The organism is Sulfitobacter sp. DSM 110093 (assembly GCF_022788715.1).
In the GTDB taxonomy this organism is placed as follows: Bacteria; Pseudomonadota; Alphaproteobacteria; order Rhodobacterales; family Rhodobacteraceae; genus Sulfitobacter.
The window spans coordinates 508,396-550,000 of record NZ_CP085167.1 but is presented as its reverse complement, the minus strand read 5'-3'; the positions used below and the strand labels follow the sequence as shown (position 1 = coordinate 550,000).

Genomic DNA, 41,605 nt, shown 5'->3' with positions numbered 1-41,605 from the left:
CCGGATCGCGACCCAGCCCACCGTTAAGCCCTTGGTAAAAGAACCACGGGATCGGCAGAGCCAGCAGCAGATAAACGGACCAGACCGGAACGCGGCGGGCCAGACCGTTCAAACTGTTTATCAAGCCCGCCATTATACGCCCTGATCCGAAAAAAGCGGGCCCATCAGAACGCGACGAAAAACCAGTTGCATATATGTTGCATATATAGTGTGTCACGCATCAGAAATTCGCGGTCAGGTCCATGCCTTCGTAGAGGCCCGCGACTTCTTCTTCATAGCCATTAAACATCAGCGTCGGCTGCCGGCGCGCGAACAGCCCGCCCCCGATGGGGCGTTCATCGGCCTGCGACCAACGCGGATGGCTCACCTCGGGATTCACATTACCATAGAAACCGTATTCGCGCGGCCCGGCTTTGTTCCAGCTGGTGGGGGGCTGTTTGTCTGTCAGGGTGATCCGCACCACGGATTTGATCGACTTGAACCCGTATTTCCACGGCACCACCAAACGCAGTGGCGCGCCATTCTGATTGGGGATGTCACGGCCATAGATACCGGTCGCCATGATCGTCAGCGGATGCATCGCTTCATCCAACCGCAGACCTTCGACATAGGGCCAGTCCAATACCGGGAATCGCAGGCCGGGCATTTCCTCGGGGCGGTAAGCGGTTTCAAAGGCGACGTATTTCGCACCGGATTGCACGCCCGCCATATTCAGTAGATCCGCAAGCTCAAATCCCTTCCATGGCACCACCATTGACCATGCCTCGACACAGCGTAGACGGTAGATGCGCTCTTCGACGGTCATAGCCTTCATGATGTCTTCGAATGCGTAATCGCCCGGCTTGTCGACCATCCCTTCGATCGACACCGTCCAGGGGGCGGTTGTCAGTGCATCGGCGTATTTCGCAGGGTCGCCCTTGTCGGTGCCGAACTCATAGTAATTGTTGTATTGGGTGATATCTTCGTAATCGTTCGGGGTTAGCCCCTCTTGGGCCATCGCCCCCTGCCCCAACCCAGCAAGGCCCAGCCCCGCCGCCGCACCGCCGATAATCTGCCGTCGGTTCAGATAGATCGCTTCGTCGGTAACATCCCGATCCGTAAGTTGGTTAATCCAGCGATTGGCCATTTCTGCGCTCCCTACTATAGTTAATGAAAGCTAGCGCCTGCCGCAGACTGTACCAAATCCTTTCGTCAGGATTTCAGCCAGCACACCGGAATGTCAGGCGCCGTTATCCAAAGGAGTGCCGCCATGGTTCGTTTCATACTCGCAGCCGCCTTGATGGCCAGCGCAGCCCACGCCGACGAGATGGTCACCTATACCACCGACCAAAGCTTCGGGGATGTGACCTTTGGGGTAGAGAACGCCATTCTTAACCAAGGGCTGGTGCCTGAGAATGTCAGCCATGTCGGTGAAATGCTTGACCGCACAGGTGCGGATGTTGGCTCTGACGTGCAGGTGTTTGAAGCAGCCGATGTGTTCAGCTTCTGCTCGGCATCGCTGTCACGCAAGGTGATGGAGGCCGATCCGATGAATGTGGGCTTCTGCCCCTACGATATCTTTGTCATGCAACTGCCTGAAAGTGACGAGGTGACAATTGGCTACCGCGCTTTCCCCGAAGGGCCCATGCAAGAGGTGCAAAGCTTGCTGGACACAATCGTGAAGGAAGCAATTGGCGAGTGATCTCGCCCGATCAAAGCATCCCTCGATTAGGAAACAAAAAGGGCCGGAGATACCCCCGGCCTTTTTCTTTGTCGTCTAACGCTTAGTGTACCGTGGCATCATCCGGCTTAGGACGGTTCGAGGCAGCGATCTGATCGCCAATGATCAACCCATCGGCACCGGCGCGAACGGTGACGGTATCGCCGTCCTTCACATCGCCTGCCAATAGCATCTCTGCCAACGGATCTTGCACCGTGCGCTGGATCACCCGCTTCAGCGGTCGCGCGCCGAAGACCGGATCGTAGCCCTCGTCCGCCAGCCATTTCCGCGCAGCATCATCCAGATCAAGCGTGATCTTCCGCCCGGCCAGCCGCTTGAGCAGGCGTGCCATCTGGATCGTGACGATCCCGTCCATATCCGCACGGCCCAGACGGTCAAAGATGATCGTCTCATCCAGACGGTTTAGGAACTCAGGCCGGAAATGCGCCCGCACTGCGTCCATCACGTCACGTTTGGCCTGCGCCATGTCGCCGCCATCCGGCAATTGGCTCAGCGCCTGCGCGCCGAGGTTTGAGGTCAGGATGATCAGCGTCTGCTTGAAATCGACCGTGCGGCCCTGACCATCGGTCAGCACACCATCGTCAAGCACCTGCAACAGCACGTTAAAGACATCCGGATGCGCCTTTTCGACCTCGTCAAAGAGCACGACCTGATACGGCCTCCGCCGCACCGCTTCGGTCAGCACACCACCCTCGTCATAACCGACGTAACCCGGAGGGGCACCGATCAGACGGGCCACCGAGTGTTTCTCCATGAACTCGGACATGTCGATGCGCACCATCGCATTGTCGTCGTCAAAGAGGAACTCGGCCACCGCTTTGGTCAGCTCGGTCTTGCCCACACCAGTTGGCCCGAGGAAGAGAAAGCTGCCCAACGGGCGGTTCTCATCATTCAGCCCCGCACGCGCACGGCGCACGGCATTGGCGACCGCTTTGACAGCCGCGCTCTGACCGATCACCCGGTCGTGCAACTGGTCTTCCATGCGCAGAAGCTTGTCCCGCTCCCCTTCCAGCATCTTGCCCGCCGGGATACCGGTCCAACGTTCGACGACACTGGCGATCTGATCCGGGCGCACGGCCTCTTCGACCATCATGTCGTCTTCGCGGCCCTCGGCGGTTTCAAGGTCGCGCTCCAACTGCGGGATCACGCCATAAGATAGCTCGCCCGCGCGCGCGAGGTTGCCTTCGCGTTTAGCGATGTCGAGGTCGGCCCGCGCATGATCGAGCTTCTCCTTGATGTCGCGTGCACCGGCCAGCTTGTCCCGCTCGGCCTGCCACTGCGCCGTCATCTCGGCACTGCGGTCTTGCAGACCGCTGAGGTCTTTTTGCAAAGCCTCCAGCCGATCCTTGGACGCGGTATCATCTTCTTTCTTCAGCGCTTCGGCCTCGATCTGCAGTTGCAGGATCTGGCGGTCCAGCGCGTCCAGTTCTTCGGGTTTGCTGTCGACTTCCATGCGCAGACGGCTCGCGGCCTCGTCCATCAGGTCGATCGCCTTGTCGGGCAAGAAACGGTCGGTAATGTAGCGATGGCTCAGCGTCGCCGCTGCGACCAGCGCGGTGTCGGAAATACGCACACCGTGGTGCAACTCATACTTCTCTTTAATACCACGCAGGATCGAAACGGTGTCCTCCACCGTCGGCTCTTGCACGATTACTGGCTGGAATCGCCGCGCAAGCGCCGCGTCCTTCTCGACATATTTGCGGTATTCTTCAAGCGTGGTGGCACCCACACAGTGCAACTCACCTCGCGCCAGCGCAGGCTTCAGCAAGTTCGATGCATCCATCGCGCCGTCGGCCTTACCGGCCCCGACCAGCGTGTGCATCTCATCGATGAACAAGATCACCTCGCCCGCGGCTTCGGTCACCTCGGTCAGAACCGCCTTCAGCCGCTCCTCGAACTCGCCACGGTATTTCGCCCCGGCGATCAGCGCGCCCATGTCGAGCGCGAGCAGGCGTTTATTGCGCAGAGATTCAGGCACGTCACCATGCACGATCCGCAACGCCAAGCCTTCGGCAATCGCGGTCTTACCGACGCCCGGCTCACCGATCAGCACCGGGTTATTTTTGGTTCGGCGGCTCAGCACCTGCATCGCGCGGCGGATTTCCTCATCCCGGCCAATGATGGGGTCGATTTTACCCTCTTCGGCCCGCGCGGTCAGGTCGAGGCTGTATTTCTCCAAAGCCTCATAGCTGTCTTCAGCGGTGGCGCTGTCGGCTTTGCGCCCCTTGCGCACGTCATTGATCGCGGTGTTCAAGCCCTGCGCCGTCACCTTACCCGCTTCCAACGCGGTTTTCGCACCGGATTTAACAAGGCAAAGCGCAGTCAGGATGCGCTCGACAGTCACGAAACTGTCGCCCGCCTTCTTGGCCATCGCCTCAGCCTCGGCCAATACCTTTGCGGTCGTGCCATCTAGATATACCTGTGCTGCGTCACCGGTCACCTTGGGGATTTTCCCAAGCGCCAACTCCAGCGCCTGCATCAGCCGCGCGCCGTCACCGCCCGAAGCAGCAATTAGATTGCGCGCAAGGCCTTGGTCATCGTCCAGCAGTGCTTTGAGTACATGTTCAGGGGCCAGCCGTTGGTGGCTTTCCCGTGTTGCAATGGTCTGCGCCGCCTGAATAAAGCCGCGCGATCTTTCCGTGAACTTGCTCAAGTCCATGGGTCTCTCCTTTTCTACAAGCGCTCTAAAATGCCGCGCCCAAAAGTGGCACGCGGCGGTCTGAGCCTTGCTTTCAAATTGGGGAAGAGCCCCCCTTGGTTCAAGACCAATACAGCGCGAAAAGTTGCTGACCGTCGCGATGCGCAAAGGGTGTTTTTCGCTAATAAGGCGAAAATGGGGCAAAAACTAGAAAAAAATACAGACTTAACCATTTGTTTACAATGTCTATTCACAAATTATCCACAGAACACACTCGCAGAATGAAACCATTTGGGCGCCCTCTGCGTTAACCATGCAGACGAAAGAGAGCAGGAAAAAGAAGGCCTGCCGGGTTCAAACGAACACAAGAGGTGAAACGATGCAGACGCGCCCTATCCAGTTGACCGATGTCATCTATAACGCGGCTACTCAGTGTTTCGAAGCGCTGGTCACCGTCCAAGACGGAGAGCAGTTGCGCCGCTACGCTTGCGCGATTGATGCCCCGATCACCATGTCATACCGCGATGCTGCCGACGGGCTGTCCCGTCAGGCCATCCGCCGCCACGCCCAAAAACGTGGCCTAAGTTCCGATGTTCTGCGCCACGTCCCCGCTCAGCGGGCCGGACGCCGCAGCTTTGATCCGCTGCGTTGGCTGGAAGAGGTTATGCACCTCCCCGGTCGCGACGCAGCCTGACCCCCTCCCGCGCGGCGCCTGCCTGCCGCGCGGCTGCCTGCGGACCTGCCGCCACCTCAACTGTCCCGATGTGGCGATCCGCACACCAGAGACCAGTGCCTGCCTGCTAAGTCTCTGAACACTTGGCCCGGACCCCGCAATGCGGCGTTCGGGCCTCTTTTTTGCCTACAGCCTGCATGAATGATGGACTTGCCTCGTCGCGCGACGTAGGTCAAAGCCGTTTGAAATTTGGCAGGAGCCCCCGCATGTCTGATGACCGTCTGATCGTCGCCCTTGATGTTCCCCACGCGGTCGCGGGGATGGAATTGGCCCAGACCCTCGGCGATGCCGTGGGGTTTTATAAAATCGGGCTTGGGATGCTCACCGGCGGCGGGCTGGCGCTGGCCAACGAGCTTAAGCAAGAGCACGGCAAGCGCATCTTTTTGGATATGAAGCTTTTCGATATCGGTGCCACGGTTGAAGCTGCGGTGCGCGGGCTGGCACAGTTTGATCTGGATTTCCTTACCGTGCATGGCGACCCGCATGTGGTGGCGGCTGCCAAACAAGGTGCGGCGGGCACCGATATGAAGATCCTCGCCGTTACGATCCTGACCTCGCTAGACCGCGCCGACCTTGACGCGGCCCTGATCCAATCGGGCGATCTGAAAGATTTGGTGCTAACCCGCGCAGGCCGCGCATTGGATGCCGGCGCCGATGGTATCATCGCCTCCCCCCAAGAAGCTGCCGCTATCCGCGCGTTGCCCGAAGCGATGGGTAAGCTTATCGTCACTCCCGGCGTACGTCCTCAAGGCGCTGCTCTGGGCGATCAAAAGCGTGTTGCGACACCGGGACAGGCCATCGCAGATGGCGCCGATCACATCGTTGTGGGCCGTCCAATCTGGCAGGCCAAAGACCCGGCCGCTGCCGCCCGTGAAGTGTTGCGGGAAATTTCCGAGCATTAACAAAGCGCTTCCCGTCGTCTGTAGCAAATCGACCACAGAGCGGTGGGATGCACCTGCGACAGGGCCATCATCGTTAGGCCAGATCGCCCCGACATGTTATGTTGAACTCAGGTGATACTCCCCGACGAACTGGTTCTTCCTGATGTTCGTCACCTCCCCCCGCTCACACAAGCGGGGGGCCTTTATTCCCCTCACATAGCTTTAATTTTATCGGTACCCGGCTGCCCCAGATAGACCCGAAGCCTGTCCTGAAATGCGGGCACGGCGCGGGGGTGGTTCAAAAACTCTTCTTTCTCCATCAGACACCAACGCTGTCCCTCGTTGCCAAATACGATCTCAGCCTCCGCATGCGCCGGTAAATGCGCGACGAAGAACCATTTGGTCAGCCCCGCCTCGTCAAAACTGCCCTGCCAGATCACCGCGTCCTCTGGCACGGCTATCCCCAACTCCTCGTGACATTCGCGCAGCGCACAGGCCAAAGGGGTCTCTTCCCCTTCACGCCCGCCGCCGGGCAAATCCCAATGATCGGCAAATGGCAGCCCCGGCGTGTCATCGCGTAGGATCACGGCCAGCTTTCCACCAAGATAAAGCGCCAGCTTGGCCCCTTCAAAGCCCATGGTTAAACCTCTGCGATTTGTTTAGAGTTGTTGCCCGAACCCTGCCCTCTCGGTGTGTCCATGGCTACCCTCTGTCGCGACTGTTTGAACGAAATCCCGCCTGCGCGGCGCTGTTCGCGCTGTGGCAGCCCGCGTGTGCTGTCACATCCCGAGCTTTTCGATCTATCGATCGCCCATATGGATTGTGACGCCTTCTATGCCTCGGTCGAGAAACGCGACAATCCCGAACTGGCCGGCAAACCCGTTATCATCGGCGGCGGGCGGCGCGGCGTTGTGTCGACCGCCTGTTATGTGGCACGCATCCGTGGGGTGCGATCGGCCATGCCGATGTTTCAGGCGCTCAAGCTTTGCCCCGAAGCGGTCATCATCAAACCCCGGATGGAGGCCTATGTCGAAGCCTCCCGCGCGATCCGCGCGATGATGGAAGAAATGACCCCGGCGATTGAGCCTCTGTCGCTCGATGAGGCCTTCCTCGACATGACCGGCACCGCGCGGCTACACGGCCAGCCGCCCGCAATGATGCTGGCGCGGCTGGTGCGACGGATGAAAGTGGAACTGGGTCTGACCGGCTCCATCGGACTGAGCCATAATAAATTTCTAGCCAAAGTCGCCTCGGACCTCGACAAGCCGCATGGGTTTTCGGTGATTGGCGCGGCGGAAACGGCGGACTTTCTGCGCGACAAACCCGTCGGCATGATCTGGGGCGTTGGGGCGGCCACGCAAACCTCTTTGGAAAAGGCGGGCATCCGCAGCTTTTCCGATCTGTTGCGGTGGGAGCAAACCGATCTAATCGCCCGCTTTGGCAGCATGGGCGACCGGCTGTGGCACTTGGCGCGGGGCCAAGACAAACGCCGCGTGTCGCGCCACCGCCCGGTGAAGTCAATCAGCAATGAAACGACATTCTCTGACGATACAGGAAACGCCGAGATTCTTGACGGGCACCTCTGGCGACTGGCGGAAAAGGTCGCGGACCGCGCCAAGGCCAAAGAAATGGCAGGCCGTGTGGTGACGTTAAAACTCAAACGCGCCGATCACTCTTTGCTATCGCGTCGCCTGTCGCTGCATGATCCAACGCAATTGGCCGACCGCATCTACCGCACGGCCCGCGCGCTGTTTGATCAGGTCGAACATCGTAACTCCTACCGTCTTATCGGTGTCGGCCTATCTGATCTTTCCGGGGCCGAGGGTGCGGATATGGGGGGCGATCTACTTGACCCCGGCGCGGCGCAGCGCAGCAAGGCCGAACGCGCCGCAGATAGCATCCGCAGCCGATTTGGCGAGAAAGCGATCCTAAAAGGGCGCGCCCTGCGCTGAGATTACTCCGCCGCCAGCGGCAGGCGCTCTTGTCCAATCTGCGCCACGTCGGCCACCACCCGTCTCAGCGCTGCCTGCACCGCCTCGAATGCGCCATTAGGGCGAATCAAACGCTCATTCATATAAAGCGCCCGGTCGATCTCAACCTGCACCGCGTGCTGTCCGCGCGAGGGGCGGCCATAGGCTTGAGTAATGTAGGCCCCGGCAAAGGGCGAGTTGCGCGTCACGATAAAACCAGCATCCACAAATGCCGCTTCGATCCTGTCGACAACCTCCCCTCCTGCTGCCGCGCCGAAACGATCACCTAGCACGACATCAGGCCGCCGCATGCCGCTGCGCGCCACGCCGTCCATCGCTTCGTGCGGCATGGAATGGCAATCAACCAGCACTGCCTGCCCGTGGCGACGATGCGCCCGCGTCAGAAGTTCCTGCAATTTGCTATGATAGGGCCGCCAATAGCTATCGATTCGCAATTGCGCCTCTTCTTGAGAGAGCTTGCCGCGATAAATTGCGCGGCCATTGGCCACCACGCGGGGAATCACCCCTAGTCCGGAGGCCACGCGCGGGTTATGCCCCTGCCGCGCGACACCTTCGATTACAGACGGGTCCAATTCTTCGGGCGCACGGTTGAGGTCAATATAGGCCCTCGGCGCTCCCGCTTTGATAAACGAAGCACCGTAGCGCGGCGCACAATCAAACAATTGATCGACAAACGCATCCTCAGAAGACCGGATTGCATGTTCATCCAAGATAGAACGCCGTAGGAACGAGGCCGCATAATCACGGCCCGAATGAGGGGACGCAAAGACCACGCAAGACAGGTTGCGGTCAGGATGCAGTACTTCGTAGGCGGTCATAGGCATAATAAATCCCTCTAAGTCGAACATAGCGTGTTTATTCCGCGCCAAAAGCCCTTGATCCCGCCGCCGACTCCTTTTATAGCACCCAAACGGCGCGAAATTTCGCGCCCCATTTTTTGTGTGGGGCCGATTTTGAAACGTCGTTAAGTGGGTGATTAGCTCAGCGGTAGAGCACTTCGTTGACATCGAAGGGGTCACTGGTTCGATCCCAGTATCGCCCACCATTTATTCATCGACCCGTCTTTGGCGGGTTGCCCGCAACCCAGGCGCTGGCCCGCGCCACGACATGAGGAGACCACCTATGAAGGTTCGCAATTCGCTCCGCTCGCTCAAGAATCGGCATCGCGATTGCCGTGTTGTGCGTCGCAAAGGCCGCGTTTACGTCATCAACAAAACGCAGCGCCGGTTCAAAGCCCGCCAGGGCTGAGACTTGCAGCAATTCGATTTTAAAGGCCGCTCCTTCTTAGGGCGGCCTTTTTCGTTGTGGTTAAGTGCTTGCAACCCCCGCACAAAACCCCACCTTCAAGGCAGACCCGAATAACAAGGAAGACCATCATGTCGGACACGCCCGAATATACGCCCGCCAAAGTTTGGAAATGGGAGGCTGAGAGCGGCGGCAAATTCGCCAGCACCAACCGGCCCATCGCCGGTGCGACCCATGACAAAGAACTGCCCGTCGGCGAACATCCGTTTCAACTGCATTCGCTGGCCACGCCGAACGGGGTGAAGGTCACGGTGATGTTCGAGGAACTGCTAGAGGCTGGCCATAACGGCGCCGAGTATGATGCGTGGCTTATTGATATCTCTGAGGGTGATCAGTTCGGCTCTGGATTTGTCGAGGTGAACCCGAACTCCAAGATCCCCGCGCTGCTAGACCGTTCCGGCGACACGCCACAGCGCGTTTTCGAATCGGGTGCGATCTTGCTTTATCTGGCTGAAAAATTTGGTGCGTTCTTGCCGACCGATCCCGCCCGCCGGACCGAGGCGCTGTCGTGGCTCTTTTGGCAGATGGGCAGCGCACCTTACCTTGGTGGCGGTTTTGGCCATTTCTATGCCTATGCGCCCGAGAAGTTTGAATACCCCATCAACCGCTTCGCGATGGAGACCAAGCGTCAGCTTGATGTGATGGACAAACACTTGGCCGAACATGACTATTTCGCCGATGAATACTCCATCGCCGATATGGCGATCTGGAGCTGGTATGGCCAGTTGGTGCTCGGGCGACTCTATTCCGCGGCAGAGTTCCTCGACGTGGCCTCTTATAAAAACGTCATGCGTTGGGCCGAGGCGATTGATGCGCGCCCCGCCGTGACCCGTGGCCGTATGGTCAACCGCGCCTTTGGCGATGACCTGTCGATGCAACTGCGTGAGCGTCACGATGCCAGCGACTTTGACACCAAGACCCAAGACAAAATCGACAATAACTGACCGCGCGGCCCCCGGCCCATCGCGGTCGGGGGTCACAGTTCCAATTCTGATTGAATTGGTTGCAGGAACGCCTAAAATCTGTTTCTTACTATTTCAGTCAAGTTATCCCAACGGAACAGGACCCTGATATGACCTTCTGCAAAACATCGACTGCTGCCGCCGCGCTGATGTCGCTGGCCCTTCCCGCGCTAGCCGATGGCGAGCTGAACCTATACTCCTCGCGTCACTATGACACCGATGAGCGGCTCTACTCCGACTTCACCGAAGCAACCGGCATCACCATCAACCGCATCGAAGGCAAAGCCGACGAACTGCTGGCCCGTATGGAAGCCGAGGGCGCGAACTCCCCGGCGGATGTTCTGCTGACTGTCGATACAAGCCGCCTCAAGCGCGCGAAAGACATGGGCCTTCTGCAATCCATCGAGAGCGACACGCTCGAAGAGCGCATCCCCGGCAACCTGCAAGACGATGACAACCAGTGGTTTGGCCTGTCGCAGCGCGCGCGGATCATCTTTTTCAACAACGAAACGCTGGACAACCCGCCCGCAACCTACATGGACCTCGCCGATCCGGCCTACAAAGGTCAGGTCTGCATCCGGTCCTCCACCAACACCTATAACCAGACACTGCTAGCTTCGATCGTCACCCACGAGGGCGAAGAGGCCGCAACCGAATGGGCGCAGGGCGTGGTCGACAACATGGCGCGGGCACCTCAGGGCGGCGACACCGACCAGCTGCGCGGCATCGTGTCGGGTGAGTGCGACATCGCTGTTTCCAACAGCTATTACTTCGCCCGTGCGATCCGCACCGACGTGGACGGCGTCAGCGATGAGATCGGCAAGATTGGCCTGATCTGGCCCGACCAAGAAGGCAACGGCGCGCATATGAACCTTTCGGGCGGCGGCGTGGCCAAGAACGCACCGAACAGCGAGAATGCAGTGAAGTTCCTTGAATATCTCGCCTCCGATCAGGCGCAGGTCTACTTCTCGGCGGGCAACGATGAGTTCCCAACCGTGGAAGGCGTGGAGCTGGCCGATAGCGTGAAGCAACTGGGTGAGTTTAAAGCTGACGAAGTGAACCTGTCGGACGTAGCCGAAAATATCGGCACCGCGCAGAAAATCTTTAACACGGTTGGCTGGGAATAAACCCTACCAAAACCGGATTAGAGAGAGGCGGGTTTTCGAGCCCGCCTTTTTTTGTGAGGCAGCAGCTACCCCGGTCCGGAACCCAGCCACAGACCATCGATCACTAACGCTGCCGACCCACCTGCCGACAGATCAAGATCACCGGCAGCAACCCCATCGCAACGATCACAAGGCTCGGCACAGCCGCACCGTTCAACCGCTCGTCACTCGCCAAGCGATACGCTTGAACCGCCAGCGTGTCATAGTTGAAGGGCCGCATGATTAGCGTTGCGGGCAATTCCTTCATCACGTCAACGAACACAATCAACAGCGCGGTCAGCAGGCTGGGCGCGAGAATCGGCAGATGCACCCGTCGCAACGTGCCCAATGGCGTCTGACCCAACGACCGCGCAGCAGCGTCCATATTGGCATGAACCATCGCCTGCCCGCCCTCGTAAGCGCCCAAAGCAGCCGCGAGGAAACGTACCAGATACGCCAGCACCAACAGCCAGATTGACCCGGTGATCAGCAACCCGGTGGAATAATCAAAGGTCGCCCGCATCCAAGCATCTAATGCATTATCGAACATCGCAAAGGGCACCAGCAGCCCCACTGCGATCACCCCGCCCGGCACGGCGTAGCCCAGCCGCGCCACATATGCCGCGCCCTGAGAAACCCGGCCCGGCCGCAACCGTCGAAAGAACCCCACACTGATCGCCGCCAAGACCGTCAACAGCGCAGCGATACCCGCCAATGTCACAGAGTTGCGCATAAATCCAAGGTAGCGTGGGCTAAAAAGGTTCTGTTCAGACTCCAACCCCATGGTGACGAGGATCACCACCGGCAGCACCGCCCCAAACAGCACCGGCACACCACACAAAACAAGTGCCGCCGCCGCCTGCCAGCCCGTCAACTCCGAAGGTGGCGCCGATTGCGGGCGCCGGGCAGGATCATGGTACTGGGCCTTGCCGCGCTGCGCCCGCTCAAGCATCGCCAAAAGTAATGCAAAGCTCAGCAAACATAGCGCCAACTGCGCGGCGGCGGCGCGGTCGAACATGGAAAACCAACTGGTGTAGATGCCCGTGGCAAAGGTCTGAACGCCGAAATAGGCAACCGTCCCGAAATCCGCTATCGTCTCCATCACCGCCAGCAACACGCCGCCCGCAATAGCGGGGCGGGCAAGGGGCAAGCTGACCTTGAAGAACGCGGACCACGCGCTTGATCCAAGCGCACGCGCGGCAAGAAAAGTCGTACCGCTTTGCTGGAGGAATGCCGCGCGGGCCAGCAGGTAAACATAGGGGTAAAGCACCAGCACCAGCATCGCGGCGGCCCCACCCAGAGAGCGGATTTCAGGAAACCAGTAGTCGCGCGGCCCCCAGCCCGTCACATCGCGCAGGGTCTCTTGAACAATGCCGGGATGATCCAACACATGGGTATAGGCGTAGGCCAGTACATAAGCCGGAAAGGCCAGCGGCAGCACCAGCGCGATTTCCAAAAACTTTGCGCCGGGAAAGCGTGTCATGGTAACCAACCACGCCGCGCCGACACCAATGGCAAAAGTGCCCGCCGACACCAACAGCACCAGTAACAGCGTCGTAATCGTATAGCGGCCCAGCACGGTCTGAACCAAATGCTGCACCGTTTCCGTCCCACCGCTAAGTGCTGCGATCAGCACCGCAAGCATCGGCAGCGCACAGACAGCAGCCACAGTCAGGGCCACGCCTGACAGGGCGCGCAGCCCGTCGCGGGCGCGGGGTGGTTTGGTCGTGTTCGTGGAAGCGGCGTTCAGCGTCATGCCCCTATTTCGACGATTTCACTAGGAAATGCCAGAGGGCGCAATGCGGCACCCTAGTCGTAGCTTCGTTGGTCCTCGATCACCAATCCATCACGCGGCAAGGAGCCGGGGGAGACCAATTCGACCTTGCCCTTCAGCTTGAGCAGATCGGCCACGGATTGCGCGTAACGCGCTTCGTCCCCATTCGCGGTCTCAATCTGCACGGTCATCACATCCGCCTCGCCTTCGCGGCTGGCGATGACACGGGCCTTTTCAATCTCGGCGTGTTGGGCCACCAATGCCGCCACCTGTTCGGGGCGAACGAACATGCCTTTGATTTTCGTGGTTTGATCAGCGCGGCCCATCCAGCCTTTGATCCGCATATTCGTACGTCCACAGGGGCTTTCGCCTTCGAGCACGGCACTCAGATCGCCAGTGGCGAAACGGATCAGCGGGTAATCAGGGTTAAGAGTCGTCACCACAACTTCGCCGACCTCTCCGGGCGCTACAGGGATGCCGGTTCCGGGGGTGACGATCTCGACGATGATTTGTTCGTCGACGATCAGCCCCTCCATCGCAGGGCTTTCATAGGCGATATTGCCCAGATCAGCCGTGGCATAGGATTGCAGGCAGGTGATGCCGCGCTCCTCGTAATAGGCGCGCAGGCTGGGAAACAACGCACCGCCGCCGACGGCTGCTTTGGTGATCTTTAGATCAACGCCCATCGCGTCGGCTTTCTCCAAAATCACCTTGAGGTAATCCGGCGTGCCCGCATAGGCGGTCGAACCCACATCACGGGCGGCGGCGACCTGAAGCTCGGTCTGGCCTGTTCCGGCAGGCAGCACAGTTGCCCCCACCGCCCGCGCACCGGATTCAAAGATCATGCCCGCGGGGGTCAAATGGTAACCAAAACAGTTATGCACGATGTCGCCCGCGCCGATGCCTGCGGCATGCAGGAAGCGCCCCATGCGCCACCAATCGGGATCATTGCTCGACGGCTCATAGATCGGGCCGGGCGATTGGAAAACATGGCTGAACTCATACACCGGCTTTGTGGTGAAACCGCCAAAAGGCGGTTGCCCTGCCTGCGCCTTGCCAAGCTCTGATTTGCGCAGCACCGGGAGGTCGGCAAGGGCCTCGATAGAGGTGATCTGCGCCGCGTCCACCTCTTTCAGCGCATCACCATAGCCTGAAAGCCCTTGCGCACGGGCAATCTGCTGCGGCAGCGTCTTGGCCAAATCAGCGGCGCGTTCAGTGGCGCTGCGGGTTTCCAGATCGTCGAAATGGGGCTTGGTCGGCATCCCTGTCACTTTCCTGCTATGGCATCACTGGAGAGGGCATAAGCCCGGCTCGGTTGCCTTTTTGATTTCAGTCTCGGGCGCTTAGCTCAGCCAGCGTTTCCTGCGGCGGTAGCTGCGTACATCGCGGAAGCTTTTACGTCCCTCGTCGGACATGCCGAGGTAGAATTCCTTCACGTCTTGGTTCTCTCGCAGGTCTTTGGCGGGGCCATCCATCACAACGCGACCAGATTCAAGAATGTAGCCGTAATGCGCAAAGCGCAGCGCGACGTTGGTGTTTTGCTCCGCCAACAGGAAGGTCACGCCTTCTTTCTCGTTCACCGATTTCACGATCTCGAAAATCTGCTCAACCAATTGCGGGGCAAGGCCCATCGACGGCTCATCCAAAAGGATCGTCTCAGGGCGGGACATTAGCGCGCGACCAATGGCGCACATCTGCTGCTCCCCACCCGAGGTATAGCCAGCCTGCGAGCGGCGGCGCTCTTTCAGGCGGGGGAAATAATCATAAACCATCTCAAGGTCACGCTGGATCGCGGCATTGCCGTCGGTGCGGGTATAGGCACCGGTTAGCAGGTTTTCTTCGATGGTGAGGTGCTCAAAGCAGTGCCGGCCTTCCATGACCTGCACGACACCCTTTTTTACGGTTTCGGCTGGGTCTTGATGCTGAATCGGACCACCACGGTATTTGATTGAGCCTTTGGTGACCTCTCCACGTTCCGAAGCCAAAAGCCCCGAGATTGCCTTGAGCGTCGTGGTCTTGCCCGCGCCGTTGCCTCCCAGCAGCGCAGTGATGCCGCCCTTGGGCACGTTCAGGCTCACGCCCTTTAGGACAAGGATGACGTGATTGTAGATCACCTCGATGTTGTTGACCTCAAGCAGGTTTTCGACCGCGACGTCATTGGTATTTGCAGCATCCAGCATGGGAAAGACCTCTCTTGGGCTTGGAAAGTCCCCCGGCCACCCAAACAGGGCAGCCGGGGGATATCGCGTTTAGCAGTTGCCTTCGATGGCGTTTTCAGCCGCGTAGGCCGATGCGTCCTCATCGATCAGCGGCTGGATCACATCTTGATCCGACTGCATGAAGTCCGACACGAGGTTCCATTCCTTGGCTGTCGCATCCCACTGGGTCACAGCCACGAAACCTTCGCCGCCGTGGTTTTCGCAAGAGACCGAGAATTCAGGCCCGAAGTCCGGCAGGCCGAGGGCCGCCATCTTTTCTTCGGTGATCTCTAGCTGCTCCATCCCATCGCGCATTTGGCCGCTGCTGATATCTGTGACACCGTGGATTTCCTGCGCGGTGCGGGCAGCTTCGGCCACCAGCATCGCGGCATAGATGCCCCGGTTATACAGCACCGAACCCACCTGATCGCCAGCACCGGCGGCTTTACCCGCGTCGACAACGTGCGTTTTCAGATCGTCATAAAGCGGATAGTCAGAGCCCACGTTGTGGAACGTCAGCGCCTTATAGCCATCGGCCTTGGCACCCGCCGCAAGAACGTCGTTTTCCGAGCCGGACCACCAGATGCCGATGAACTTGTCCATCGGGAAGCGGATGTTGGCAGCTTCCTGAACCGCGACTTGGTTCATCACGCCCCAGCCATACATGATCACATAGTCAGGCTTGTCGCGGCGAATTTGCAGCCACTGCGATTTCTGCTCCTGACCGGGGTGATCGACCGGCACTTCCTTCAGCTCAAAACCGTGCTTTTTGCTCAGTTCTTGCAGCGTGCGGATCGGCTCTTTGCCGTAAGCGGAGTTGTGGTAGACCAGCGCGATTTTCTTGCCGCTTAGATCGCCGCCTTCTTGCTCCATGATGTGTTTCACCGCGACCGACGCGCCATCCCAGTAGTTTGCAGGGAAGTTGAAGACGTGGCTAAAGGTGTTGCCGTCCTTGGCCGAGGTACGGCCCAAACCGGAGGTCAACATCGAGATGTCATCGGCGGTGACTTTGGGGATCAGCTGGTAGGTGATGCCGGTCGAAAGTGGCTGATAGACCAACGCGCCTTCGCCCTTGGTCGACTCGTAGCATTCCACGCCCTTCTCAGTGTTATAGGCGGTCTCGCACTCTGGCACGCGGATGGTTTCACCACCGATGCCGCCGTCGCGTTCGTTGAGCAGGGTGAAATAATCGGCATAGCCGTCGGCGAAGGGGATGCCCCCCGCGGCGTAAGGCCCGGTGCGATAGCTCAGCGACGGAAAGACAAGGTCCGCCATCACGGGGCTTGCAGCCATCAGGCCCGCCACGGCCAGTGTTCCCAGTTTGTATTTCATCGGTGTTTCCTCCCTTGGATTTATCCGATTTGGGTTTTGGGCGTGGTTTCCTCCCCCCGCCTCGATTTTCGTGGCTCCCGCTTAGTGCGGGAAGGGCCACAATCTCAGTTTCTCCTTCGCGACGCGCCACAGTTGCGCAAGGCCATGCGGCTCGGCGATCAGGAAGATCACGATAAGCCCGCCGACGATCACCAGCTGCAAATGCGCCACGATGTCGGTGGGCCAGCCCAGCCAGTCGACGCCGACGATCTTCAGAAGCACCGGCAGGAGCACGAGGAAGGCGGCGCCGGCGAAGCTGCCGAAGATGCTGCCAAGCCCGCCGATGATGATCATGAAGAGCACCAGGAACGATTTGGTGATGCCGAAGGCCTCGCCCACCTCGACCGCGCCGAGGTAGATCGCGAAGAACAGCGCGCCCGAAACCCCGATGAAGAAGGAGCTGACCGCGAAGGCCGTGAGCTTGGCGCGCAGCGGGTTCACCCCGATGATCTCGGCGGCGATGTCCATGTCGCGGATCGCCATCCATTTGCGTCCCACAGAGCCGCGCGTCAGGTTGCGCGCCACCAGCGCCGAGCCCACGGTGAAGATCAGGCAGAACATATAGGTCGCCCAGGCCTCGGTGTTGGGGCCGGTGATCAGGATGCCAAAGGTGTCGCGCTCGGGCGCGCTGATCTGGCCGGAGGCAGAGTAGTTGTAGAACCACGGCACCCGGTTAAATAGCCAGACAAGGAAGAACTGCGCCGCCAGTGTCGCCACGGCGAGGTAGAAGCCTTTAATCCGCAAAGACGGCAGGCCGAAGAGCGCGCCGACCGCGGCGGTAATGCCGCCCGCCAGCAGGACATGGATGAACATGCTGACCTCGGGCATCGCCGTCATCAGCTTGTAGCATGCGTAAGCCCCCACCGCCATGAAACCGCCGGTACCGAGGCTCACCTGCCCGCAGTAGCCCACGAGGATGTTCAGCCCGATCGCCGCGATGGCGTAGATCAGAAACGGCAGGAACAACGAGTTGACCCAGTAGTCATTGACCATGAAGGGAATGACGAAGACCGCGACGAAAAGCACCAGATAGTAGCGGTACCGGTCGAACTTGATCGGGAAGGTCTGCTGGTCCTGGGCGTAGGACGTGTTGAAATCGCCCGCTTCACGATAGAACATTAGACTGATTTCCCTTCTGCGATCTTTGTGTCGTTGGATGCACAGCGGCGCATCATGCCTGTATCAAACCCGTTCAATGATCTTCTCCCCAAACAGGCCCTGCGGGCGGAAGACGAGGAACACGAGCGCCAGCATATAGGCGAACCAGTTCTCGGTCGCGCCGCCAAGGAAGGGGGCACCGATCAGGAACTCAAACAGCTTCTCGCCCACGCCGATGATCAGCCCGCCGACAATGGCGCCGGGGATCGAGGTGAAGCCGCCCAGCATCAGCACCGGCAGCGCCTTCAGCGCAATCAGCGAGAGCGAGAACTGCACGCCCGATTTGGCGCCCCACATGATGCCTGCCACCAGCGCCACGAAACCCGCCAGCGACCAGACCAAGATCCAGATGAAGTTGAGCGAGACCCCCACGGACAGCGCGGCCTGATGGTCGTCCGCCACGGCCCGCATCGCGCGGCCCTGTTTGGTGTATTGCGCGAACATCACCAGCCCAATCACAAGGATCGCGGCCACAATGGAGGCGACGATATCGAGGTTGTCGATAAAGAAGCCGTAGCCCGTCGCGTCGAAGGTGAATTCATCAATCCAGATGTTAATGCCCTGCGGCAGGCCGACATCGAGCGTCTTGATCTCAGACCCCCACATCAGGTCGCCCACGCCTTCAAGGAAATAGGCCAGACCGATGGTCGCCATGAACAGAATGATCGGCTCTTGCCCGACAAGGTAGCGGAACACGAAACGCTGCACGCAATAGGCCAGCACGATCATCACCACCATCGTCAGCACGATGGCGAGGAAGGCAGGAACATGCCAACCGAAGTGATGCACTTCGGTGCCCAAGATCGCATTGATCAGATGGCTAAAGGGCACCTGGCCGTCCATGATCCCCACCAGTGTCAGCGCAGCAAAAAGCGCCATAACACCTTGGGCATAGTTGAAAATACCCGAAGCCTTGTAGATCAGTACGAAGCCAAGCGCGACGAGCGCATAAAGCACCCCGGCCATCAGCCCGTTGAGAAAGACCTCAATTGTAAACGCCAGTTGCTCAGGCATCATTGGCCCTCCCCAAAGTCAGAACGGCAGTGTCATTGCGGGTGATCGTGCGGCGCTCAGTCATGGGCCACCCCGAGATAGGCGTCGATCACCTCTTGGTTGTTGCGCACCTCATCGGGCGAGCCATCACCGATCTTGCGGCCGTAATCCATCACCACGACGCGGTCGGAAAGGTCCATGACCACGCCCATGTCGTGCTCGATCAGCGCGATGGTAGTGCCGAATTCGTCGTTCACGTCGAGGATGAAGCGGGACATGTCCTCTTTTTCCTCGACGTTCATGCCGGCCATCGGTTCGTCCAACAGCAGGATCGTCGGCTCGGCGGCCAGCGCGCGGGCCAGCTCAACGCGTTTCTTCAAACCGTAGGGCAGACGCGCGACGGGCGTCTTGCGGATCGCCTGAATCTCCAGAAAGTCGATGACCTTCTCGGCGATCTCGCGGTTCTCGACCTCTTCGCGCTCGGCCTTGCCCTTCCACAAGGACTGCGCCAGCAGCCCCGATTTCATCTGCGTCAGACGGCCCGTCATCACGTTGTCGAGCACCGACATGCCTTCGAAAAGCGCGATGTTCTGGAAGGTCCGGGCGATGCCCTGCTGGGCGACCTGATAGGGCTTCATCGCCGGGCGGCGCGCGCCCTTGTACCAGACCTCGCCCTCCTGCGGGACATAAAAGCCGCTGATCACGTTGAGCATCGAGGACTTGCCCGCCCCGTTCGGCCCGATGATCGCGCGGATCTCGCCCTCGCGGATGTCGAAGGAAATGTCCTTGATCGCCTCCACGCCGCCAAAGCGCAGGGTGATGTTCTTCATCTCCATCACCGTCGGGCCGATGGTGCGGCCGTCGTCAGTGACATAGCTGTCAGCCTGATCTTTCACGCTGTCCCTTTCCATGGTTCCGGGCTGTCCGCCGCTCGCCTGCGCCACGCTCATTCCGCCGCCATCTTGTGGCTGGTCGGCTGCACGGCGGCATCGCGAATTTCGAGCGTCGCCTTGATCGAGCCCTTGCGGCCATCCTCATAGGTCACTTCCGTCTCGGTGCTGACCTTGTCGGAGCCGTCGTAAAGCGCCGTGATGATATCGGCGTATTTCTCTTCGATGATCTTGCGGCGCACCTTGCGGGTGCGTGTGAGTTCACCGTCGTCGGCGTCGAGTTCCTTGTGCAGCACGACAAAGCGATGCACCTGACAGCCCGAGAGCATCTCGTCCTCGGCGACCGAGCGGTTCACCTCCTCCACATGGCTCTGGATCGTGTCCATCACCTGCGGATGCCGCGCGAGTTCTTGGTAAGAGGCATAGCCAATGTTGTTGCGCTCGGCCCAGTTGCCCACCGCCGTGAGGTCGATGTTGATGAAAGCGGTGCATTCGCTGCGCTGATTGCCAAAAACCACAGTCTCAAGGATGTTGGGGAAGAACTTGAGCTTATTCTCCACATATTTCGGCGCAAAGAGCCGCCCATCGGCCATCTGGCCCACGTCCTTGGCGCGGTCGATGATCCGCAGGTGGCCCGAGCCCTCCTCAATAAAGCCCGCATCGCCCGTAGCGACCCAACCTTCCGGATCCTTGGTGTCGGCGGTGCTTTCGGGGTTCTTGTAGTATTCCACAAAGACACCCGGCGAGCGGTAGAAGACCTCGCCATTGTCCGCGATTTTCAACTCCACGCCGGGGCAGGTCACGCCCACGGTATCGCTGCGCACCTCGCCATCGGGCTGTGCGGTGATGAACACCGTCGCCTCGGTCTGGCCGTAGAGCTGCTTCAGGTTGATGCCGAGCGAGCGGTAGAAATCGAAAATCTCCGGGCCGATCGCCTCACCGGCGGTATAGCCCACGCGCACGCGGCTGAACCCCAGCGTGTTCTTCAGCGGGCCATAGATCATCAACTCGCCCAAGGCATATTTCGCGCGGTCCATGAACGACACCTTTTTGCCGTCCAGAATGGCAGGGCCGACCTTGCGGGCATGGGCCATGAAGGTATCGAACAGCCACTTCTTGAACCGGCTCGCGTCCTCCATACGGATCATAACGCTGGTCAGCTGCGTCTCGAACACCCGCGGCGGAGCGAAGTAATAGGTCGGCCCGATCTCGCGCAGGTCGACATGCATCGTGTCAGCGCTTTCGGGGCAGTTGGTGCAGAACCCGGTCCAGAGCGCTTGGCCCACGGAGAAGATGAAATCCCCAACCCATGCCATCGGCAGATAGGCGAGGATCTCGTCATTGCGTTTGAGGTTGTCGAATTCCGAAGACGACTTTGCCGTTTCGATCACGTTGCGATTGCTCAGCACCACGCCCTTGGGCTTGCCTGTGGTGCCCGAGGTGTAAAGCATCACGCCGGTCGAGTCGTAATTCAGCTTGGCCTGCCGCGCCTCCAACTCGGCGATGTGCTTCCCGCGGTTGGCGCGGCCCAGTTCCTGCACGGCGCTGTATTGGTCTAGCTTGGAGTGGTCGTATTTGCGCAGGCCCCGCGGGTCGAGATAGACCATCCGCTCAAAGTCGGGCAGCTGCGCCTGCACTTCGATGATCTTGTCGACCTGTTCCTGATCGCCAACCACGGCAATACGCGCGCCGCAGTGCCCCATGACATAGGCCATCTCTTCGGCGTTGGCGTCTTGGTAAAGCGGGACGGGGATGGCGCCGGCCATCTCTGCCGCGATCATTGCCCAATATAGATATGGTCGGTTACGCCCGATAACGGCGACGAAATCGCCCTCATCCAGTCCCAGTTCCAAAAATCCGAGCGCCAGCGCCTCAACCTCATCGCGGGTCTGCGACCAGGTCCAGCTTTGCCAGATCCCGTATTCCTTCTCCCGATAAGCGGGGGCGTTTGCGAATTCACTTGCGTTGCGATGCAACAGCGCCGGCACGGACTGAGGTCCGTCGGCACGCGTCAGCGGCTTAGCCAAATTGTCTTCCTCCCATGCCCGCCCTCCCCGGCGGGTTCGATCGCTTGTGCGATTCTGTGATCTCACAAGTGACGTTCTCTTTTTTGTGGAGGTCAACTTTTTCCTGATCTTTTCCAAATCCTAACGAATTGTTACAGCGCGATTTAGGTCTGTTGAGGGGGGCTTCATGCTGCAAGCTCTCCACCGCTCTTTGCCTTTCGCGCATGTGGTGCTAGCCCTATAGCAAAGGATGCCAATGCAGATCACCGATGACCAAACCAAAGCGCTGACCAATGCCGGTCTTAACCTGATCGCTCAGGCGCTGACCATCTATGACAGCAATCTGCGCCTAGCGGTCTGCAATGGGCCGTTCCAATCGATGTTCGATCTGCCCGATAAATTGGTCACCCCCGGCGCTCCCTTTGAAGATACGATCCGCCACCTTGCCGGAACCGGCGAATATGGTGAGGTCACGGATGTGGATGCCTTCGTGGCCGAGCGTGTCGAACAGGCGCAGGCCTTTGTGCCGCATTACATGGAGCGGACCCGCTCGAACGGGCGCACCATCAGCGTCGAAGGCTCCCCCCTGCCACAGGGCGGCTGGGTCACCGTCTATACCGACATCACCAATACCAAGCGACAAGAGGCGCTGCTGCGCGCGCGATCGGATGCGCTGAGCGATCAGGTGCTGTCCCATGCCGAACAGCTTGCCGCCAGCAACCGCAAACTCGAAGCGACGATCACTGCTTTGGAAGAAGCCAAGCGGCAAGTCACCGAAAGTGAGGCCCGCACACGTCTCACGACCGAGATGATGCCCGCCCATATTGCCCACGTGGATGCCAGTGGGCGCTATATCTATTCCAACCGACGGCTAAGCAGCGTCATGCCGGGGCGACCCAGCAACATTTACGGTCTGCATATCAGCGCCGCGCTCGGCGCGTCCTCTTATGAGCGCATCAAACCAGCCCTGACCCAAGCCTACGCAGGAAGCCCGGCGGTAATCGAGTTCACTCATGACGCATCTGCCCGCCGGATACGCGGTGCCTTCACTCCCGATGGGCGCGGTGGGGTTTATATCCTGTCGATGGACATCACCGAGGAAACGCAAACCCGCGTGGCCCTGCAACAAACGCTCAAACGCGAACTCGCCTCGCGAATGATCTCTGGCCTAGCGCATGATTTCTCGAACCTGTTGACGATCATTCTGGGGATGCAGTCGAAACTCGCCCGTCTGCCCGACATGCCGTCGCAAGCGGGCGAATTGGTCGAAGGCACGCTTGCAGCTGCGCGGCGCGGCGGGGCGCTGCTCAGCTCCATCGCAGATGTGACCGAACCCCGCGCCCTGCGCCCTGCGGCCACCGATATCGCCGACCTCCTGAACGAGCTTTCCACCCTCGCCGCCCCCACTCTGCCGCCGAAATGCGCACTGGTGGTGCGCAATGACGCGCCGGAGGGGTCGGTGCTGCTCGACAAAGGCCGGGTGCAGGATGCGCTTTTGAACCTCATCCTTAACGCGCGCGACGCCTGCGGTGCGCGTGGCACCATCACCCTGACTCAGCGGCTGGTGCATGACACTTGGGTCGAATGGGTGATCCACGACACCGGGCCGGGCTTTTCGCCCTCAGCGCTGGAGCGTGGGATCGAGCCGTTTTTCACCACCAAGGGCAGCGAGGGGTCGGGGCTGGGCCTGTCGATGGTGTACGACATGACCAAATCCGCAGGCGGCGATTTGCGACTGAGCAATGCGCCCGAGGGCGGCGCACAGATCAGCCTGCGCCTGCCCTACCGCGCCGCTGTGCCTGCCACGACGGGTCTGGTGCTGCTGGTCGAAGACACCACCGACATTCGCGCCGTGGTGCGCGACATGCTGATGGATCAGGGCCATTCGGTGATCGAGGCCACCAGCGCCGATGAGGCCACGGCCCTGATCGCTGATCTGCCCGACATCACTCTTGTCCTCTCGGACATACAACTCACTGGCGAAGGCACTGGCATCGACCTTGCCCGGCGCGTCGGCAGCAGCCTGCCACTGTTGCTGATGACCTCTCTGCCCGCCGATCACCCGCTGTTTGTCGAGGCGCAAACCCTCGCGCCGGTGCTGCGCAAACCCTTCGACGCCGACGCGCTTCTGTCGCTGATCGCCCCATTGAAAGCCACCGCCCCATGAGCCGTGATACCGCCCCGCGCCCGCTGGTCACCATTTTGGATGACGAACCCGAGATCCGTCAAATGCTGTCGGACACCCTAGAGGAAGCGGGCTTCGACACGCTCAGCTTTGGCCGCGCGCGGGCTTTCGAAGCCGCCTTGGCCACCCAAACCCCCGATGTCTGCCTTGTCGATCTCAGCCTGCCCGACACCGACGGTCTGACGCTGGTGCACCGGTTGGCGCTGGAGCAAGGCGCGATCGTGATCATCATCTCAGGCCGCGCACAGGTGCAAGACCGGGTGACCGGGTTGGAACTGGGGGCCGATGACTACATCATCAAACCCTTCGATCCTGCCGAAGTGGTCGCCCGCATTCGCGCCCGCCTGCGCAGCGCCAAACCGACGCCGCAGGCCGGCACCACCGCGCGTTTCAACGGCTGGACCGCGCATTTCGACCGCTATGTCTTGCAGGATGCGACAGGCACCGAGGTGACATTTTCTCACGCCGAAGGCGAGGTGCTGCGCCTTTTCCTAGACGCACCGAAACGCCTGATCAGCCGCGCGCAGATGCAAGAAAGCCTTGGCGGCGTCGCCTCGGAAAGCTTTGACCGGGCGATGGATGTGCGCATCTCGCGGTTGCGCACGAAGCTTGGCGAAGACCCGAAGAACCCGCAGTTGATCAAGACGATCTATGGCGCGGGCTATATCTTCCTCGGCGATGTGAACTGGGACTGACGGGCTCAAAGCGCCGCGACTGCCCGGCCCAGCACCTCGACCGCCGCGACCAGATCGTCTTCGGCTGTGTCCTCTTCGAAAGCATGGCTGATCCCGTTGATCGATGGTGCGAACAACATCGCCACGGGCATCAGCCGGGCCACATTGGTCGCGTCATGCAAAGCACCCGAGGGCATCTTGCGCCATTTGCCCGGCGCCACCGTCTCCGCCGCTCCGGCCAGCGCGTCGCGCAGCCGGGCATCCATCGCCACCGGCTCCAGCCCCAACATCGGACCAAAAGACAGCTCCATCCCGCGTGTCTGCGCCACCTCTTCGGCAGTCTCGCGGATGATCGCCTCCATCCGGGCCAGACGGTCGCTGTCGCCGTCCCGCCACTGCATGGAAAACACCGCCTTGCCCGGCACGATGGACGAGGCATTGGGGTGCAGGCTAACATGGCCAATCGTCCAGACGGTGCTGGGCGTCACCACATTGCGCAGCCGGTCATTAAGCAGGCTGTTGAAGGCGGATACCGCTTGAAAGGCATCCTTGCGCACCGCCATCGGTGTGGTGCCCGCGTGGTTCTGCTGGCCTTCAAAGGTCACCTTCATATCGCGAATACCGACGATATCGGTGACGACACCAATCTGCTCGCCACTGTCATCCAGCGTCGGCCCCTGTTCGATGTGTAGCTCGATATAGCCGGTGAACTGCGCGGGATCGACCGGGCCGGTCACCATGCCCGTCATCGCCTTGCGCGCCTCCGCCAAACTGACCCCAGCATGATCGGTGAAGCCGTCAGCATCCACCTGATCCAACGCGCCGGACCACACGGTCGAACCGGTGGTCACGCCAAAGCGCCCCTCTTCATCCTGAAAGGACACGACCGAGACCGCAGGGCCATCTGCTTCTCGCGCCGCGCGGGCAACTTCGAGTGCGGCGATCACGCCCAAGGCACCATCGAGCCAGCCGCCTTCGGGCTGGCTGTCGGAATGCGACCCCAGCAGGATCGACGGCCCTTCGGCCAGGCCAAAGAGGTTGCCCATGGCGTCGACCTCAACGGTCAGCCCCGCATCGCGCATCCGCTCGGCAAGCCATTCTCGCGCCTCGACATCGGCGGCGGAATAGGCCGGGCGCACCACGCCCTTGCCCACACCCGCAGCACCGATGGCGCGCAGATCGTGCAGGTCTTTCAAAAATCGGGCGGCATCAATCTTCATTCTTCAAAACTTTCCTTACTCGGCGGCGACGGGATCTTTCGCCGCCTCCACCCTAACGGCAGAGAACTTAAACTCCGGGATCTTGCCGTAGGGGTCAACCGCTGGATTTGTCAGGATATTCGCCGCCGCTTCAACATAGGCGAAGGGCAGAAAGACCATATCGGGTGCCACCGCGCGATCCTCGCGGGCCATGATCTCGATACTGCCGCGCTTGGTCGAAAGCCGCACATGCTCCCCCGGTGCCACGCCAAGGCGACGCAGGGTCGACGGGTGTAGCGAGCAATTCGCCTCCGGCTCCAGCCCGTCGAGCACTTTGGACCGCCGCGTCATCGACCCGGTATGCCAATGCTCCAACTGCCGCCCCGTGGTTAGGATCATCGGGTAGGCGTCATCTGGCGCGTCATCCGGCGCTACGATCGCGGCGGGGGTGAATTTGGCACGGCCTTCGGGACGCGGGAAACCCTCGCTAAAGACAATCGCCTGCCCGGGATCGCTTTCGCTGAGCGAGGGGTAGGTCACTGCATTCTCACGCGCCAAACGGTCCCATGTGATGTTGTCAAAGGACTTCATGTTCAGCTTCATCTCGGCAAAGACATCCGCCGGGCTTTCGTAGGACCAGCCAAGGCCCAGCCGCTTGGCAAGCTCCACCTCAATCCACCAATCCGCGCGCGCCTCACCGGGGGGCGACACCGCGGGGCGGCCCATTTGGACCTGTCGGTTGGTGTTGGTCACAGTGCCCGCCTTTTCGGCAAAGGCACTGGCGGGGAGGATCACATCGGCGTAATTCGCCGTTTCGGTCAGGAAAATGTCCTGCACCACCAGATGATCAAGCTTGGCAAGGGCCGCGCGGGCGTGGTCAACATCCGGGTCCGACATCGCCGGGTTTTCCCCCAGCACATACATCGCTTTGATGTCGCCCTCATGCACCGCGTCCATGATCTCGGTCACGGTCAGCCCCTTTTCGGCGCTGAAATCACCCGAGCCCCAGACCTCGGTAAAGGCGCTGCGCACGCCATCGTCGCCCACGGGCTGATAGTCGGGCAGGAACATCGGGATCAGCCCGGCATCAGATGCGCCCTGCACGTTGTTCTGCCCCCTCAGCGGGTGCAGCCCAGCGCCGGGACGGCCAATCTGACCAGTCATCAGCGCGAGGCTGATCAAACAGCGCGAATTGTCGGTGCCGTGGATGTGCTGGCTGACCCCCATGCCCCAAAAGATCATGCCCGCCTTGGCACGGGCAAAGGTCCGCGCCACATCGCGCAGCACCTCGGCCTCGATCCCGCAGATGGGGGCCATCTTCTCGGGGCTGAAGTCTTTCAGGTGCGCCTTCTCGGCCTCCCAATTCTCGGTATAGGCCGCGATATATTGTGCGTCATAGAGCCCTTCTTCGACGATCACATGCATGATCGCGTTGAGCATCGACACATCGGTGCCGGGGCGGAATTGCAGCATATGGCTGGCGAAACGCCGCAGCCCCTGCCCGCGCGGGTCCATCACGATCAGCTTGCCGCCGCGCTTGGTGAACTGCTTGAAATAGGTCGCGGCTACGGGGTGGTTCTCAACCGGGTTGGCCCCGATCACGATGGCCACATCGGCGTTCTCGATCTCGTTGAAGGTCGCCGTCACGGCACCCGAACCCACATTCTCCATCAGCGCCGCCACGGATGAGGCATGGCAGAGCCTCGTGCAGTGATCGACGTTGTTATGGCCAAAGCCCTGACGGATCATCTTTTGAAACAGATAGGCTTCTTCATTGGTGCATTTGGCGCTGCCGAAACCCGCCACTTCCCGGCCACGGCCCTTGAGCCCCTTGGCCGCAAAATCCAGCGCCTCGTCCCATGTGGCCTCGCGGAAAACCTCGCTCCAGTTGCCGGGATCGACATTCAGCCCCTTGGCGGGCGCATCGTCGCGGCGGATCAGCGGCTTGGTCAGACGATGATCGTGGTGGATGTAGTCAAAGCCAAAGCGCCCCTTAACGCAGAGCCGCCCTTCGTTGGCCGGGCCATTGATGCCTTCGACGTATTTGACCTTATTGTCCTTCACCTTGAGCGAAATCTGACAGCCGACGCCGCAGAAGGGACAGACGCTGGCGACCTCATCGTCGTAATCTGCTGAGTCACCTACCTGCGCTTCATCTACCACCGTGGCGGGCATCAGCGCGCCCGTTGGGCAAGCCTGCACACATTCCCCGCAGGCCACACAGGTCGACGCGCCCATGGGATCGTCGATGTCGAAAACCGGATAGGCATCATGCCCGCGCCCGGCCATGCCGATCACGTCGTTGACCTGCACCTCGCGGCAAGCACGAACGCAGAGGTTGCACTGGATACAGGCATCAAGGTTCACGCGCATCGCGACATGGCTGTCGTCCAACAGCGGAATTCGGTCCCGCTCAAGCTTGGGAAAACGGCTGCTTTCCACCCCGCTCAGCGCCGCCATGTCGCGCATATGGCTCGACTTGTCATGGGCCACGTCCTGCGCGGGCTGGTCGGCCAGCAACAGCTCCATCACCATCTTGCGCGCATTCTCGGCCCGCGCGTTGTTGGTCGTGACGACCATCCCCTCGGCAGGTTCGCGGATGCACGAAGCCGCCAGCACGCGCTCTCCTTCAATCTCAACCATACAGGCGCGGCAGTTGCCATCAGGGCGATAGCCGGGCGCGGGTTTGTGGCACAGATGCGGGATCTTCAGCCCCCGGCTATTGGCCACTTCCCAGATGGTCATGCCAGTCTCGGCCTCGACGGTCTGACCATCAAGCGTGAATGTGATCCTCTCGGCCATGGCTGCCCCTCCCACTGGCTATGCCCAAACTATAAGCAAAACTAATCCATTGTCAGGGGCCAATCCCGACACCCCGTCACGGATAAACGCCGCCACAGCGCATTGGATTGTATGGCCCGACAAGCTGCCCTATCACTGGGGCGAACAGTGAAAGCCCTTTGATGTCCCACATTACTTTGATCCGCCACGGCCAAGCCAATTCCACCGCCAAGGACGAGTTGAGCTATGATCAACTCAGCCCGCTTGGTCATGAGCAGGCCGCGTGGCTGGGGGAGCATCTGCGCCACAGCGAAACCTATCACACCCGCCTCTATACTGGCACGCTGACCCGCCATATCGAGACGGCAGAGGGCATGAATACCGGGCTGGAACCCATTCGCGATGCGCGGTTGAATGAATTGGAATATTTCACTCTCGCCAATCTGATGGAGCAACAGCACAAGGTGCCCTTCCCCCGCGAAGGGGAGTTTGTGCACCACCTGCCGCAAGTCTTTGACTATTGGAAGGCGGGCAAACTTGCCGACACGCCAGAGACCTACGAATCCTTTGAGACCCGCGTGCAATCGGCATTGGCCGAGATCGCCGAGGGCGAAGGCCCGGCGCTGGTGGTAACCTCGGGCGGGCTGATCTCTCTGGCGATGGCGCAGGCCATGGGCGTGGGCATCCCGGCGATGGCACGTTTGGCGCTGGCGATTATGCATACCTCGATGCACCGGCTCTTTCCCATCGGCGGGCATTGGTCGCCGGTGCTGTTCAACGCCGTGCCGCATCTTGACCGGCCCGACCGACGCCTTGCACAAACGCATATCTGATCTCTGTCTTGAAAGGCCCTGCCATGCTGAAACTTCATTACGCGCCCGGCACAATCGCTGTGGCTGTGGCCCTCGCCCTCGAAGAAGCCGGTCTGCCCTATGAGCCGGTGAATGTCGATTTCGCCACCGCCGAACAGACTGCGGCGCCCTATCTGGCGCTGAACCCCAAGGGTCGCGTGCCGACCCTTGTGACCGAAGCGGGCACCACCCTGACCGAAACCGGTGCGTTGTTAGATTACATCGCGGCCCGCGCGCCCGATGCAGCGCTAATTCCCAGTGACCCCGAGGCCGCCGCACATATGCGCGGGGTGATGTATTACCTCGCCTCGACCATGCATGTGGCACACGCCCATAAGATGCGCGGCCAGCGTTGGGCCGATCAGCAATCCAGCTTTGATGACATGAAGGCCAAGGTGCCGCAGACCATGGCAGATTGCGCGGCTTATGTCGAAAACCACGCATTTCTAGGCGATTACGTCGCGGGCAGTCAGCTTTCGCTGGCCGATCCCTATCTGTTTGTCGTGTCGGGTTGGCTCAAGGGCGATGGGGTCGACCGCAGCAATTTCCCCCGGCTTGACGCTTTCGCCGCCCGCATGGAAGACCGCGCCAGCGTCAAAACCATCCGCGCCAAAGGAATGCTGACATGACCCATCTGTGGCTCCGCGCCGAGCAGCGCACCAATGAGACCCGCACCGGGCTAACACCCGAAGGGGCCGCCCAGTTGATCGCTGCGGGCATGAAAGTCAGCGTCGAAGACAGCGACAGCCGCGTGATCCCCACCGCCGCTTATGCTGAGGCGGGCTGTGTGATCGTCCCCGCGCACAGCTGGCCCGACGCGCCCCGCGATGCCGTGATTTTTGGCCTAAAGGAACTGCCCGAAGACGGGACGCCCCTGCCGCATACGCACATCATGTTCGGCCATGCCTACAAGGGCCAATCCTCAGGTCGGACGCTGTTGGAACGGTTCAAGGCCGGTGGCGGAACGTTGCTGGATCTGGAGTATCTGACCGATGACACTGGCCGCCGCGTCGCCGCCTTTGGCTATTGGGCGGGTTTTGCCGGGGCTGCGGTTTCTGTCAAATGCCGCATCGCACAATTGCGTGGCGAAACCTGTGGCCCGGTGCAGCCCTACCCCGACGCCGAAGCCTTAAAGGCGGCGCTGGCCGAGGATCTCGCGCAGGTAGATGCGAGCGGAGACCGCGCATTGGTAATCGGCGCTTTGGGTCGCGTGGGGCGCGGGGCGAGCGATCTTTGCGAGGCTCTGGGCATCCCCGTCACCGGCTGGGACATGACTGAGACCGCACATGGCGGGCCGTTCCCCGAGATCCTAGAGCACGCCTATTTCTTTAACTGCATCCTTGCTGGACCCGAAACTCCGGCCTTTGTTCGCCCCGACGCACCCAAATCCGACCGCGCCTTGCGAGTTATCGGCGACATTGCTTGCGACCCGGACAGCGCGTTCAACCCTGTGCAGGTCTACGACCGCGCCACGACGTGGGAGATACCCGCCCTCCGCGTGCATGACGATCCACCACTGGATATCATGGCAATCGACAATCTGCCCTCAATGCTGCCGCGCGAAAGCTCTGAGGATTTTGCAGGGCAGTTGCTACCGACCCTGCGGGCCCTGCCTGAGACGGACAATGCCGTCTGGCAACGCGCGCGCGATTTGTTTCAGCAGCACAACGCCGAGGTCTGACGTCAGGAAAAGAACCGGTAATAAAGCCAATCAGGCAGGAACCGCCCCAAACGGAACAGCAGCGAGAACCCGTAGGGGAAATCCAGTTTGAAACTGTCGCTGTTCATATGTTCATAGACCCGCCACGCGGCGTCTTCCGGCTCCATCAAAAAGGGCATTTTAAAGTCGTTCTTGTCGGTCAGCTGGGTCTTGATAAAACCGGGATTGATGACTTGAACCTGCACGCCTGTCTTGCGCAGGTCGGCGTGCATACACTCTGCCAATGACAGTGTCGCAGCCTTAGACGCCGTATAGCCGATGGAGCCGGGCAGCCCGCGATAGGCAGTGAGGCTAGAGGTAATGACGATATGCCCCCGATCGCGGGCGACCATTTCCGGCACCACCTGCCCCAAGACCCGCATCAGTCCGGTAAAGTTCACATCGGCCATGGTGACAGCATGATTAGCCTCCCACGCCTTCGCGCCAAAGGGCCAATAGGCACCTGCTAAATAGACCAACCCGTCAATCGGCCCGACTTCTTTGGCCGCTGCGGCTACATCGGCGTCATCGGTCACATCCATGACCCGCACCCGCGACCGCCCGGGCAGGGCTTGCGCCAGTTCGGTCAGCTTGTCTTCTGAACGGGCCGAAAGGATCACCTCTGCCCCGGTGCGGCTAAGTTGATGCGCAAGCGCTGCGCCCAGCCCGTCGCTGGCCCCTACCAGCCAATAGGTCTTGCCTTGCCAGTCTTTCATTGTTCCTCCGACGGTCGCAATGTGGCGACCAATTCTGCTACTTTCACGCCGAACTTACGAAACTGACTACGGTTCACGATGGTGCCATCGGGCGTCAGATACATCCAATCAACGGTCTTCAAAACATGGCTTCCCAGCTCTTCGGGCAGGCGAATGCGATAACGTAGTTGCAATGTTGGCCCCGACTGAACGCCTACCCCCTCTCCCACCACATCGGGGGCGGTCGAAGTGAAATTGCCGTTCTTACCCAAGGTCACGGTCCATTCCCGCTCCTGTCGCGAGCCGTCATTATAGCGGAACGTCTCGGCCACGGTGGCCACGTCGCCGTCCCATGATACATCGAAATTGGCGGTAAAGCTGCTAGTGACCCGACCAAGGGGGCCGAATATCACACCTTCGCAGATCATCTTGTCACGCAAGTGCAGACGCAGGTCGAACACTGGGAAGGCATCTACATAATCACTCGGCGACTGTCCGTGAAACTCTCCCAATCGGCGGCGCAGGAAGGTGAGCAATAGACCAAGGGTCAGCCCGACAGCGATAAAGATCAGCGGCTCTGTCACGGTTTCTCCACGTCATTGGTACTGGCAAGCAGAGCGATCGCCAGCAATTTCAAAGCGCAAGGTACACCAGCATAGAACCAGATCAACAGAGAGATGGATGCCTCGGAACTATCACCCGCTCCGTTCTGCAACCCCACGCGTTCTAAAGTTGGAAGTAGAGCAACGGCAGCGAATGCCAAGGTCAATTTGGACACGAAAGACCAAAGGCCAAAACCCTCAGCCGCCGAAGGGGAAATTTGTGACATGCGCGTGGCGAACATGGCGGGCAGCAGCGTCAAATCGGCACCCAGCACGGCACCGGACGCCAGACAGACAACCGCAAAAAGCGCCACATCCCCCGGCCCCAACAGCAGCGCTCCGCCAAAGGCCATGATACCCAAGGCCATAGCGATCAACAGAACGCGTCGCGCCCCGTGGCGTTCGGCCCACATCCCCCAAAGCGGGGCAGCGCCCGCAGCCGCAAGAAAGAACAGCAGCAGCAGCGGCCCTTCCCATCCTGGCGCATCGAGGGCCAGTTCGACGTAGAACAAAAACAAGGTTGAGGTGACGGCAACCGGGGCCGCGTTAACCAGCGCGATCAACAACAACCGCCGCGCCTGTGCATCTCGCAATACCGTGCCAAACCCGCTGGCCAGCGGCAGCCCCGCCGCACGCCATTCGCCGCGCATCGCAGCCCCGGCCCAAAGCGCCAGAACGGCAAAACCGACAGCGAAGCCAGCAAAAGGTCGGTCAAACGCCAATCCCAGCAACAAGGGCGCCACAGAGGCCACGCAGACACCCAAAAGCGCCCCTGTTTCGCGCCAGCGCGCCAATGCCAGATGCCCCGCGCCCGGCAGCGCATCCGCCTTGGCAACCCCTTGGGCGTAGAAACAGATGGTCAGGAAGCTGAAAGAAGAGAACACCAGCGTCAGCATCAACGCGAACCAGAGCACCGGGGCCACAGGGGCCGGCACGGCAAAAAGCCCCAGCATCGCCAGCGCCATTACCGTGGCGGCCACCGCCACTGCCGCAGCCCGCCGGGCGCGCAGCACTTGGGCCAGCCAACCAAGCGCCGGGTCTTGCACGACGTCCAACAGTCTTAGCCCGAAAAGCACCGAACCAAGCGCGGTGAGCGAGACGCCATATTCATCGACGTAGAATTTCGGCGCGTGAATATAGATCGGCAGCCCCGCCGATGCGAGCAGTGCCGCAAATAGCGCATAGGCGGGCAAACGGGCCGCACGCGCCCTCATCTGCCGCCTACGCCATGGGCGCTGTCGCAAGAGACCTCAATGTCAGGCGCGTCAGGCCGCCCGCGAAATGCGGCGCGTTTGAGCCAGAGCTTCAGCGCCTGCCAATGGATCAAGGCGAGCACCCGCCGCGCCCCAAAGGGGCGGCGCAGCAGTGACCACATGATGCGGCCATTGGTCAACGGCGCACGCGGGCCGGTCAACGTGGCGATCAACCCATTCTCGCCATCGGTAAAATCAATCCAAACGCCGATCCGCTCGGCGGTGATATCAAAGCGGAAGACATAACCGCCTGAAACGTCCTGAAAGGGTGAGACATGCATGAGTTTAGCCGCCTTCAGCCGATCCTCAGGCAGAATAGGCCGCAGGTCAGGGTTATGGCAGAGATAGGAATGTCGGTCGCCGTAAGTATTCGTGACTTCGGCAATCACAGCGATCAACGGGCCGTCGGCCCTGCGGCAAAGCCAAAAGCTGACCGGGTTAAACCCATGCCGCAAGACGCGCGGTTGCGCCAAAAGTTCGATCTGGGCCACGCCAGTAATCTCATGCGCTAATAACACCTCACGCACCCACGCGGCGCCACGCCCCTGCCCCGGCGCACCGCCGTGGTCCCTGTCTTGCAGGCTGGTCACCCCCGCGCCATTGCGGGTGAAAAGCGCAGGCGTGATCAGATCGTCTGCTTCGGCATCGCAAAGCACATAGTCCACCGAATAGCGAAAACGGTTTTCTACCGCGCCCTTGCGACCATGAAAGGTTTGCCCCCTGATATGATCAACGCGCAGCGTCACTCTGCGGCCAATGGCGCCGCCCGCGCGGCCTGCATCCGCTCGACCACATCCACCGCACTGGCCAGCCCGTCTTCGTGGAAACCATGGCGCATCCAAGCACCGCAGAACCATGTGTTGTGGCTGCCATTGAACGCGCGCACCTCGTCCTGCGCGGCCAAGGCGGCAAGGTCATATACTGGATGGCGCAGTGTCACTTGATCGTAAATTAACTCTTCGCGGATCGTCCGCTTGGTGTTGAGCGTCACAAAATGCGGATCGTCCTGCGGGATCGGCTGTAGCGAGTTCATCCAATAGGTCAGATCAATCCGGTCGGATTTCTGCCCACGGTCTTCGGTATAAACCCATGACGCCCAGGTAGAGCGGCGCTTTGGCATGATGCTGGCGTCGGCGTGCAGGATGATATCATTCGGCTGATAGCCAATCGCGCCAAGCGCCCGCTGCTCGGCCTCGGTCGGATCGGCGAGCATTTTTAGCGTGTCATCGGAATGGGTCGCAAAGATCACCTCGTCAAACGCCTCCCACTCACCGCCCCAAGCGCGAACCTCGGCCCCCTGCGGCGTGCGGCGCACGGCCTCAACCGGACAATCGATGCGCAGGTCAACGCCATTGGCGCGCAAGGCATTCTCCAATCGTTCAACATACTGCCGCGAGCCGCCCTTGACCGTGTACCACTGATGCTGGCCGGAATAGTTCAGCAGCGCATGGTTTTCGAAAAAGTTGACCATGGCATGGGCTGGAAAATCCATGATCTTCTCAGTCGGGGTCGACCAGATCGCGCCGGAAAGCGGTGAAAGATAAAAGTCACGGAAGTATTGCCCGGTGCCAAGCCGGTCGAGGAACTCGGCAATCGTCATCGACGGATCGCGCGAGACAGCCAGAGCGTTTTTGTTGAAATGTACGATATCGCGTAGCATCCGCAGGAAGGGCGGGCTGAACATATTGCGTTTCTGAGCAAAGACCGCGTTAAAATTGGTCAGCGCATATTCCAGCCGCCCACCGTCAATCGACGCGCCGAAGCTCATGTTCGACGGCACAACGGGCACGTCCAACTCCGCAAAAAGCGCCGCAAGATGCGGATAGTTGGCATAGTTGAACACGATAAACCCGGTATCCACCGGCTGATCGCCATTCTTGCCCGCCATCACCGTGCGCGCATGGCCACCGATTTTGGCTCCCGCCTCAAACAGGGTCACGCGGTCGGTCGGCGCCAGCATATGCGCCGCCCCCATACCAGAGATTCCCCCGCCAATCACAGCCACCCGCCGTCCGAGGGGGTGCTGAGGGTCAGTGGCGTCGTTCATAGCTTCAAAAGGCATAGGGGTCCTGCTTTGCTCCGGGACTTTGGATATGGGGCACACACGGAGAAAGGGGAGTTAAAGTTTCAATGTGCCGCAGATTTTGTTGAGGAGTTTCGCAGGCCAAATCTGGCGCGTACAGGTTTTCAAAAGCAGAGGCTATTCCAGCAGGCTGTCGAGCGCCGCTTGCCCGCGGCTTAGCTGCCCCAGATAACTTTCGGTATCGATATTCGCCCCACAGACGATCACCCCCACACGCCGCCCGGCCAGTTGCGCACGCAGGGGCCCGAGCGCCCCGGCCATCGCGGCCCCGGCGGCAGGCTCTACCGCCAATTTCGCGGCCTGTTGCAGCACCACCATCCCGGCGCAGATCGCATCGTCGCTGACCGTCACCACATCATCGACATAGACCGCACAAAGCGCATGGCCAAAGGGCAGCGCCATCGGCGGGCCAAGACTGTCGGCGATGGTATCGACCTCAGGGATGGTCACGGGCGCGCCAGAGGCGAGGCTTCGCGACATGCTGTCGGCGCCTGTCGGTTCCACGCCGTACACCCGACAAGCGGGGTTGATTGCCTTGACCGCGGCGGCCACACCGCTGATCAGCCCGCCACCGCCAACAGAAACGACGACCGCGTCCAAATCCGCCACCTGCGCCATCAGTTCCAGCCCCACCGCGGCGGTGCCGAGCGACGTGTGCAGCCCCTCGAAAGGGTGGATAAAAAACCGCCCCTCGTCACGCACCAGCCGCTCTGCCTCGGCAAAGGTCTCTTGCCCGGCGGGTTTCATGATGACCTCGGCCCCGGTGGCGCGGGCGAGGGCTACGCGGAAGGGGTTGGCGTTGTCCTGCATCACGACCTTGGCGCTGATGCCCAACTTGGCCGCGGCCCAGCCAGCAGCGATGGCGTGGTTGCCAGCGCTTGCCGCCGTGATGCCGCGTCCGCGGGTGTCATCATCAAGCTGCCGCGCAACCGACAGCGCGCCACGGGCCTTGAAGGTGCCGGTATGCTGAAAACACTCCAGCTTGAGCGCAACCTGTGCGCCGCCCAGCACATCATCGACCATGGGGGAGGAGAGCGTCACCACCGGTGTTTGCACGATATCGCTCCGCAACGCGGCGGCCCGCGCCTGCATCGCCTCCAGCGTCATCCCGGTAATGTCCACGTCGTTCATTCAGCCGTTCCCTTCGGGTGTCCTTAGGGGAACAATAGCTTCGGATTTGTCTTCTGCCAGTTCTTCAAAGTCGAAATTATGCAAGCGGCCCGCGCGTTTGGCGGCTTTTTCGCTGCTGACTTTGATCTCTTCGACATCGCGCCGCGCTTGGCTGAAATGCCGATCAAGGTTGCCGACACGCATCGCCAGACGCTCAACATCCTTGTTCAGATTGCCCAACTCCTTGCGGATCGCGCCTGCCTGTTCGCGCATACGCGCATCTTTCAAAATCGCGCGCATGGTGTTGAGCGTGGCCATGCAGGTGGTTGGGCTGACGATCCATACGCGCTTTTCAAACCCCTCGCGCACCAGTTCGGGAAAGTTGGCGTGCAACTCGGCATAGACCGCTTCGGAGGGCAGGAACATCAATGCGCCCTCAGCCGTCTCGCCCTCCAGAATATATTTATCGGCGATGGCGTTCAGGTGCACCCGTACGGCGGTTTTCATCTGCTGTGCCGCGGCGCGGGTCTCCGCTTCGGTCTTGGCGCGGCGCAGGGCCTCATAGGCCTCTAGCGGGAATTTGCTGTCGATCACGATCGGGCCGGGTGGGTTGGGCAGATGGATCAGGCAATCGGGCCGCTTGCCGTTGCTGAGCGTGGCTTGCAGGGAGTAGCTGTCCGAGGGCAGCGCTTTCGACACGATATCGCGCAGTTGGATTTCACCAAAGGATCCGCGCGTTTGCTTGTTGCTTAGGATGTCTTGGAGCGACAGCACATCGCCCGAGAGCTTGGTGATATTATCCTGCGCCTTGTCGATGGAAGCCAGCCGCTCCTGTAACTGCGTCAGGCTGGTCGTCGTGCGCTTGGACGAGCCGTGCAGCGTTTCGGTCACGCGCTGCTGCATCTCGGCCAGTGACCGAGCCGAGCGGGCAGCGTTGTCGGCCAAGCGGTCCTGCATCTGCTGTTGCACATGCGCTAGCCGCGCCTCCATGCTTTGCATCATCTGCGCTTGGGTATTGCTTTGTGTGTCCGAGACCATCTGCAACCCGCCGCGCAACTGCTCCTGCCCCTGCCCCAACTGCTGCACATGCCCCCCAAGCACGCGCATCTGCTGCGCCAAGGGTGCGGCCACACGGGCCGAACGGCCAGCGGCGCGCACCGCCATGATCAGCAAGATAACGATGAGCAACAGCAACCCGGCCCCGGCAATAGCGGCCAGCGTCACAGGGTCAGACAGGTTCAACGTCGTGCCGCCAAGTTCCATCAAGTGCGCCCGAAAAGCCGTTCGATGTCGGCGAGTTTAAGTTCAACGTAGGTGGGCCGCCCGTGGTTGCACTGGCCGGAATGCGGGGTCGCCTCCATCTCACGCAAGAGCGCGTTCATCTCTTCGGCGCGCATCCAGCGGCCTGAACGGATCGAGCCGTGACAGGCCACGCGGCTCAGGATCGCTTCGATCTTGGCCTGCACGATGTTGCTGCTGTCGCCATCGTCCAACTCGTCCAACACATCGAGGATTAGGGCACGCGCGTTCACGGTGCCAAGGATCGCAGGTGTCTCGCGTACGGCGATGGCACTGCCGCCGAAGGCTTCGATGCCAAGGCCAAGTTTCGCCAGTTCGTCTGCCAGTTCCAACAACCGCGCGCAATCATTCGCGGAAAGCTCAACGATTTCCGGGATCAACAGCGCTTGGGCCGCGACGCCGTTGGCTTCCATCTGGCGCTTCAGCTTCTCGTAAACCAACCGCTCATGCGCGGCGTGTTGGTCGACGATGACCATGCCATTGGCGGTTTGGGCAATGATGTAATTTTCATGCACCTGCCCCCGCGCAGTGCCGAGTGGATAGTCGGGTGCGGGCGTCGCCTCCTCGCCCTCGGGCGCGGCATTGAACGGCGCGGGCACTTCGGGCATCGGCGCGCTTTCCACACGGCCCCAGACGCCTGCAGTTTCGGCAAAGCCAGGCGCCTGCGCCTCATAGGCCGCTTGGCGTGCGGCAGGGCTGGGGCGTTCCATACCCGCGCGGTCCATCTGGTAGACCCGCGCGCCCTGCGGTTCGGGCTGCATCGCGCCCAAAGTCGCCTGTGCCACGGTTGTCGAAGCGCGGTGGCCCGCCTCGGCCAGCGCATGGCGCAAGGCCGAGACGATCAGCCCCCGCGCCAAACCGGGATCGCGGAACCGCACCTCGGATTTCGCCGGGTGCACGTTCACATCGACCAGCGTTGGTGGACATTCGACAAACAACGCGGCCGCCGGGTGGCGGTCTCGGCTGAGGAAATCGAAGTACGCGCCGCGCAGCGCACCGGTCAGCAGTTTGTCCCGCACCGGGCGGCCATTCACGAAGAGATACTGCGCCACCGCAGAGCCACGCGAGTAGGTCGGCAGCGCGGCGAACCCCGTCAGATGCAGCCCCTCGCGCATCGCGTCGATGGGCAGCGCATTCTCGGCAAACTCCCGGCCCAGCACCTGCGCCAAACGGCCGTGCAGCGCCTCGAACAGATCGCCTTGCTCAGCCTCGGCGCGGAACACATCGCGGCCCTTTCCGTCGCCCGACACATCGCGCAGCACGAAGCGCACGAAGGGTTCGGCCATGGCCAGCCGCTTAATGACATCGCCAATCGCCTGCGCCTCTGCCCGGTCCGTGCGCAGGAACTTGAGCCGCGCAGGCGTGGCAAAGAACAGATCGCGCAGGGTCACGATGGTGCCGCTGTTCAGCGCCGCCGGGCGCACCTCGCCCATGCGGCCCCCGTCGACGGTGATCTCGGCCCCATCAAAGCCCGACGCTCGGCTGGTGATCGTCAGCCGCCCGACAGCACCGAGGGACGGTAACGCCTCCCCCCGAAACCCGAAAGTGTGGATATCAAGCAGGTCAGAGCCGTCGATTTTGGAGGTCGCGTGGCGCGACAAGGCCAGCGCCAGATCCTCAGGCGCGATGCCGCAGCCATCGTCGGTCACGCGGATCATCGTCTTGCCACCGTCGGCATATTCCACGGTGATGCGCCGCGCGCCCGCGTCGATGGCGTTTTCGACCAGTTCCTTTACCGCAGAGGCGGGGCGTTCGACCACCTCGCCCGCAGCGATGCGGTTGATCGCGGAATCGTCCAACTGGCGGATGACGGGGCGGTTTTCGCTTATATTGGGGGTCGGGCTTGGCATACCGCAAGACCTAGCATGGGCCATTCCGATTCTGCCAGTTCGGATTGCGTCTATCAGAGTGGGAAGACAGAGTCAGCGGACCGCCGCCAAGACTGGGGCGATCCGCTTCTGGGTCGGCTACTCGGCGCGCTGGTGCTTTTGTTATTCCGGTCTTATCAGCGCGGCGGGCGACCCGGGTACAAGTCGTCTCCGAAGGAGCTTGCACCCTGTATAGACGCAGGACGAATCACAGGTCAAAGCAAAATCGAATCGGTAGGTCAAAAAACGAATCGGTGCGATTCGATTAGGCAGCGGGTGCTGCGGCACCTCTTTGTCGATGTGGCCCCATTAACGCCGCTAGCCCAAGGACCACACCCGAGACCGTGGCGATCATCCCCGCCGCGGACACCGAATCCCGCATGCCAATCCACAGCGGCCCGTACCCCGCCAACACATAACCCAATATAGCGGCCAAAGTTGCGAACAACACCGACCATGCAATCTGATGCTCTAGCCGATTGGTCATCATCCGCGCGGCGGCGGGAGGACAGATGAACATGGCGATGACAATGATACTGCCCACCGCGTCAAAGGCAGCCACAGCGGCAATCGCTGCGACGATCACCAGCCCGAGGCCCAGTGGCCCGGTCTTCATACCGATAGTGCGGGCGAACCCTTCATCGAAGGTGCTGATCTTCAACGGTCGCCAGAACAGCGTGGTGAAAAGCGCCACGAACAGCAGCGTCACCGCCATACGCGGCAGCTCCACCGGGACAGTCGCCAGCGCTTCGGGGTCGAACAAAGACGCCCAGCCGGTCGCATCCAGCCAGATCAGGCTCTCAAGATTGCCGTAAAGCGCATGTTCCACGTCCAGATGCACATTGCTGGTGTCCGATTGCTCAAGCAGCAGCACACCGCCCGCGAACATCGCGGTAAAGACCACGCCCATGGCTGCGCCAGATTCGATCTTGCCCAAACGCCGCACGCCTTCAATGGCCAGTACCGCGACCAACGCAGCACCCGCAGCGCCCAGTAGCATCGGCCAGGTGCTGACCACGCCGGTCAGCAGAAACGCCACGACGATCCCCGGCAGCACCACATGGCTGATCGCATCGCCGATCAGCGCTTGGCGGCGCAGGACAAGGAAGTTCCCCGGCAAGGCGCAGGCCACGGCGACGAAGATGCCGGTCAACATCGGCACCAACGACAGGGGGACAAATTCAGAACCGTTCATGCCATCACCCCGCCGCGCATGTCGATGCGGCTGTCAATTTCGCGAATTTGGTCGGCGGTCAGCACCGTCTCAATCGGGGTCAGACCGTCATATTGCTGGGCCGCCGCCTCATAGGCCGGATCGCGGCGGATCAACTGCCAGCGGGTTTCGTCCCGCAGCGCCTTGGCGGCGCGACCCCGACCTGCTTTGGTGGCGACCCCATCGGGCAGCGCATAGCCTTCGGCACGCAGCAGGCGCAGGGTCAGTTGTTCGTAGATCGGTTGTCCATGGGCAAGCGCCAGCAGCCCCTGCCGCAGATGCACCCGGCGCTGATACCGGCGGTGACGCAGCAAAGCCGTAAGCGCGC

Annotated in this window: 36 protein-coding genes and 1 tRNA gene (2 of these 37 running past the window's edge); 12 read left to right on the top strand and 25 right to left on the bottom strand. The window is 60.9% G+C overall.

Features of this window, described 5'->3' with window-relative positions:
- Positions 1–133, bottom strand: partial view of a protein-methionine-sulfoxide reductase heme-binding subunit MsrQ gene (gene msrQ, locus DSM110093_RS02625; RefSeq protein WP_243266584.1) — the 5' end (the start) only. 488 nt of this gene lie to the left of the window's left edge; the window shows 133 of its 621 coding nt (coding positions 1–133); it begins with the start codon at positions 131–133; its stop codon lies beyond the left edge, outside the window.
- 87 nt (positions 134–220) lie between these two features.
- Entirely contained in the window at positions 221–1,126 is a 906-nt protein-coding gene (gene msrP / locus DSM110093_RS02620) for a protein-methionine-sulfoxide reductase catalytic subunit MsrP (RefSeq protein WP_243266583.1), read from the bottom strand.
- Between the two features lie 123 nt (positions 1,127–1,249).
- Between msrP and DSM110093_RS02615 the strand changes: the two genes are divergently transcribed.
- Positions 1,250–1,681 carry a DUF302 domain-containing protein gene (locus DSM110093_RS02615; RefSeq protein WP_243266582.1) on the top strand — a complete coding sequence of 144 codons (432 nt, stop codon included), beginning with the start codon at positions 1,250–1,252 and terminating at the stop codon, positions 1,679–1,681.
- A gap of 82 nt (positions 1,682–1,763) precedes the next feature.
- Here DSM110093_RS02615 and clpB read toward each other — a convergent pair whose 3' ends face one another.
- A complete protein-coding gene (gene clpB, locus DSM110093_RS02610) occupies positions 1,764–4,379 on the bottom strand; it encodes an ATP-dependent chaperone ClpB (RefSeq protein ID WP_243266581.1) in 2,616 nt (871 codons plus the stop codon).
- A gap of 358 nt (positions 4,380–4,737) precedes the next feature.
- Between clpB and DSM110093_RS02605 the strand changes: the two genes are divergently transcribed.
- Positions 4,738–5,052, top strand: coding sequence for an orotidine 5-phosphate decarboxylase (locus tag DSM110093_RS02605; protein ID WP_243266580.1), 315 nt, complete (start codon positions 4,738–4,740; stop codon positions 5,050–5,052).
- 245 nt (positions 5,053–5,297) lie between these two features.
- On the top strand, positions 5,298–5,993 hold the full coding sequence (gene pyrF / locus DSM110093_RS02600; protein WP_243266579.1) for an orotidine-5'-phosphate decarboxylase: 696 nt from the start codon (positions 5,298–5,300) through the stop codon (positions 5,991–5,993).
- A gap of 191 nt (positions 5,994–6,184) precedes the next feature.
- On the opposite strand, the gene DSM110093_RS02595 is transcribed toward pyrF, so the two are convergent.
- Complete coding sequence (locus DSM110093_RS02595; protein WP_243266578.1) at positions 6,185–6,610, bottom strand: NUDIX hydrolase; 426 nt, start codon at positions 6,608–6,610, stop codon at positions 6,185–6,187.
- 60 nt (positions 6,611–6,670) lie between these two features.
- Between DSM110093_RS02595 and DSM110093_RS02590 the strand changes: the two genes are divergently transcribed.
- Entirely contained in the window at positions 6,671–7,924 is a 1,254-nt protein-coding gene (locus DSM110093_RS02590; RefSeq protein WP_243266577.1) for a DNA polymerase IV, read from the top strand.
- Positions 7,925–7,926: 2 nt separating this feature from the next.
- Here the strand turns inward: DSM110093_RS02590 and DSM110093_RS02585 are convergent, their stop codons facing one another.
- On the bottom strand, positions 7,927–8,787 hold the full coding sequence (locus tag DSM110093_RS02585; protein ID WP_243266576.1) for an N-formylglutamate amidohydrolase: 861 nt from the start codon (positions 8,785–8,787) through the stop codon (positions 7,927–7,929).
- 146 nt (positions 8,788–8,933) lie between these two features.
- Here DSM110093_RS02585 and DSM110093_RS02580 point away from each other — a divergent pair.
- From DSM110093_RS02580 to DSM110093_RS02570, 3 genes are all read left to right on the top strand, one after another.
- Positions 8,934–9,008 (top strand) — tRNA-Val (locus DSM110093_RS02580).
- Between the two features lie 331 nt (positions 9,009–9,339).
- Positions 9,340–10,212 carry a glutathione-dependent disulfide-bond oxidoreductase gene (gene yghU, locus DSM110093_RS02575; RefSeq protein WP_243266575.1) on the top strand — a complete coding sequence of 291 codons (873 nt, stop codon included), beginning with the start codon at positions 9,340–9,342 and terminating at the stop codon, positions 10,210–10,212.
- Positions 10,213–10,340: 128 nt separating this feature from the next.
- Entirely contained in the window at positions 10,341–11,357 is a 1,017-nt protein-coding gene (locus tag DSM110093_RS02570; RefSeq protein ID WP_243266574.1) for a Fe(3+) ABC transporter substrate-binding protein, read from the top strand.
- Positions 11,358–11,460: 103 nt separating this feature from the next.
- Here the strand turns inward: DSM110093_RS02570 and DSM110093_RS02565 are convergent, their stop codons facing one another.
- The 8 genes from DSM110093_RS02565 to DSM110093_RS02530 form a co-directional block, all read right to left on the bottom strand.
- Complete coding sequence (locus tag DSM110093_RS02565) at positions 11,461–13,131, bottom strand: iron ABC transporter permease (RefSeq protein ID WP_243266573.1); 1,671 nt, start codon at positions 13,129–13,131, stop codon at positions 11,461–11,463.
- A 53-nt stretch (positions 13,132–13,184) separates the two neighbouring features.
- Positions 13,185–14,411 carry a phenylacetate--CoA ligase family protein gene (locus DSM110093_RS02560; protein WP_243266572.1) on the bottom strand — a complete coding sequence of 409 codons (1,227 nt, stop codon included), beginning with the start codon at positions 14,409–14,411 and terminating at the stop codon, positions 13,185–13,187.
- Positions 14,412–14,492: 81 nt separating this feature from the next.
- Positions 14,493–15,329 (bottom strand): ABC transporter ATP-binding protein, encoded by an 837-nt coding sequence (locus tag DSM110093_RS02555; protein WP_243262198.1) that lies wholly within the window; start codon positions 15,327–15,329, stop codon positions 14,493–14,495.
- A gap of 69 nt (positions 15,330–15,398) precedes the next feature.
- Positions 15,399–16,679 (bottom strand): ABC transporter substrate-binding protein, encoded by a 1,281-nt coding sequence (locus tag DSM110093_RS02550; protein ID WP_243266571.1) that lies wholly within the window; start codon positions 16,677–16,679, stop codon positions 15,399–15,401.
- Between the two features lie 81 nt (positions 16,680–16,760).
- The gene (locus tag DSM110093_RS02545; protein ID WP_243266570.1) at positions 16,761–17,837 is read right to left on the bottom strand and encodes a branched-chain amino acid ABC transporter permease; all 1,077 of its coding nucleotides are present in this window, start codon (positions 17,835–17,837) and stop codon (positions 16,761–16,763) included.
- A gap of 63 nt (positions 17,838–17,900) precedes the next feature.
- Positions 17,901–18,890: a branched-chain amino acid ABC transporter permease gene (locus DSM110093_RS02540; protein ID WP_243266569.1), complete on the bottom strand. Its 990-nt coding sequence runs from the start codon at positions 18,888–18,890 to the stop codon at positions 17,901–17,903.
- Positions 18,891–18,946: 56 nt separating this feature from the next.
- On the bottom strand, positions 18,947–19,765 hold the full coding sequence (locus DSM110093_RS02535; protein WP_243267657.1) for an ABC transporter ATP-binding protein: 819 nt from the start codon (positions 19,763–19,765) through the stop codon (positions 18,947–18,949).
- A 50-nt stretch (positions 19,766–19,815) separates the two neighbouring features.
- A complete protein-coding gene (locus DSM110093_RS02530) occupies positions 19,816–21,786 on the bottom strand; it encodes an AMP-binding protein (RefSeq protein WP_243266568.1) in 1,971 nt (656 codons plus the stop codon).
- Positions 21,787–22,021: 235 nt separating this feature from the next.
- Between DSM110093_RS02530 and DSM110093_RS02525 the strand changes: the two genes are divergently transcribed.
- Together DSM110093_RS02525 and DSM110093_RS02520 are read left to right on the top strand one after the other, a co-directional pair.
- A complete protein-coding gene (locus DSM110093_RS02525) occupies positions 22,022–23,932 on the top strand; it encodes a PAS-domain containing protein (protein ID WP_243266567.1) in 1,911 nt (636 codons plus the stop codon).
- The gene (locus tag DSM110093_RS02520) at positions 23,929–24,645 is read left to right on the top strand and encodes a response regulator transcription factor (protein WP_243266566.1); all 717 of its coding nucleotides are present in this window, start codon (positions 23,929–23,931) and stop codon (positions 24,643–24,645) included. Before DSM110093_RS02525 ends, DSM110093_RS02520 begins: the two co-directional genes overlap by 4 nt.
- Before the next feature lie 5 nt (positions 24,646–24,650).
- On the opposite strand, the gene DSM110093_RS02515 is transcribed toward DSM110093_RS02520, so the two are convergent.
- On the bottom strand, positions 24,651–25,844 hold the full coding sequence (locus DSM110093_RS02515; protein WP_243266565.1) for a Zn-dependent hydrolase: 1,194 nt from the start codon (positions 25,842–25,844) through the stop codon (positions 24,651–24,653).
- Positions 25,845–25,859: 15 nt separating this feature from the next.
- Entirely contained in the window at positions 25,860–28,625 is a 2,766-nt protein-coding gene (gene fdhF, locus DSM110093_RS02510) for a formate dehydrogenase subunit alpha (RefSeq protein ID WP_243266564.1), read from the bottom strand.
- 161 nt (positions 28,626–28,786) lie between these two features.
- On the opposite strand from fdhF, the gene DSM110093_RS02505 reads away from it, so the two are divergent.
- Genes DSM110093_RS02505 through DSM110093_RS02495 form a run of 3 tightly spaced genes read left to right on the top strand, consistent with a single transcriptional unit; the run spans position 28,787 to position 31,136 of the window.
- Positions 28,787–29,437: a histidine phosphatase family protein gene (locus DSM110093_RS02505; RefSeq protein WP_243266563.1), complete on the top strand. Its 651-nt coding sequence runs from the start codon at positions 28,787–28,789 to the stop codon at positions 29,435–29,437.
- A 23-nt stretch (positions 29,438–29,460) separates the two neighbouring features.
- Positions 29,461–30,084, top strand: coding sequence for a glutathione S-transferase family protein (locus DSM110093_RS02500; RefSeq protein WP_243266562.1), 624 nt, complete (start codon positions 29,461–29,463; stop codon positions 30,082–30,084).
- Positions 30,081–31,136, top strand: coding sequence for a saccharopine dehydrogenase (locus DSM110093_RS02495; RefSeq protein WP_243266561.1), 1,056 nt, complete (start codon positions 30,081–30,083; stop codon positions 31,134–31,136). The genes DSM110093_RS02500 and DSM110093_RS02495 overlap by 4 nt, the downstream gene beginning before the upstream one ends.
- Before the next feature lie 2 nt (positions 31,137–31,138).
- Here the strand turns inward: DSM110093_RS02495 and DSM110093_RS02490 are convergent, their stop codons facing one another.
- The 10 genes from DSM110093_RS02490 to DSM110093_RS02445 form a co-directional block, all read right to left on the bottom strand.
- Complete coding sequence (locus DSM110093_RS02490) at positions 31,139–31,870, bottom strand: SDR family NAD(P)-dependent oxidoreductase (RefSeq protein ID WP_243266560.1); 732 nt, start codon at positions 31,868–31,870, stop codon at positions 31,139–31,141.
- The gene (locus DSM110093_RS02485; RefSeq protein WP_243266559.1) at positions 31,867–32,433 is read right to left on the bottom strand and encodes a DUF3833 family protein; all 567 of its coding nucleotides are present in this window, start codon (positions 32,431–32,433) and stop codon (positions 31,867–31,869) included. The genes DSM110093_RS02490 and DSM110093_RS02485 overlap by 4 nt, the downstream gene beginning before the upstream one ends.
- Positions 32,430–33,665 carry an MFS transporter gene (locus tag DSM110093_RS02480; RefSeq protein WP_243266558.1) on the bottom strand — a complete coding sequence of 412 codons (1,236 nt, stop codon included), beginning with the start codon at positions 33,663–33,665 and terminating at the stop codon, positions 32,430–32,432. Before DSM110093_RS02480 ends, DSM110093_RS02485 begins: the two co-directional genes overlap by 4 nt.
- The gene (locus tag DSM110093_RS02475) at positions 33,662–34,450 is read right to left on the bottom strand and encodes a DUF1365 domain-containing protein (RefSeq protein ID WP_243266557.1); all 789 of its coding nucleotides are present in this window, start codon (positions 34,448–34,450) and stop codon (positions 33,662–33,664) included. Before DSM110093_RS02475 ends, DSM110093_RS02480 begins: the two co-directional genes overlap by 4 nt.
- A complete protein-coding gene (locus DSM110093_RS02470; RefSeq protein ID WP_243266556.1) occupies positions 34,447–35,766 on the bottom strand; it encodes an FAD-dependent oxidoreductase in 1,320 nt (439 codons plus the stop codon). The genes DSM110093_RS02475 and DSM110093_RS02470 overlap by 4 nt, the downstream gene beginning before the upstream one ends.
- 138 nt (positions 35,767–35,904) lie before the next feature.
- Positions 35,905–36,918, bottom strand: a complete 1,014-nt coding sequence (locus tag DSM110093_RS02465; RefSeq protein WP_243266555.1) for a pyridoxal-phosphate dependent enzyme — start codon at positions 36,916–36,918, stop codon at positions 35,905–35,907.
- Positions 36,919–38,163: a DNA recombination protein RmuC gene (rmuC, locus tag DSM110093_RS02460; RefSeq protein ID WP_243266554.1), complete on the bottom strand. Its 1,245-nt coding sequence runs from the start codon at positions 38,161–38,163 to the stop codon at positions 36,919–36,921.
- Entirely contained in the window at positions 38,160–40,046 is a 1,887-nt protein-coding gene (gene mutL / locus DSM110093_RS02455; protein ID WP_243266553.1) for a DNA mismatch repair endonuclease MutL, read from the bottom strand. The genes rmuC and mutL overlap by 4 nt, the downstream gene beginning before the upstream one ends.
- Before the next feature lie 283 nt (positions 40,047–40,329).
- Positions 40,330–41,259, bottom strand: a complete 930-nt coding sequence (locus DSM110093_RS02450) for a metal ABC transporter permease (protein ID WP_243266552.1) — start codon at positions 41,257–41,259, stop codon at positions 40,330–40,332.
- Positions 41,256–41,605: the 3' portion of a metal ABC transporter permease gene (locus tag DSM110093_RS02445; RefSeq protein WP_243266551.1), read on the bottom strand. The gene runs 856 nt beyond the window's last position; the window shows 350 of its 1,206 coding nt (coding positions 857–1,206); its start codon lies beyond the right edge, outside the window; it ends in the stop codon at positions 41,256–41,258. Before DSM110093_RS02445 ends, DSM110093_RS02450 begins: the two co-directional genes overlap by 4 nt.

What these genes read in the sequence shown, in the direction of transcription:
- DSM110093_RS02555 (WP_243262198.1), bottom strand. Translation starts at nt 15,329, where the DNA reads ATGCTGGATGCTGCAAATACCAATGACGTCGCGGTCGAAAACCTGCTT.
- DSM110093_RS02560 (WP_243266572.1), bottom strand. Translation starts at nt 14,411, where the DNA reads ATGCCGACCAAGCCCCATTTCGACGATCTGGAAACCCGCAGCGCCACT.
- DSM110093_RS02595 (WP_243266578.1), bottom strand. Translation starts at nt 6,610, where the DNA reads ATGGGCTTTGAAGGGGCCAAGCTGGCGCTTTATCTTGGTGGAAAGCTG.
- DSM110093_RS02465 (WP_243266555.1), bottom strand. Translation starts at nt 36,918, where the DNA reads ATGAACGACGTGGACATTACCGGGATGACGCTGGAGGCGATGCAGGCG.
- DSM110093_RS02495 (WP_243266561.1), top strand. Translation starts at nt 30,081, where the DNA reads ATGACCCATCTGTGGCTCCGCGCCGAGCAGCGCACCAATGAGACCCGC.
- DSM110093_RS02470 (WP_243266556.1), bottom strand. Translation starts at nt 35,766, where the DNA reads ATGCCTTTTGAAGCTATGAACGACGCCACTGACCCTCAGCACCCCCTC.
- DSM110093_RS02585 (WP_243266576.1), bottom strand. Translation starts at nt 8,787, where the DNA reads ATGCCTATGACCGCCTACGAAGTACTGCATCCTGACCGCAACCTGTCT.
- mutL (WP_243266553.1), bottom strand. Translation starts at nt 40,046, where the DNA reads ATGCCAAGCCCGACCCCCAATATAAGCGAAAACCGCCCCGTCATCCGC.
- clpB (WP_243266581.1), bottom strand. Translation starts at nt 4,379, where the DNA reads ATGGACTTGAGCAAGTTCACGGAAAGATCGCGCGGCTTTATTCAGGCG.
- DSM110093_RS02505 (WP_243266563.1), top strand. Translation starts at nt 28,787, where the DNA reads ATGTCCCACATTACTTTGATCCGCCACGGCCAAGCCAATTCCACCGCC.
- DSM110093_RS02565 (WP_243266573.1), bottom strand. Translation starts at nt 13,131, where the DNA reads ATGACGCTGAACGCCGCTTCCACGAACACGACCAAACCACCCCGCGCC.
- pyrF (WP_243266579.1), top strand. Translation starts at nt 5,298, where the DNA reads ATGTCTGATGACCGTCTGATCGTCGCCCTTGATGTTCCCCACGCGGTC.
- DSM110093_RS02540 (WP_243266569.1), bottom strand. Translation starts at nt 18,890, where the DNA reads ATGCCTGAGCAACTGGCGTTTACAATTGAGGTCTTTCTCAACGGGCTG.
- DSM110093_RS02615 (WP_243266582.1), top strand. Translation starts at nt 1,250, where the DNA reads ATGGTTCGTTTCATACTCGCAGCCGCCTTGATGGCCAGCGCAGCCCAC.
- msrP (WP_243266583.1), bottom strand. Translation starts at nt 1,126, where the DNA reads ATGGCCAATCGCTGGATTAACCAACTTACGGATCGGGATGTTACCGAC.
- DSM110093_RS02500 (WP_243266562.1), top strand. Translation starts at nt 29,461, where the DNA reads ATGCTGAAACTTCATTACGCGCCCGGCACAATCGCTGTGGCTGTGGCC.
- DSM110093_RS02570 (WP_243266574.1), top strand. Translation starts at nt 10,341, where the DNA reads ATGACCTTCTGCAAAACATCGACTGCTGCCGCCGCGCTGATGTCGCTG.
- DSM110093_RS02515 (WP_243266565.1), bottom strand. Translation starts at nt 25,844, where the DNA reads ATGAAGATTGATGCCGCCCGATTTTTGAAAGACCTGCACGATCTGCGC.
- DSM110093_RS02525 (WP_243266567.1), top strand. Translation starts at nt 22,022, where the DNA reads ATGCAGATCACCGATGACCAAACCAAAGCGCTGACCAATGCCGGTCTT.
- yghU (WP_243266575.1), top strand. Translation starts at nt 9,340, where the DNA reads ATGTCGGACACGCCCGAATATACGCCCGCCAAAGTTTGGAAATGGGAG.
- DSM110093_RS02450 (WP_243266552.1), bottom strand. Translation starts at nt 41,259, where the DNA reads ATGAACGGTTCTGAATTTGTCCCCCTGTCGTTGGTGCCGATGTTGACC.
- DSM110093_RS02545 (WP_243266570.1), bottom strand. Translation starts at nt 17,837, where the DNA reads ATGTTCTATCGTGAAGCGGGCGATTTCAACACGTCCTACGCCCAGGAC.
- fdhF (WP_243266564.1), bottom strand. Translation starts at nt 28,625, where the DNA reads ATGGCCGAGAGGATCACATTCACGCTTGATGGTCAGACCGTCGAGGCC.
- DSM110093_RS02490 (WP_243266560.1), bottom strand. Translation starts at nt 31,870, where the DNA reads ATGAAAGACTGGCAAGGCAAGACCTATTGGCTGGTAGGGGCCAGCGAC.
- DSM110093_RS02480 (WP_243266558.1), bottom strand. Translation starts at nt 33,665, where the DNA reads ATGAGGGCGCGTGCGGCCCGTTTGCCCGCCTATGCGCTATTTGCGGCA.
- DSM110093_RS02550 (WP_243266571.1), bottom strand. Translation starts at nt 16,679, where the DNA reads ATGAAATACAAACTGGGAACACTGGCCGTGGCGGGCCTGATGGCTGCA.
- DSM110093_RS02590 (WP_243266577.1), top strand. Translation starts at nt 6,671, where the DNA reads ATGGCTACCCTCTGTCGCGACTGTTTGAACGAAATCCCGCCTGCGCGG.
- DSM110093_RS02520 (WP_243266566.1), top strand. Translation starts at nt 23,929, where the DNA reads ATGAGCCGTGATACCGCCCCGCGCCCGCTGGTCACCATTTTGGATGAC.
- DSM110093_RS02605 (WP_243266580.1), top strand. Translation starts at nt 4,738, where the DNA reads ATGCAGACGCGCCCTATCCAGTTGACCGATGTCATCTATAACGCGGCT.